The sequence below is a fragment of the Microbacterium longlingense genome, assembly GCF_058349825.2.
On the sequence record NZ_JBYRJA020000003.1, the window covers coordinates 115,344 to 171,803 of the forward strand.

Annotated in this window: 53 protein-coding genes, 4 tRNA genes and 1 pseudogene (2 of these 58 running past the window's edge); 26 read left to right on the top strand and 32 right to left on the bottom strand. The window is 69.3% G+C overall.

Annotated features, from left to right (window positions below; genetic code table 11):
- The 5 genes and pseudogenes from AC3RXY_RS05785 to AC3RXY_RS05805 all read right to left on the bottom strand — a co-directional run.
- Positions 1-1,564 carry the 5' portion of an ATP-dependent DNA helicase gene (locus AC3RXY_RS05785; protein WP_491510148.1) on the bottom strand. It extends 809 nt beyond the left edge of the window, so 1,564 of the gene's 2,373 nt are visible here — the first part of the coding sequence; the start codon lies at positions 1,562-1,564; the stop codon falls past the left edge of the window.
- Between the two features lie 225 nt (positions 1,565-1,789).
- Positions 1,790-2,766: pseudogene (gene mobF, locus AC3RXY_RS05790) on the bottom strand (MobF family relaxase); the annotation flags it as partial.
- A gap of 48 nt (positions 2,767-2,814) precedes the next feature.
- On the bottom strand, positions 2,815-3,009 hold the full coding sequence (locus AC3RXY_RS05795; protein WP_491509948.1) for a hypothetical protein: 195 nt from the start codon (positions 3,007-3,009) through the stop codon (positions 2,815-2,817).
- 43 nt (positions 3,010-3,052) lie between these two features.
- Positions 3,053-3,125, bottom strand: a tRNA-Val gene (locus AC3RXY_RS05800).
- 27 nt (positions 3,126-3,152) lie between these two features.
- A complete protein-coding gene (locus tag AC3RXY_RS05805) occupies positions 3,153-3,971 on the bottom strand; it encodes a serine hydrolase (protein ID WP_491509949.1) in 819 nt (272 codons plus the stop codon).
- A 260-nt stretch (positions 3,972-4,231) separates the two neighbouring features.
- On the opposite strand from AC3RXY_RS05805, the gene aceE reads away from it, so the two are divergent.
- The 6 genes from aceE (at position 4,232) to AC3RXY_RS05835 (ending at position 12,068) form a co-directional block, all read left to right on the top strand.
- Positions 4,232-6,958, top strand: coding sequence for a pyruvate dehydrogenase (acetyl-transferring), homodimeric type (gene aceE / locus AC3RXY_RS05810; protein WP_491509950.1), 2,727 nt, complete (start codon positions 4,232-4,234; stop codon positions 6,956-6,958).
- A gap of 5 nt (positions 6,959-6,963) precedes the next feature.
- A complete protein-coding gene (locus tag AC3RXY_RS05815) occupies positions 6,964-8,211 on the top strand; it encodes a PucR family transcriptional regulator (RefSeq protein ID WP_491509951.1) in 1,248 nt (415 codons plus the stop codon).
- Positions 8,212-8,376: 165 nt separating this feature from the next.
- Complete coding sequence (locus tag AC3RXY_RS05820) at positions 8,377-9,294, top strand: ACP S-malonyltransferase (protein ID WP_491509952.1); 918 nt, start codon at positions 8,377-8,379, stop codon at positions 9,292-9,294.
- A gap of 31 nt (positions 9,295-9,325) precedes the next feature.
- On the top strand, positions 9,326-10,330 hold the full coding sequence (locus AC3RXY_RS05825) for a beta-ketoacyl-ACP synthase III (protein ID WP_491509953.1): 1,005 nt from the start codon (positions 9,326-9,328) through the stop codon (positions 10,328-10,330).
- 91 nt (positions 10,331-10,421) lie between these two features.
- On the top strand, positions 10,422-10,670 hold the full coding sequence (locus tag AC3RXY_RS05830; protein WP_491509954.1) for an acyl carrier protein: 249 nt from the start codon (positions 10,422-10,424) through the stop codon (positions 10,668-10,670).
- 156 nt (positions 10,671-10,826) lie between these two features.
- A complete protein-coding gene (locus AC3RXY_RS05835; protein ID WP_491509955.1) occupies positions 10,827-12,068 on the top strand; it encodes a beta-ketoacyl-[acyl-carrier-protein] synthase family protein in 1,242 nt (413 codons plus the stop codon).
- 179 nt (positions 12,069-12,247) lie between these two features.
- Here AC3RXY_RS05835 and AC3RXY_RS05840 read toward each other — a convergent pair whose 3' ends face one another.
- Complete coding sequence (locus AC3RXY_RS05840) at positions 12,248-12,751, bottom strand: DUF3145 domain-containing protein (protein WP_491509956.1); 504 nt, start codon at positions 12,749-12,751, stop codon at positions 12,248-12,250.
- A 218-nt stretch (positions 12,752-12,969) separates the two neighbouring features.
- A complete protein-coding gene (locus AC3RXY_RS05845; protein WP_491509957.1) occupies positions 12,970-13,743 on the bottom strand; it encodes a hypothetical protein in 774 nt (257 codons plus the stop codon).
- Between the two features lie 173 nt (positions 13,744-13,916).
- Between AC3RXY_RS05845 and AC3RXY_RS05850 the strand changes: the two genes are divergently transcribed.
- Both AC3RXY_RS05850 and AC3RXY_RS05855 read left to right on the top strand, forming a co-directional pair.
- On the top strand, positions 13,917-15,938 hold the full coding sequence (locus tag AC3RXY_RS05850; protein WP_491509958.1) for a DUF262 domain-containing protein: 2,022 nt from the start codon (positions 13,917-13,919) through the stop codon (positions 15,936-15,938).
- A 46-nt stretch (positions 15,939-15,984) separates the two neighbouring features.
- A tRNA-Ile gene (locus tag AC3RXY_RS05855) sits at positions 15,985-16,058 on the top strand.
- Between the two features lie 40 nt (positions 16,059-16,098).
- Here the strand turns inward: AC3RXY_RS05855 and AC3RXY_RS05860 are convergent.
- On the bottom strand, positions 16,099-16,638 hold the full coding sequence (locus AC3RXY_RS05860; RefSeq protein WP_491509959.1) for a gamma carbonic anhydrase family protein: 540 nt from the start codon (positions 16,636-16,638) through the stop codon (positions 16,099-16,101).
- Positions 16,639-16,830: 192 nt separating this feature from the next.
- Here AC3RXY_RS05860 and AC3RXY_RS05865 point away from each other — a divergent pair, with 192 nt between their 5' ends.
- Positions 16,831-17,316, top strand: a complete 486-nt coding sequence (locus tag AC3RXY_RS05865) for a Dps family protein (protein ID WP_491509960.1) — start codon at positions 16,831-16,833, stop codon at positions 17,314-17,316.
- A gap of 182 nt (positions 17,317-17,498) precedes the next feature.
- On the opposite strand, the gene AC3RXY_RS05870 is transcribed toward AC3RXY_RS05865, so the two are convergent.
- Genes AC3RXY_RS05870 through AC3RXY_RS05880 form a run of 3 tightly spaced genes read right to left on the bottom strand, consistent with a single transcriptional unit; the run spans position 17,499 to position 20,552 of the window.
- On the bottom strand, positions 17,499-19,010 hold the full coding sequence (locus AC3RXY_RS05870) for an amidohydrolase (RefSeq protein WP_491509961.1): 1,512 nt from the start codon (positions 19,008-19,010) through the stop codon (positions 17,499-17,501).
- 58 nt (positions 19,011-19,068) lie between these two features.
- A complete protein-coding gene (locus tag AC3RXY_RS05875; RefSeq protein WP_491509962.1) occupies positions 19,069-20,064 on the bottom strand; it encodes an Fpg/Nei family DNA glycosylase in 996 nt (331 codons plus the stop codon).
- Entirely contained in the window at positions 20,064-20,552 is a 489-nt protein-coding gene (locus AC3RXY_RS05880; protein WP_491509963.1) for a ribose-5-phosphate isomerase, read from the bottom strand. The genes AC3RXY_RS05875 and AC3RXY_RS05880 overlap by 1 nt, the downstream gene beginning before the upstream one ends.
- A 167-nt stretch (positions 20,553-20,719) precedes the next feature.
- On the opposite strand from AC3RXY_RS05880, the gene pepN reads away from it, so the two are divergent.
- The 3 genes from pepN (at position 20,720) to AC3RXY_RS05895 (ending at position 24,952) form a co-directional block, all read left to right on the top strand.
- Positions 20,720-23,266 carry an aminopeptidase N gene (gene pepN / locus AC3RXY_RS05885; protein WP_491509964.1) on the top strand — a complete coding sequence of 849 codons (2,547 nt, stop codon included), beginning with the start codon at positions 20,720-20,722 and terminating at the stop codon, positions 23,264-23,266.
- Between the two features lie 103 nt (positions 23,267-23,369).
- Positions 23,370-24,524 (top strand): mechanosensitive ion channel family protein, encoded by a 1,155-nt coding sequence (locus AC3RXY_RS05890; protein ID WP_491509965.1) that lies wholly within the window; start codon positions 23,370-23,372, stop codon positions 24,522-24,524.
- Entirely contained in the window at positions 24,521-24,952 is a 432-nt protein-coding gene (locus tag AC3RXY_RS05895) for a globin (protein ID WP_491509966.1), read from the top strand. Before AC3RXY_RS05890 ends, AC3RXY_RS05895 begins: the two co-directional genes overlap by 4 nt.
- A gap of 8 nt (positions 24,953-24,960) precedes the next feature.
- Here AC3RXY_RS05895 and AC3RXY_RS05900 read toward each other — a convergent pair whose 3' ends face one another.
- Positions 24,961-25,629 (bottom strand): DUF8185 domain-containing protein, encoded by a 669-nt coding sequence (locus AC3RXY_RS05900; protein ID WP_491509967.1) that lies wholly within the window; start codon positions 25,627-25,629, stop codon positions 24,961-24,963.
- 71 nt (positions 25,630-25,700) lie between these two features.
- Between AC3RXY_RS05900 and AC3RXY_RS05905 the strand changes: the two genes are divergently transcribed.
- Complete coding sequence (locus AC3RXY_RS05905; protein ID WP_491509968.1) at positions 25,701-26,597, top strand: acyl-CoA thioesterase; 897 nt, start codon at positions 25,701-25,703, stop codon at positions 26,595-26,597.
- Between the two features lie 104 nt (positions 26,598-26,701).
- Here AC3RXY_RS05905 and AC3RXY_RS05910 read toward each other — a convergent pair whose 3' ends face one another.
- From AC3RXY_RS05910 to msrA, 5 genes are all read right to left on the bottom strand, one after another.
- Entirely contained in the window at positions 26,702-27,196 is a 495-nt protein-coding gene (locus AC3RXY_RS05910; RefSeq protein ID WP_491509969.1) for an acyl-CoA thioesterase, read from the bottom strand.
- Positions 27,189-28,868: an energy-dependent translational throttle protein EttA gene (ettA, locus tag AC3RXY_RS05915; protein WP_491509970.1), complete on the bottom strand. Its 1,680-nt coding sequence runs from the start codon at positions 28,866-28,868 to the stop codon at positions 27,189-27,191. Before ettA ends, AC3RXY_RS05910 begins: the two co-directional genes overlap by 8 nt.
- A 95-nt stretch (positions 28,869-28,963) precedes the next feature.
- Entirely contained in the window at positions 28,964-29,470 is a 507-nt protein-coding gene (locus tag AC3RXY_RS05920; protein ID WP_491509971.1) for a DUF6993 domain-containing protein, read from the bottom strand.
- 169 nt (positions 29,471-29,639) lie between these two features.
- Positions 29,640-30,092 (bottom strand): single-stranded DNA-binding protein, encoded by a 453-nt coding sequence (locus tag AC3RXY_RS05925; protein ID WP_491509972.1) that lies wholly within the window; start codon positions 30,090-30,092, stop codon positions 29,640-29,642.
- A gap of 127 nt (positions 30,093-30,219) precedes the next feature.
- Entirely contained in the window at positions 30,220-30,744 is a 525-nt protein-coding gene (gene msrA, locus AC3RXY_RS05930) for a peptide-methionine (S)-S-oxide reductase MsrA (protein WP_491509973.1), read from the bottom strand.
- A 132-nt stretch (positions 30,745-30,876) separates the two neighbouring features.
- On the opposite strand from msrA, the gene AC3RXY_RS05935 reads away from it, so the two are divergent.
- A complete protein-coding gene (locus AC3RXY_RS05935) occupies positions 30,877-31,176 on the top strand; it encodes a hypothetical protein (protein ID WP_491509974.1) in 300 nt (99 codons plus the stop codon).
- Positions 31,177-31,259: 83 nt separating this feature from the next.
- Positions 31,260-32,237 (top strand): polyphosphate kinase 2, encoded by a 978-nt coding sequence (gene ppk2, locus AC3RXY_RS05940; protein ID WP_491509975.1) that lies wholly within the window; start codon positions 31,260-31,262, stop codon positions 32,235-32,237.
- A gap of 75 nt (positions 32,238-32,312) precedes the next feature.
- Here the strand turns inward: ppk2 and AC3RXY_RS05945 are convergent, their stop codons facing one another.
- Positions 32,313-33,494 (bottom strand): TIGR03364 family FAD-dependent oxidoreductase, encoded by a 1,182-nt coding sequence (locus AC3RXY_RS05945; protein ID WP_491509976.1) that lies wholly within the window; start codon positions 33,492-33,494, stop codon positions 32,313-32,315.
- A gap of 198 nt (positions 33,495-33,692) precedes the next feature.
- Between AC3RXY_RS05945 and AC3RXY_RS05950 the strand changes: the two genes are divergently transcribed.
- Positions 33,693-34,394, top strand: a complete 702-nt coding sequence (locus AC3RXY_RS05950) for a phosphonatase-like hydrolase (RefSeq protein ID WP_491509977.1) — start codon at positions 33,693-33,695, stop codon at positions 34,392-34,394.
- Between the two features lie 11 nt (positions 34,395-34,405).
- Here AC3RXY_RS05950 and AC3RXY_RS05955 read toward each other — a convergent pair whose 3' ends face one another.
- From AC3RXY_RS05955 to orn, 3 genes are all read right to left on the bottom strand, one after another.
- Positions 34,406-34,867 (bottom strand): ASCH domain-containing protein, encoded by a 462-nt coding sequence (locus AC3RXY_RS05955; protein WP_491509978.1) that lies wholly within the window; start codon positions 34,865-34,867, stop codon positions 34,406-34,408.
- Positions 34,868-35,023: 156 nt separating this feature from the next.
- Positions 35,024-35,099 (bottom strand) — tRNA-His (locus AC3RXY_RS05960).
- A gap of 76 nt (positions 35,100-35,175) precedes the next feature.
- Entirely contained in the window at positions 35,176-35,799 is a 624-nt protein-coding gene (orn, locus tag AC3RXY_RS05965) for an oligoribonuclease (RefSeq protein ID WP_491509979.1), read from the bottom strand.
- 350 nt (positions 35,800-36,149) lie between these two features.
- Between orn and AC3RXY_RS05970 the strand changes: the two genes are divergently transcribed.
- Positions 36,150-36,222: transfer RNA gene (locus AC3RXY_RS05970), tRNA-Arg, on the top strand.
- Between the two features lie 402 nt (positions 36,223-36,624).
- Here the strand turns inward: AC3RXY_RS05970 and AC3RXY_RS05975 are convergent.
- A complete protein-coding gene (locus tag AC3RXY_RS05975) occupies positions 36,625-37,407 on the bottom strand; it encodes a siderophore-interacting protein (RefSeq protein WP_491509980.1) in 783 nt (260 codons plus the stop codon).
- Positions 37,408-37,660: 253 nt separating this feature from the next.
- On the opposite strand from AC3RXY_RS05975, the gene AC3RXY_RS05980 reads away from it, so the two are divergent.
- The 3 genes from AC3RXY_RS05980 to AC3RXY_RS05990 are packed head-to-tail and all read left to right on the top strand — an operon-like array spanning position 37,661 to position 38,827.
- Positions 37,661-38,011, top strand: coding sequence for a metallopeptidase family protein (locus tag AC3RXY_RS05980; RefSeq protein WP_491509981.1), 351 nt, complete (start codon positions 37,661-37,663; stop codon positions 38,009-38,011).
- Entirely contained in the window at positions 38,008-38,319 is a 312-nt protein-coding gene (clpS, locus tag AC3RXY_RS05985) for an ATP-dependent Clp protease adapter ClpS (protein WP_491509982.1), read from the top strand. Before AC3RXY_RS05980 ends, clpS begins: the two co-directional genes overlap by 4 nt.
- Before the next feature lie 25 nt (positions 38,320-38,344).
- Complete coding sequence (locus tag AC3RXY_RS05990) at positions 38,345-38,827, top strand: DUF2017 family protein (protein ID WP_491509983.1); 483 nt, start codon at positions 38,345-38,347, stop codon at positions 38,825-38,827.
- A gap of 18 nt (positions 38,828-38,845) precedes the next feature.
- Here the strand turns inward: AC3RXY_RS05990 and AC3RXY_RS05995 are convergent, their stop codons facing one another.
- The 6 genes from AC3RXY_RS05995 to gatC all read right to left on the bottom strand — a co-directional run bounded on the left by AC3RXY_RS05995 (position 38,846) and on the right by gatC (position 44,607).
- Positions 38,846-39,415: a nucleoside/nucleotide kinase family protein gene (locus AC3RXY_RS05995; RefSeq protein WP_491509984.1), complete on the bottom strand. Its 570-nt coding sequence runs from the start codon at positions 39,413-39,415 to the stop codon at positions 38,846-38,848.
- Complete coding sequence (locus AC3RXY_RS06000; protein WP_491509985.1) at positions 39,412-39,732, bottom strand: hypothetical protein; 321 nt, start codon at positions 39,730-39,732, stop codon at positions 39,412-39,414. The genes AC3RXY_RS05995 and AC3RXY_RS06000 overlap by 4 nt, the downstream gene beginning before the upstream one ends.
- A 132-nt stretch (positions 39,733-39,864) precedes the next feature.
- A complete protein-coding gene (gene dinB, locus AC3RXY_RS06005) occupies positions 39,865-41,118 on the bottom strand; it encodes a DNA polymerase IV (RefSeq protein ID WP_491509986.1) in 1,254 nt (417 codons plus the stop codon).
- Between the two features lie 143 nt (positions 41,119-41,261).
- A complete protein-coding gene (gene gatB / locus AC3RXY_RS06010; RefSeq protein ID WP_491509987.1) occupies positions 41,262-42,776 on the bottom strand; it encodes an Asp-tRNA(Asn)/Glu-tRNA(Gln) amidotransferase subunit GatB in 1,515 nt (504 codons plus the stop codon).
- Entirely contained in the window at positions 42,776-44,308 is a 1,533-nt protein-coding gene (gatA, locus tag AC3RXY_RS06015) for an Asp-tRNA(Asn)/Glu-tRNA(Gln) amidotransferase subunit GatA (RefSeq protein ID WP_491509988.1), read from the bottom strand. The genes gatB and gatA overlap by 1 nt, the downstream gene beginning before the upstream one ends.
- The gene (gene gatC, locus AC3RXY_RS06020; protein ID WP_491509989.1) at positions 44,308-44,607 is read right to left on the bottom strand and encodes an Asp-tRNA(Asn)/Glu-tRNA(Gln) amidotransferase subunit GatC; all 300 of its coding nucleotides are present in this window, start codon (positions 44,605-44,607) and stop codon (positions 44,308-44,310) included. Before gatC ends, gatA begins: the two co-directional genes overlap by 1 nt.
- Before the next feature lie 281 nt (positions 44,608-44,888).
- On the opposite strand from gatC, the gene AC3RXY_RS06025 reads away from it, so the two are divergent.
- The 4 genes from AC3RXY_RS06025 (at position 44,889) to AC3RXY_RS06040 (ending at position 49,916) form a co-directional block, all read left to right on the top strand.
- Positions 44,889-46,589 carry a long-chain-fatty-acid--CoA ligase gene (locus AC3RXY_RS06025; RefSeq protein ID WP_491509990.1) on the top strand — a complete coding sequence of 567 codons (1,701 nt, stop codon included), beginning with the start codon at positions 44,889-44,891 and terminating at the stop codon, positions 46,587-46,589.
- 155 nt (positions 46,590-46,744) lie between these two features.
- Entirely contained in the window at positions 46,745-47,725 is a 981-nt protein-coding gene (locus AC3RXY_RS06030) for a Bug family tripartite tricarboxylate transporter substrate binding protein (RefSeq protein ID WP_491509991.1), read from the top strand.
- The gene (locus AC3RXY_RS06035; RefSeq protein ID WP_491509992.1) at positions 47,722-48,369 is read left to right on the top strand and encodes a tripartite tricarboxylate transporter TctB family protein; all 648 of its coding nucleotides are present in this window, start codon (positions 47,722-47,724) and stop codon (positions 48,367-48,369) included. The genes AC3RXY_RS06030 and AC3RXY_RS06035 overlap by 4 nt, the downstream gene beginning before the upstream one ends.
- Entirely contained in the window at positions 48,369-49,916 is a 1,548-nt protein-coding gene (locus AC3RXY_RS06040) for a tripartite tricarboxylate transporter permease (protein WP_491509993.1), read from the top strand. The genes AC3RXY_RS06035 and AC3RXY_RS06040 overlap by 1 nt, the downstream gene beginning before the upstream one ends.
- 68 nt (positions 49,917-49,984) lie before the next feature.
- Here the strand turns inward: AC3RXY_RS06040 and AC3RXY_RS06045 are convergent, their stop codons facing one another.
- Positions 49,985-50,830: a TIGR03620 family F420-dependent LLM class oxidoreductase gene (locus AC3RXY_RS06045; RefSeq protein ID WP_491509994.1), complete on the bottom strand. Its 846-nt coding sequence runs from the start codon at positions 50,828-50,830 to the stop codon at positions 49,985-49,987.
- 210 nt (positions 50,831-51,040) lie between these two features.
- Here AC3RXY_RS06045 and AC3RXY_RS06050 point away from each other — a divergent pair, with 210 nt between their 5' ends.
- The gene (locus AC3RXY_RS06050; RefSeq protein ID WP_491510149.1) at positions 51,041-52,795 is read left to right on the top strand and encodes a DEAD/DEAH box helicase; all 1,755 of its coding nucleotides are present in this window, start codon (positions 51,041-51,043) and stop codon (positions 52,793-52,795) included.
- 215 nt (positions 52,796-53,010) lie between these two features.
- Here the strand turns inward: AC3RXY_RS06050 and ligA are convergent, their stop codons facing one another.
- Positions 53,011-55,365: an NAD-dependent DNA ligase LigA gene (ligA, locus tag AC3RXY_RS06055; protein WP_491509995.1), complete on the bottom strand. Its 2,355-nt coding sequence runs from the start codon at positions 55,363-55,365 to the stop codon at positions 53,011-53,013.
- Positions 55,366-55,432: 67 nt separating this feature from the next.
- Between ligA and AC3RXY_RS06060 the strand changes: the two genes are divergently transcribed.
- Positions 55,433-55,912 (top strand): class I SAM-dependent methyltransferase, encoded by a 480-nt coding sequence (locus tag AC3RXY_RS06060; RefSeq protein WP_491509996.1) that lies wholly within the window; start codon positions 55,433-55,435, stop codon positions 55,910-55,912.
- A gap of 41 nt (positions 55,913-55,953) precedes the next feature.
- Here the strand turns inward: AC3RXY_RS06060 and AC3RXY_RS06065 are convergent, their stop codons facing one another.
- The gene (locus tag AC3RXY_RS06065) at positions 55,954-56,322 is read right to left on the bottom strand and encodes a RidA family protein (RefSeq protein WP_491510150.1); all 369 of its coding nucleotides are present in this window, start codon (positions 56,320-56,322) and stop codon (positions 55,954-55,956) included.
- An 84-nt stretch (positions 56,323-56,406) separates the two neighbouring features.
- Positions 56,407-56,460, bottom strand: the 3' end of a protein-coding gene (mnmA, locus tag AC3RXY_RS06070; RefSeq protein WP_491509997.1) for a tRNA 2-thiouridine(34) synthase MnmA. Its footprint extends 1,053 nt past the window's final position; only the last 54 of its 1,107 coding nucleotides appear in the window; its start codon lies off the right edge, out of view; its stop codon occupies positions 56,407-56,409.

Consider the following 56,460-nt stretch of genomic DNA (forward strand, 5'->3'; position numbering starts at 1 on the left):
TCAGCGCAGCTATCTCAGTGGTGACGAGTTTCGCGGGGCCGTTGTCGATGAGACCTCGCACGGCTTCTGCCGATTGCTGGGCGGCGTGGATAAGTCCTCGGTCTGCGCGGTCACGTTCTATCGCGTCGATGAACTGCGCTCGGGCATCAGCCGTGCTGTCGGCGATGATGTGCAATTGGTTCTCGCCCGTGCCTCTCGTCATGCCGACGTACACGGCCGCTCCGCTCATGGCATCGGAGAGGATCGTGTGCGACCCCGTTACAGTGACGCCCTGCACCCCATAGGCAGTCGAGGCGTAGGCAAGGTGCGCATGCTCGGTGACATAAGTAGCGGGTAGTTGCACGGTGTGCTCGCGTTTCCGGTCGCTGCCCGCCTCGGCCGCCCACACTGCTCCGTCGTCGGCGACGTGTTGCACGACCCACTGCTGCCGGTTCGCCACGGCCAACCCGGTGTCGTTCTTCCGGGTCTGGATCAGGTCACCGCGCCCGATAGGGAGGTCGTCGCTGCCGGTCACGGTCACCGCGTCGTCTACGGCCCCGGCGTGCGTGCGTTGGTCACGGATGCGCTCGTTCCAGCGGGTGGCTTCGTCGTTGGTGGCGACCGTGACAGCCTCCCCATCGCCGCGATGCTGGGCGACGTACTCTTGCAGGCTCTCAGTGTCGGCGTGCAGGCGGATGAGGCCGAGCGCGGCGAGCTGATCGAAGACCTTGCCGGGATCATCCCGTTCCCGCAATCGCACCGTGAGTTCTGCGTAGTCGGGGTCGGTGAAGCGGTGGACTTCGGCCATGTCGATGGTTCGGCCGCGAATCTGCGCGGCCATGTCGAGCACGCCGCCTCTGCCTACGGCAGGGAGTTGTGCCCGGTCGCCGACGAGCGCGAGCGTCGCGCCCGCCCCGGCGGCGACGGTGAACAGGGCAAGGGCGGAGTCTTGATCGAGCATCCCGGCCTCGTCCACCACGATCCGTCCACCAGCTTGGAGGCGCGCAGTCTCGGGTGGGCCGGTGTAGGTGCGGCCGGTCTCGGGATCGGTTTCGCCAGGAGTGAGGCGTGTCCATACGCCATCGGCGTTCCAGCGGTAGCCGTGGGCGTGGAGGAGCGCGGCCACCGAATCCGCAGGCACCCCGAGCGCCTGGTGTGCGACGTCGGCGGCCTTCTTCGTCGGCGCAACCACCCGCGTTGCTCGCCCCTCCCGTTTCGCGGCTTGGATCGCGGTAGCAAGCATGGTCGTCTTCCCACTGCCCGCTGCCCCTTCCACGATCACCAGCGGATCAGTGGAGGCGAGCGCTGCGGCAGCGTCGGTCTGGTCTGGGTCGAGACCGGCGTCCTGCGCCAGCCGTTGCACGTCCGGAACAGCCGGCTCATCCGCTGGCGCTCGGGCGGTGAGGAGGTCGCGCAACTCGGTTTCGGCTTGTATGACGCGCACGCTCGTCAGATGCGCCACATGCTCCAACGCAGGCTTGCCGGGTGGAAGGATCGTGAAGCAATCCTCCAACGCCAACCGCGACACAGCCGTGATGAACTCGCGTATCTCCGCAGGCGTAGCGCGGACGCCGTATTCGGTCATAATCCGCGTCGCGTGCTCGGTCACCGTGTGCGCCGACCATGCGGAACTGGATGCGGCGCAGCGGTCGAGCGTGCGTGATGCAATCTCCTGCACGCTCAACTCGTCCAATGCCACGGATGGGCGCGGTGCGGGTCGTTGCAGCGCTGCGGGATCGTATCCGGCCTCGCGCAGCTCTGTCACCCATCCGGTTTCCTCGGCCAGGGTGGTGGGCTTCTTCGCGGGCCGCTCATGCGCCCACGCGTCCGCACGCAGGCGCGAAGCGACAACTGGCCCCATGCTCTCACCGGGATGCTGCTGATCCCATTCGGCTTCGAGACGTTCCAGGTTCATACCTACTTGCTCGCCCCGCTTACTCATCAGCGCATTGAATGGCTGCAACTCGACCACCTCACCGGTTACGGGGTTGAGGGTCAGGCCGTGCCGGTCAAGCACCGCATGCAGTTCGGGGCTGGCGGCGATCACCGCGGTGCCGAGGGCGCGGATCGCTCCCTGCTGCTTGAACAGGGCGCCGGTGAACAGACCCCGCCACTTCCCGGCGGCGAACACGCGGGTGCCGATCTGCATGTGAATGTGCCGGTGCGGATCACCCGCACGCGACGTACGATGCGTGATCCCGACGACATGCATCTGCTCGACGGGTACGACCTCCTGCGCCCCAACGGGCCAACGCGAGTGACGGAGTGCTGGGCGAGCCAACGACGAATCTCCGCCAAGGCGTCCTGCTGCGCGGCATCGAGTGCTTCGGAGACCTCCGGGTGCAGTGCGGCAGCGATCGACAAGCTCTTGGGCCTGTTGATGACCATCTCCATGAACCGGGGCGACGATTTTCGATCCGACCCCGCACCACGCGGTTTCCCCATCGACTCACCTATGAGCGGGTTCTCCCAGTCCACCCACCCCGCATACGTGGCAGGGTCAAGCGCCGCTTCAGCGGTCACCGCGCCCGACCCGTCGAGCGCCGCGAACTGCGCGACCGTGGTTTCTGCACCGAGGTAGTAGTGGATGCGGCGTTCGACAAACGCAACGCAGGCCAGGATCAGGAAGTCGCGGACTTGACCGCGAACCGAGCACGCCTGGAAGCAGAATCCGACAAACTCCTCGCCGCGCACTTCGCCGACGCCATCGACCTGTCCACGTTGAAGCGGCACCAGGACCGCATCCGCACCGGCCTCGCCGACATCAACCGTCGCCTCACGGAACATAGCGAGCACCACACCGGCGGGCGCGCGTTCCTCCACGACTCGCTGCGGCTACTCACCGATGCGCACCGCGCCTACGCCTACTCCGGTGATGCTGACCGGCGGTTGGCGAACCAGGCGTTCTACACACGCCTCGACATCACCGACGACGAACACCTCCGCCCACGCCTCGCGGAACCCTTCGCGACGATCTTCCGCGAAGCACACGACCACGGCGACGAAGGCAAGGAAGCGAAACGGGAACACTCAACATCTACTGATGTCGCGTGTTCCCGTAAGACACTTTGGGTGGGCCCTGCCGGGATCGAACCGACGACATCCACGGTGTAAACGTGGCGCTCTACCAGCTGAGCTAAAGGCCCTGGCCCAACCATGCTACCGAGCCGTCGCTACTGGCGGCGTATCGACGCCCCGACCGCGCGCAGGAAGGCGAGGACCTCGTCGCGCTCGGGGTCACCGGTTGACGGTTCCCAGTTGACGAGGCAGGAGAACACGAACGTCTGCGCGCCGAGCCGGACGAGGCCGGAGTCGGCGCGGATCCCCGCGTCCGTGCCGGTCTTCGCGACCACCGTCACGCCACGGTCCGGCGCGGAGTGCGCGAGAGGATCCAGGCCGAAGGCGTCCGTGACCATGCTCAGGTCCATGCCGTCGGCGAACCAGGCCAGCACCCGTAGCGCGACCCTGTCGCCCGCCGTGGATCGAGCCCAGAGCAGAGCGAACGCATCGGCGTAGGCCGCTGCCGTGCCGGTGCTCAGTGTGCTCGGATGCGGCGCGACCCGCTCGTCGCGCACGATGTCGTGCAGCCGGAAGCCACCCACACCGTAGCGGGCGGCCCGCTCGGTCACCGCGTCGACGCCGCCGAGAGCGTGGATCAGCACGTTCGTCGCGAGGTTGTCCGATACCGTCCCCACGAGCTTCGCCACGTCGACGAAGGACAGCGTCCGCTGATCGAGGTGCGACCAGATGCCCGAATCGCACACCGGCTCCACGACACCGCGGTCCAGGCGGCTTCCCGCATCGACCTCGCCGGTCTCGATAGCGAGCGCCGCCGCGACCAGTACCGCGACCTTGGCGGAGCTCGCCGAGCGCAGCTCTCGGTCCGCACGATAACGCAGGATCTCGGCTGGCTCCGGCCCGACGCGGCGGACGCACACCCCCACGCGAGCGCCGCAGCTGACCTCGAACCGGGCGATCGCGTTCTCGTCCACCCGGTCACTGTAGCCATCTCGGTGCCGCAGCGGCAGACTCTGGCCGCCCGACACGACACCGGTTCGCCGCCGACGACGCGGGTGTCGACGATCGACCGGCGCGCCTCGCGGCGCGCGCACAATCGTGCATGGCAGTGCCGTTGGGATGCGGCCATGAGTAGGCTGATCCACAAGAGCGCTTGTGCGAGGCCGACAAAGCCCGCGAGCGCTCCCGAACCGTTTCCGTTGGCATGACCTGCCAGTTCGACGAAAGGCCGCCGGTGTCCGTCAACACTCAGGATCCGTATTCGCAGGGCGCCTACGACAGCGATCCCGAAGAGACCAACGAGTGGCAGCAGTCGCTCGACGAGCTCGCCGAGGCCCGCGGTCCGGGTCGCGCACGGGAGATCATGCTGAGCCTGCTCCAGCGCTCGCGAGAGCTGCACCTGGGCGTGCCGATGGTCCCCACCACCGACTACATCAACACCATCGCGTCGGAGAACGAACCGGCCTTCCCCGGCGATGAGGAGATCGAGCGGCGCTACCGCTCGTGGATCCGCTGGAACGCCGCCGTCACCGTGCACCGCGCACAGCGCCCCGGGATCGGGGTCGGCGGTCACATCTCGACCTATGCCTCGTCGGCATCGCTCTACGAGGTCGGCTTCAACCACTTCTTCCGCGGGCCAGACCACCCCGGCGGCGGCGATCAGGTGTTCATCCAGGGTCACGCCTCCCCCGGCATCTACGCACGTTCCTTCCTGGAGGGACGCCTCAGCGAGAAGAACCTCGACGGCTTCCGCCAGCAGCAGTCATGCGCTCCCTACGGCCTTCCGTCCTACCCGCACCCGCGGCAGATGTCGGACTACTGGCAGTTCCCGACCGTGTCGATGGGCCTCGGCCCGATCAACGCGATCTATCAGGCGATGACGAACAAGTACCTGCACAACCGCGGGATCAAGGACACCGCCGAACAGCATGTCTGGGCTTTCCTGGGCGACGGCGAGATGGACGAGATCGAGAGCCGCGGCCAGCTCCAGGTCGCCGCCAACGAGGGCCTGGACAACCTGACCTTCGTCGTGAACTGCAACCTGCAGCGCCTCGACGGCCCGGTGCGCGGCAACGGCAAGATCATCCAGGAGCTGGAGTCGTTCTTCCGCGGAGCGGGCTGGAACGTCATCAAGGTCATCTGGGGCCGCGAATGGGACGACCTGCTCCAGAACGACATCGACGGCGCCCTGCTGAACATCATGAACACCACGCCGGACGGCGACTACCAGACTTACAAGGCGGAGTCCGGCGCATTCGTGCGCGAGCACTTCTTCGGTCGTGACGAGCGCGCCCTCTCCCTGGTGAAGGACTACACCGACGACCAGATCTGGGGCCTGCGCCGCGGTGGTCACGACTACCGCAAGGTGTATGCGGCGTTCCAGGCGGCGATGGCGCACAAGGGCCAGCCGACGGTGATCCTGGCCAAGACCATCAAGGGCTACGGTCTCGGCCCGCACTTCGAGGGCCGCAACGCGACCCACCAGATGAAGAAGATGACGCTGGACGACCTCAAGGCCTTCCGCGACGCGATGCACATCCCGATCAGCAACGCGCAGCTCGAGGAGAATCCCTACCTGCCGCCGTACTTCAACCCGGGCCCCGGCGACGAGACGATCCAGTACATGCTCGAACGTCGCAACAACCTGGGCGGCCTGCTGCCGTCTCGCCGCTCGACGCACGTCGACATCACGCTTCCCGACGACAAGGCCTACGCCCTGGCGAAGAAGGGATCCGGCACCCAGGAGATCGCCACCACGATGGCGTTCGTCCGTCTGCTGAAGGATCTGCTGCGCGCGGAGAACTTCGGCAACCGTGTCGTGCCGATCATCCCGGATGAGGCGCGCACGTTCGGTATCGACGCGTTCTTCCCGACCGCCAAGATCTACAACCCCAACGGGCAGCACTACACCTCCGTGGACCGCGAGCTCCTCCTCGCGTACAAGGAGAGCCCGCAGGGCCAGATCATGCACGTCGGCATCAACGAGGCCGGCGCCGTCGCAGCCTTCACCGGCACCGGCACGGCCTACGCCACGCACGGTCAGCCACTGATCCCGATCTACATCTTCTACTCGATGTTCGGTTTCCAGCGCACCGGCGATGCCCAGTGGGCAGCTGCCGACCAGCTTGCGCGCGGCTTCATCATCGGGGCGACGGCCGGACGCACCACGCTCACCGGCGAGGGCCTGCAGCACGCGGACGGTCAGTCGCACCTGCTGGCCTCGACCAACCCGGCCACGGTCTCCTACGATCCCGCCTACGGGTACGAGATCGCCCACATCGTGCGGTCCGGACTCGAGCGGATGTACGGGGGCAACCACCCGGATCCCAACGTCATGTACTACATGACGGTCTACAACGAGCCGATCGTGCAGCCGGCGGAGCCGGAGAACGTCGATGTCGAGGGCATCGTCCGCGGCATGCACCGGATCAGCGAGGGCGAGGGCGAGGGCCCGCGCGTCCAGCTGCTCGCGTCCGGCGTCGGCGTGCTGTGGGCGCTGGAGGCTCAGCAGCTGCTGCGGGAGGACTGGGGCGTGGTCGCCGATGTCTGGTCGGTGACCAGCTGGACGGAGCTGCGCCGCGACGGCCTCGCCGCCGACCAGCACAACTTCCTCTACCCCGAGGAGGAGCCGCACACCGCCTATGTGACCGAGCGCCTGCGCGACGCGCAAGGACCGGTCATCGCCGTGAGCGACTTCATGCACGCGGTGCAGGACCAGATCCGCGAGTGGGTTCCGCAGCGGTACGCGTCGCTGGGCGCCGATGACTTCGGCTTCTCGGACACCCGCGCTGCGGCACGCCGCTACTTCAAGATCGACGGACCGTCGATGGTGGTCCGCGCCCTCCAGGCGCTGGCCGATGAGGGCGCGGTCGACCGGTCGCTCTCCGCGCAGGCGATCCAGAAGTACGAGCTTTACAACGTCAACGCCGGCACGAGCGGGAACGCCGGCGGCGAAAGCTGACACGAGTGACCGACACCCGCAACGCGGACCCGATTCGCGAATCGCCGCGAGGTCCGGACAACCAGGCCACCCTGGCCTGGCTGCGCCGGATCTCGGGCGATCTCGCGACGGCCACGCTGCAGCGCCTGGAGGAGTCCCTGCCGTGGTACTCCGAGATGCCGCCGGCCCGCCGCTCCGCGGTGGGCCTGGTGGCCCAGGCGGGCATCACGTCGTTCATCCAGTGGTTCGAAGACCCGACGTCGACGCCGTGGATCGCGGCGGACATCTTCGCTGCGGCGCCCCGCGAGCTGTTGCGCAGCGTCAGTCTGCAGCAGACCCTGCAGCTCATCCGGGTCACCGTGGAGGTGACGGAGGAACGGATCGCCGGGAAGAGCGAGGATCTGCGCGAAGCAATCCTGCTCTATTCGCGTGATGTGGCCTTCACCGCCGCCGATGTCTACGCGCGCGCTGCCGAGGCCCGCGGCCTGTGGGATGCACGCCTGGAGGCGCTCGTCGTCGACTCGATCCTGACCGGCGAGGCCGACGAGCAGCTTCCGAGCCGGATCGCTGCGCTCGGATGGCACGGCCACGGCGAGGTCTGTGTTCTGGTCGGGACGACGCCGGCACAGTTCGACGTCGATCTGGTACGACGCGCGGCGCGCAAGCTCTCGGTCGACGTGCTCATCGGGATCCAGGGGTCACGGCTCGTGCTCGTGATCGGGCGCGCGCGCCACGACAGCACCCGTGCGACGAACGAGGAGCTCCGCTTCGGTGAGATCGCCGAGCGACTGGAGCCGTGGTTCGGTGCGGGGGCCGTCGTTCTCGGCCCGCCGGTCACCGCGCTCGTCGACGCGGGGTTGAGCGCCCGCGCGGCGCTGGCGGGTTTCGCCGTCGCCGGCGCCTGGCGGAGCGCTCCGCGCCCCGTCGAGGCGGACGACCTGCTGCCGGAGCGTGCGCTGGCCGGGGACCCCCTGGCCAAGCAGACCCTCGTCGAGCGCATCTACCGTCCGCTGCAGGCACATTCGACCGATCTGGTCACCACCCTGTGGAGCTACCTCGACAACGGCCGCTCCCTCGAGGCGACGGCACGCGAGCTCTTCGTGCACCCGAACACCGTGCGATACCGGCTCAAGCGCATCAGCGAGGTGATCGGCTGGGACGCCACCGGCCCGCGCGAAGCGCTCATCATGCAGACCGCGCTGATCCTGGGCTCGGTGGGCGGCGGCGACGGCGTGCGTCGGCGGACCGCGCGCCCGCGGCCGACCCGACCCTGACCCGCCACAGCCGGCACGCGGTCCGTCTGGGCGCATTCCGTCTGGGCGCCTTCGTCGCGACATCGCCCGGACATCCCCTCCCGCTGAACGAAACCCACAATGAGTTTTCGATTTGTTGTGAGGGTCTCACCACCCAAACCGCGGATTCGTTGGCAGACTGGTCAGGTGATCGTCGTCGTATGCCCGGGACAGGGCTCGCAGACCCCCGGCTTCCTCGCCCCCTGGCTCGAACTGGACGGCGCTGCCGAGCGCATGGCCGCATACGCGGACGCCGCGGAGGTCGATCTCATCCGACACGGCACCGTGTCGGATGCCGACACCATCCGCGACACCCAGGTGGCGCAGCCGCTGATCGTCGCAGCGTCGCTGCTGGCCTGGCATGCACTCGGCGAGGCACGCGCACGAGCGCAGGGCCTGGCCGGTCATTCGGTCGGCGAGCTCGCTGCCCTGGCGGCCGCCGGTGTCGTCTCCGATGAGACGGCGCTGCGCATCGTCGGCACCCGCGGACGCGCGATGGCGGCGGCCGCCGCCCTCGAACCCACCGGCATGAGCGCGGTCGTCGGCGGCGTGGAGGCCGATGTCCTCGCGGCGCTCGAGGATCACGGACTGACGCCGGCCAACTACAACGGCGCAGGCCAGATCGTCGCGGCCGGTCCGCTCGATGCGCTTGCCGCACTCGCGGAGCAGGCGCCCCGCGGTGCGCGGGTCATCCCGCTGCAGGTGGCGGGCGCCTTCCACACCCGCTTCATGGCCCCGGCACAGGACGTGCTCGGCCCCGTCGTCGATGCCGTGCCCGCCGAGAACTTCTCGACGCCGAGCACCCCGCTGTGGACCAACAGCGACGGCTCGATCGTGACCAATGGTCGGCGTGCGCTCGACCTCATCGTCTCCCAGGTGGCCTCCCCCGTGCGCTGGGACCTGTGCATGGCGGGCCTCGCCGACGCCGGTGTCACCGGCATCATCGAGCTCACCCCCGCCGGCGCCCTCACCGGGCTCGCCAAGCGTGGCCTGCGCGGCATTCCGGCCGTGGCCATGAAGACACCAGACGACCTGCCCGCGGCGCTCGAGCTCCTGAACGCCTGACGAGAACGAACGCCCGAGAAGGATGGCCCCCATGACGCAGCCGACCCTGGCCCAGACCCGCGGCCCGGAATACACCCGGATCCTCTCCTACGGAGCGGCCCGCGGAGAGCGGACCGTGCCCAACGAAGAGATCGTCGGGCCGATCGACTCGAGCGACGAGTGGATCCGTCAGCGCACCGGCATCATCACCCGGCGCCGGGCGGACCCGGAGACCAACGCCATCGACCTGGCCATCGAGGCGGCCAGCGAGGCGGTGCAGCGCAGCGGAGTGGACCCGGCTGAGATCGACCTCGTCATCGTCGGAACCATCAGCAATCCGCGTCAGACCCCATCGGTCTCCGCGATCGTCGCCGACCGGATCGGCGCGAACCCGGCCGCCGCCTACGACTCGAATGCCGCTTGTGCGGGATTCTGCTACGCGATCGCTCAGGCGGACGCTCTCATCCGTGCCGGTGCCGCGCGCTACGCGGTCGTGGTCGGCACCGAGAAGCTCTCCGACGTCATCGACCCCACCGACCGGAGCATCTCCTTCCTCCTCGGGGACGGCGCGGGCGCGGTTGTCATCGGCCCGAGCGACATCCCGGCGATCGGCCCCGTGGTGTGGGGCTCGGATGGCTCGAAGAACGAGGTCATCCAGACCACCGGAACGCTCACCGACTTCCGGGACGGCAAGGTCGCGTGGCCGACGCTGCGCCAGGAGGGCCAGACGGTGTTCCGCTGGGCGGTCTGGGAGATGGCGAAGACCGCGCGGCGCGCCCTCGACGCGGCCGGCATCTCGGCGGCGGACCTGGCGGCCTTCATCCCGCACCAGGCGAACATGCGCATCATCGATGAGTTCGCCAAGCAGCTGAAGCTGCCGGACACCTGCGTGATCGCGCGTGACATCGCCGACACGGGAAATACCTCGGCCGCATCGATCCCGCTCGCGACGCATCGGCTGCTGGAAGAGCACCCGGAGCTCAGCGGCGGCATCGCGCTGCAGATCGGCTTCGGCGCTGGGCTCGTCTTCGCCGCGCAGGTGGTTGTCCTTCCCTGACGCCCGGCTGCCGGGCGGCGGCTCCCCCGTTCCCTACACTTGAACAGCACACCATCACGGTCCTCGTGACCACGAAAGAAGAGGAAGACTCATGGCCTTCAGCAACGAAGAGGTCCTCGCCGGACTCGCAGAGCTCATCACCGACGAGACGGGCATCGACGCCTCGGAGGTCGCGCTCGAGAAGTCGTTCACCGACGACCTCGACATCGACTCGATCTCGATGATGACCATCGTCGTGAACGCCGAGGAGAAGTTCGCCGTCACGATCCCTGACGACGAGGTCAAGAACCTCAAGACCGTCAAGGACGCCGTCGACTTCATCGCCGGCGCCCAGGCGTAAGCACGAGAGGGATGCCGGTGCGCCGTCCGGCCGCCGGCATCCTCGCTCTCCCCCCGACACCCCGCTTCGACGTCCCACCTCGCGGCGAAGCCTTTTCCTGCCCGGAGCATCACCTCGCTTCGCGCACCATCTCGTCTCGAAGAGAGAGTCCCCCATATGACGAACCGCATCGTGGTGACCGGGATCGGAGCCACTTCGGCTCTCGGCGGCACAGCACCGGAGAACTGGACCAACCTGCTCGCCGGTGTCTCGGGCGCACGCACGCTGGAGCACGACTGGGTCTCCCAGTACGACCTGCCGGTCACGTTCGCCGCCGAGGCGAGCGTCCGACCGGAGGAAGTGCTCCCGCGCCCGCAGCTGAAGCGGCTCGATCCGTCGAGCCAGTTCGCCCTCATCGCCGCGATGGAGGCCTGGGAGGACGCCGGGGCACCCGAGGTCGACCCTGACCGCCTCGGGATAGATTTCGCCACCGGCATCGGCGGCCTGTGGACGCTGTTGGACGCGTGGGACACCCTCCGCGAGAAGGGCGCCCGCCGTGTGCTCCCCATGACAGTGCCGATGCTCATGCCGAACTCCGCCGCGGGCAACCTCTCGCTTCACTTCGGGGCCCGCGCCTATGCACGCACCGTCGCGAGCGCCTGCGCGTCCAGCACGGAGGCGATCGTCAATGCGGTCGAGCATCTGCGGGCCGGCCTCGCCGACGTCGTCATCGCCGGCGGCACCGAATCGGCGATCCATCCCGTGACCATCGCCTCCTTCGCCTCGATGCAGGCCCTCTCCAAGCGCAACGACTCCCCCGAGACGGCTTCGCGCCCCGGGAGCGTCGACCGCGACGGCTTCGTGATGGGCGAGGGAGCCGGTGTGCTCGTGCTCGAGACCGAGGAGCACGCCCGCGCCCGCGGCGCGAAGATCTACGCGGAGGTCGCCGGTGGCGGTGTCACCGCTGATTCGTACCACATCACCGCGAACGACCCCGAGGGCCGCGGTGCCGCGCGCGCGGTCCGTCTCGCGCTCGAGCAGGCGGGCGCTGAGCCGGAAGAGCTCACGCACGTCAACGCCCACCTCACCTCGACCCCGGTCGGCGACCCCAACGAGTACAAGGCCCTGCACGCCGTGTTCGGCGACCGCATCCGGGAGGTTCCGGTCTCGGGCACCAAGGCGTCGACCGGCCACCTCCTGGGCGGCACCGGAGCGCTGGAGGGCATCTTCACCGTCCTCGCGGTACGCGACCGCATCGCCCCCCCGACGATCAACCTCACCGAGCAGGACCCGGAGGTGCCGTTCCTGCTCTCCGGAGAGCCGACGCCCCTGAGCGCCGGCCCGCAGTTCGCGATCAGCAACTCGTTCGGGTTCGGCGGTCACAACGCGGTAGCGGCGTTCCGCAGCGTCGACGACTGAGCCAGCCTGGGATCGTGAAGAGGCCCCCGGCATTCCTGCCGGGGGCCTCGTTCTCCTGCAGGGGCGGTGATTCGTTTTCTCAGCCGCCGGGATCACTCACCGGCTTCCGGTAATCGCGCCTCGCCCACCCCGGTCCTTCGGCACTCGAGCCCTACCATGCCCTCCTGCCGCTGGCTTGTCTAGCCCACCTTGTGCAGCCAGATCACACGGGCATCGTCGCTGGCGTGACGGAACGGCTCGAGCTCGTCGTCCCATGCGGTCCCGAGCGCGACATCGAGCTCGCGCTGCAACTCCGCCGCGCTCCCCCCGGCGATCTCCATCGCATAGCGGATACGGTCCTCACCGATGACGATGTTGCCGGCAGCATCGGTCTGGCCGTAGTGGATGCCGAGGTCGGGCGTATGCAGCCAGCGTCCGCCGTCGCTGCGCGGCGTCGGATCCTCGGTCACCTCGAACCGGAGATGCTCCCAGCCGCGGATCGCGGTGGCAAGCGCTGCTCCGGTGCCGGCGGGGCCGTCCCAGTAGAACTCCGCGCGCCGCGCGCCATCGAGGACGGGCTGATCAGCCCACTCGAAGTTCACCGCACGACCAAGGGCGCGTCCGACCGCCCATTCGAGGTGCGGGCAGAGCGCGCGAGGGGTGGAGTGGATGAAGACCACTCCGCGTGCCTGTGCAGTCGCCATGATCTCTCCGTTTCATCAGGTGCGTCTTCCCCTACGACCTGACTCGGAACAATGGCCTGCGTATACGGTTATGCGCCCATTCTCACCCACCATGTCCAGAATCACAAGCGTGTGACTCCGCCTGTTCGCGCCGGGCGACCTCGTCCGGCGCCGACGGACGAGAAAGGCCCCGGTGCGCGGAGCTGATCCGCACGCCGGGGCCCGAAGGCGAACGAGGCTCAGGCCTCGCTCATCACCTGCTTCTCCTGCTGGCCCTTCGCGGCGTAGTAGGCCGCACGGGCAGCGTCGCGACGTGCCTGCTCGACCTGGCCGGCCTCGAGCACGTCTTCGGCGACCTCGAACTGCGTGTAGTCCGACGTGCCGTGATACTTCTCGATGTACGCGTCGAGCTCTGGACCCGAGGTCCACGAGGTGATCAGGCAGTAACGCGCCTCGTCGCCATCGTGGTGGACCGCGTGCCACAGGCGCTGGGTGTCGACGATCAGCTGCGCACCCGCCGGGAGGGCGATGCGGTACTCGATGCTGGGGTCTGTGCGGTTCTCGCGCAGCACGAAGTAGCTGTTCTTGTCGTCGGTGAGGTTGAAGAAGCCGCGGACGACCCAACCGGTGCCGTCCGGGTTCAGACGGTTGTTGTCGTCCTGGTGGAGGTTGTAGAGGCAGTCCGCGTAGCTGTTCGGCTGCAGCTCGATGATGCGGCAGCGACCGACGTTGGCGCCGGGCTCCTGCGCACGAGCGGTGAGGGTCGGGGCCAGCTCGGTCTGCGAGTCGATCCAGACACCGTCCTTGTCGGTGCGAGGCGGCGTGTGGTTCCAGAAGCCGTTGCACTCGACCTCGCCCTTGGCCGAGGCCAGCGGCGCGAAGCGGGTGTCACCCGACGACTTCCAGTCGACGTACTCGATGTCGAGCCACTCCTTGGGGTCGATCGGCTTGTCGTAGCTGTCCAGGACGACGAAGCCGGTCTCCTCGAGAGCGGCGCACTTGATGTAACCCATGATCGAGATCATGTCCTTTCATGACGAGGCCAGCGAAGTTTTTACAGGCCTGCTTAGGCGAGCCTAACATCGACTTCTGCAGGATCCGCTGAACGGCGGACCGTGAGTAATAGGCTGATCTGCGGGGTGCTCAACGGCGCCCCGGATCACACGCGAAGGAGTCCGTCGAGAGCATGAGTGCTGCCACCAACGTCGAGGCGACCGCCGTCAACACCGTCGAGTGGCTCTCCGCGCCGGGCACGAAGATCGTGGTCCCCGTCTATCAGCGCCAGTACCGCTGGGACATCGGTGGATGCGAGCAGCTGCTCGCCGACATCCGCACCGTGGCCGCGGACGACGGCACGCACCGGCACTTCATCGGCTCCATCCTCTCTGCCGAGGACGCCGGCGCCGACCCCGAGTTGATCCTCATCGACGGGCAGCAGCGGATCACCACCCTGATGCTGCTGGTCGCCGCCCTGCATCACACCGTGCGAGACAGCGACCCCGCGATGGCCGCGGAGCTCACCCGCGTGCTCGTGCGCGATGGCTCTCCCGCGTCACCGGATGGGGCGCGCCCCCGCCTCCGGCCGCATGACGCCTGGGCGGATCTGTTCGAGGGTGTTGTGCTGGACCGTCGAGGACCGGCGGATCGGCATCGCGAGTCGCGGTTCGACGACAACTACGCCTTCTTCCGCAGCCAGATCCAGGCCGGCGAGGCGCCGCGCATCTGGGCGGGCCTGCGCAAGCTCGAGCACGTCGCGATCACCCTGGGGCCCGACGCCAGCGCTCAGCAGATCTTCGAGAGCCTGAACTCCACCGGCGAACCGCTGCGCGATCACGAGCTGATCCACAACTATCTGCTGATGGGTCTCTCGCACGCCGACCAGAACGCCATCGAAGAAGAGTTCTGGCTGCCGATCGAACGCAACACGGGTGAGACCATCGCGAGCTTCTGGCGCCACTACCTGGTGATGACACTCGGCCGCGAGGTCGCGTTCGACGCCGACCACGGGGTGTACAGCGCCTTCCGCGAGCGTTTCCCCGCGATGGACCTGGAGACCCTTCGTGCGCACGCCACGCAGTGGCGCGACTACTCCGAGATCTACCGCGCGCTCCTGGACCCCGCCGTCGAGGAGGATCCGGAGATCAGTCGCCAGCTGCGGTTCGTCAACACCTTCGGCCGCGGGATGTATCCGCTCATCATGCGCAGCTACCGTGACTACCGCACCGGTCACCTCGCCGCAGCCGAGCTGGTCGAGACCCTCGAGCACATCCAGTCGCTGCTGCTCCGGCGCAGCATCGTCGGCGTGCCGAACGAGCGCCTCGTCGCGCGGCTGTGCCGGGCGCGCGAAGCAGGCAGAGACCAGCTGCGCGCCGCGATCGCCCGGATCACGCCATCGGATGAGCGGGTGCGGGTGTCGCTGAAGTACGGTGCGCTCCCCCACGCGCTGTACGTGCTGGGACGGCTGGAGGGCGTCGACGATCCGAGCGGCTACGACGTCGACAGCATCCTGCCGGTCGCCCCTGCCCCGCAGTGGTCGGGCGACGGAGAGCGCATGTGGTCCGAGTACACCGAGGACGAGCAGAACGCGCACCGGGCGCTTGCCGCCACCGTGGGCAACCTCACGCTCCTCGAGGAGGGCATCGCCGAACGCAGCTACGGACTCCCGTTCCCGGACAAGAAGGAGACGGCCTACCGTGCCAGCCGCGTCGCCGACACCCGGGCGCTGGCCGACACGCCGTCCTGGAACACCACGGCGATCGCCGAACGCACCCTGGTGCTGGCCGACCGCTTCGTCGAGATCTGGCGCCGCCCTGCCGTTGTCGACATCGACGACGACGGCCTCACGCCGATCCTCGATGCGGTACGCCGCCGGGGCTGGCCGCGCGGCTGGGAGCGCGAGTTCTCCTACGTCGAGTACTGCGGCGAGCACTGGGAGGTTCCGGACGTGAAGTACCTCTTCAACCGGATCTTCAAGAGGCTCTGGGCCGACGATCGTGAGCCTGTGATCCGGTACAGCGCGCGGCACGGTGGGCCGCTGTACCGAGAGAAGGCGTGGAACGGCCCCTGGGACTCCCTCGACGACGAGACCTTCCTCTACATGGGGTGGGATGCCCGCTACATGATGACGGCCGTGCAGGGTCTGCTGGAGGAGGCCGGCATCGCGCAGCGCGTGCTGGTGAAGTACTCCTACGTGGCCGCCAATATGTGACAGCGCCCGCGTCTGGGTATTCTGGGACGCGTGCCTGCGGGCGCACGGGGCGGTGGCCAAGCTGGTCAAGGCAGCGGGCTCATAACCCGACGATCGTGGGTTCAAGTCCCACCCGCCCTACTCCCTCCCTCCCCGCGGTGAGCGCGGGAGGCGATGGCGATCAGCCCACGGGATGCGCCGCGCGGTGCTGGTCGATGTGCTGCAGGTAGATATCCGCGTTGGCCTGCAGGCCAGCGATCTCCTCCGCGGTCAGCGCGCGCCGCACGCGAGCCGGCATGCCGGCGACGAGGGAGCCGTCCGGGATCTCGGTGCCGCCCAGCACGAGGGCGCCCGCGGCGATCAGGCAGTCGTTGCCGATGCGCACACCGGGGAGGACGGTGGCGCTCATGCCGATGAGCGTGCGGTCGCCCACGGTGCACGAGTGCACGACGGCGTTGTGCCCGACCGAGACGTCTTCGCCGAGGTGAACGCCGTAGCCGTCGCCCGAGTGCACCGAGACGTTGTCCTGGATGTTGCTGCGCGCGCCGATCTCGATCGGCTCGGAGTCCGCGCGCAGAACGGCGTTGTACCAGACGCTCGCACGATCGCCGAGGACGACGTCGCCGATGATCCGGGCCCCGTCCGCAACGAAGACGGTCGGCGCGAGCCGCGGCGTGCCGTGACCGATGGCGAGGATCGAAGCCGTGTCTGAGATGCTCATGACTTGACCATACCGGCCGAGCCCCACCCAGCCGAGGCGAGCCTCTCCTTCATTTCCTCCGATGTCTTAGCAGAGCCTAAACTTGCCCGCGGACCTGGGATTTAGCAGAGCCTCAACTTGCTTGCGCATCTCTCAGAAGCGAGTAACTTATTAGTCATAGCAACGCTTGATCCACAAGAGAAAGAGGCAGCCATGACCAAGGCGCAGACCACTCCCACCGTCTCCATCGACCCCTCCGTCGCAGCAGCGGCCTCCCAGTTCCTCTCCCCCGTCGTTCTGGGTCTCGAGGCCCTCGTCGTCAACGGCAAGCAGGCTCACTGGCACGTGCGCGGTGCCAACTTCGTCGGCGTGCACGAGCTGCTCGACTCGATCGTCGAGCACGCTCAGGAGTTCTCCGACACCGCCGCGGAGCGCATCGTCGCTCTGGGCCTCCCGATCGACGCGCGTCTGTCGACCGTCGCCGAGAAGGTCAAGCCCACCCACGTGCCGGCCGGCTTCACCCAGTCGGACGAGCTCGTCCGCGACGTGATCGCCGACATCGACGACATCCTGGTGGATGTCCGCACGGCCATCGACGGTCTCGATGAGATCGACCTCACCAGCCAGGACGTGGCGATCGAGATCATGCGTGGTCTCGAGAAGGACCGCTGGTTCCTCGTCGCACACGTCGCCGAGTAATCTCCGCGCTTCTGCGTGACGACGGAGGGCCGGAGCACCGAAAGGTGCTCCGGCCCTCCGTCGTCGGCGCTCCGGACTGTCGCGCTTCCTGTCCTGCGCTTCGCTCCCACGCGTGCGTTCGGCACGGCGGTCCCGGCCGGATTCGTGCCCGCACGGCACGCCGTTCGGGCGAAGCGCGCGGCTCACGACAGGTGCGTGAGCCGTCCCCCCAGCAGGGTCGCCGTGACCGGCATCGCACGCAGCTCGTCACGGGATGCGCTGAGCGGGTCGATGCCGCAGAGCACGATGTCCGCAGGAGAGCCCGGGCGGATGCGGCTGTCCCCCGCGGTGCCCCCGTGTGCCGACGCGCGCAGGGCCGTGGCGACGTCGACCGCCTCCTCGATCGCCCATCCGGGGCGGTCGTCATCGCTGCGGAAGACCGCTGCGGCGATCGCCTGCCACGGATCCAGCGCGGCCACCGGCGCATCCGAACCGAACGCGAGGTCACCGCCGGCCCGCAGAATGCTGGCCAGCGGATAGGCCAGGGCGGTCTGGTCCGCCCAGTAGCGCGGCACCAGATCACGATCGTCGACCGCGTGCTGCGGCTGCACACTGGCGACAACGCCCAGCCGCCCGAATCGGGCGAGATCCGCGTGCGCGACCAGCTGGGCGTGCTCCATGCTGCCGCGAGCCCCGACGCGCGCGAACGCGTCGAGGACCTCCGCCGCCGCGTGGTCTCCGATCGCATGCAGCGCCGCCTCGATCCCGCCGGCCGCCGCGCGGGTGAGCAGGTCGTCGAGGTCATCTGGCGTCACGGCCATCACGCCGCGGTTGCGCGGATCGTCAGGGTAGCCGTGCGTGCACGCCGCCGTTCTCGTACCCAGCGAGCCGTCGACGATCACCTTCAGGCGGCCCATCCGGATCAGGGGTGACGCAGCGTCCGGGATCCCCTCGCCGGTCACGAGCCCCGACGCGATCGCCCGATCGAGGTCAGGGGCGTAGACCCCGAACTCCACCCGGTGCGCGTCGAATCCGAGCGCCGTGCGCCGCGGCCAGGCCTCTGCATTCCAGGCCATGTCGAAATCGACGATGCCCACCACGCCCCGGGCGGCCGCCGCCCGTGACGCCGCCAGCACCGCGGCATCGGCGGCGGCCGGGTCGAGCGCGTTGAGGCGCCGGGAGATCTCGAACGCCGGCTCCTCGCGCAGCAGCCCGCCGCTGAGCGCACCCAGCGTCTCGAATCCCTCGCGACGCAGGGCGGCGGAGTTCAGCCACACACTGTGCACGTCCGCATTGATGAGATAGGTCGGGGTACCGCCCGTCCCCGCGTCGAGCAGATCGAGCGCGGGCTGGTCCGGCCACAGTCCGTCGCGGAAACCAGACCCGACCCTGCGCCCGTCGGCGAGCACGGGGGCGCTGCGCATGATGGCGGCCGCCTCCGCCGCGCTCGCCGCCGCCCCCAGCGGCTGACGCTGCGCGGACAGTGCCCACTGAACGGTGTGGACATGATGGTCCCACAGTCCCGGGACGGCGAAGCTGCCGGCGGCGTCGAGCACGTCGCCACGCGGTGGCACCGCGCCGGCGGGAGCGATGTCCACGACCTCCCCGTCCGCGAGAAAGAGATCGACCGGCTCGTCGAAGGGAAGATAGTCCGCGCTCTCGCCGGTGACGCGGACGCCTCGGACCGTGCCGATGGTCTCTCCGATCGACGTCATCGTCCTTCTCCCCTCGCAGCGTGCTGTCTCCGCCCACCGGCGGCTTCCCCGGGCGGCATCACGCCTGGCAGCGCGGACACCAGTACAGCTTGCGGGCGCCGATCTCCTCGAGCACGATCTCCGTGCCGCACACCCGGCACGGCAGCCCCGCACGGTGATACACCCAGTGCCGGTCGTCGCGATGAGCCATCGCCGCCCGATACTGCTCTGGCGTCAGATCGTCCATCGTCATCATCTGCCCGGTCTCCACGCCGATCACCAGGAGCCGGCACCAGTCGTGCCACAGCGCGCGCACGATCTCCTCCGGCACGTCGCGTCCCGGAGTATGCGGGTTCAGGCCGGCACGGAAGAGCAACTCCGCGCGATACACGTTGCCGATGCCGCTGACCACGGCCTGGTCCATGAGAAGCAGTGCGATCGGGGTCGGCTTGCGGCGCACGATCGCGGCGAACCGCTCCTCGCCCTCGCGCTGATCGCCCACGAGCGGGTCCGGTCCCAAGCGCCCGACGGTCGCGGCCATCTCATCGGGGGTCTGCAGCACGCATGCCGTGGGGCCGCGCAGATCCGCGCACGTGGCGTCGGTCAGCAGCCGAAGCCGCACCTGTCCCACCACCGGCGGCGGCCACTCGTCGTCCTGGTGCAGGCCGGTGGTCTGCTCCGACATGCGCACATGCACGCGTGACCGGCGCGGGGCGCCGATCGAGCTCAGCGAGTTCTCCCCCGCCGCATCGAGGATCGGTGCTGCCACGTCGGTTCCGCGCTGGTTGGTCTGGCCCATCCGGCCATTCGCCGCGGCGATGGTCTGATCGACGAGGATCTCGCCGGAGAAGTCCCAGGCGCCGTAGAGGCCCAGGTGCACGCGCAGCCAGAGGTCGCCGGAGACCCCGAGGAACATCTGCTTGCCGACGGCGCGAGCCGTCTCCGCGACGCGACCGTCCAGCATGGCGGCGCCCTCGGCGAAACGTCCCTGCGGACTGGAGGCGCGCAGCACCTGCCCGGCGAAGTTGCGCTCGAACTGCCGGGCGATGCGGTGGACGGAGTGCCCCTCGGGCATCAGACGGCGCGCGGGTCGGGAAGCAGGGTTCCGGAGGTCTCGAAGTCGGCGATCTGGTCGATCCGGCGCACATGACGCTCATCGCCCGAGAACGGTGTCGCGATGAAACGGTCGATGAACGAGACCACCTCGTCGAAATCGTGCTGACGCGCGCCGATCGCGATGACGTTGGCATCATTGTGCTCGCGGGCCAGCTCCGCCGTCGCAAGGCTCCAGACGAGCGCGGCTCGGATGCCCGCGACCTTGTTCGCCGCGATCTGCTCGCCGTTGCCGGAACCGCCGAAGACGATGCCCAGTGCCGTCTCTCCCGCCGCGGTGTCGGCCGCGACGGCCTGCGCCGCACGGATGCAGAACGCCGGATAGTCGTCCACCGGGTCATATGCCAGCGGGCCGTGATCGACGACCTCGTGACCGGCGTCCGCGAGGTGCTGCTGCAGCCGCGTGGAGAACTCGAGACCGGCGTGATCGGTGGCGATGTGGATGCGCATGGACACCATCCTAGAGTCGCGGCACGCAATGCCCGGCCGGATGCGGTTGGCCCTGCGCACCCGCGCCGTTAGGCTGTACGGGCCCCGGCGTATCTCTCGCCGCGATCGCCACCAGAGGATCGCGTGCAGCGCCGAGGCAGAGCCCCTCACACCAGGAGACGATATCCGTGCCCGGAGAGAACCTCACACGCATCGAGGCGCAGGAACGCCGCGCCGTCATCGACACCGAGTCATACCAGGTCGCGCTCGACCTCACCAAGGGACCGGAGGTCTTCGGGTCGCGCAGCGTCGTGCGCTTCACCGCGACGCCAGGGGCCGAGACGTTCATCGACCTCATCGCCCGCGATGTTCGCGAGATCACGCTGAACGGAGAGGCGATCGACCCCGAGACGGCCTTCGCGGACTCCCGCATCCGCATCGCCGGCCTGCAGGCGGAGAACACCCTCATCGTCGACGCCGACTGTCTCTACACGAACACCGGAGAGGGGCTGCACCGCTTCGTCGACCCGGCGGACGGCGAGGTGTACCTCTACTCGCAGTTCGAGGTGCCCGACTCCCGCCGCGTCTTCGCCGTGTTCGAGCAGCCCGACCTGAAGGCCACGTTCCAGTTCACCGTGACCGCTCCGGCGAACTGGAAGGTGGTGTCCAACTCCCCCACCCCCGAGCCCATCGTCCACGACGACGAGACCGTGGCGACGTGGGGCTTCGAGCCGACACCGCGCATCTCCTCCTACATCACGGCGATCGTCGCCGGACCCTATGAGGCGACCTTCTCCGAGCTCACCAGCGCCTCCGGCGCCGTCGTGCCGCTCGGCGTCTTCGCCCGCAAGAGCCTGTGGGACCACCTCGATGCCGAGGAGATCTTCGACGTCACCCGCCGCGGCTTCGCCTACTACGAGGACAAGTTCGGCGTTCCCTATCCGTTCGCCAAGTACGACCAGCTCTTCGTGCCGGAGTTCAACGCCGGAGCGATGGAGAATGCCGGCGCGGTGACCTTCACCGAGACCTATGTGTTCCGCAGCAAGGTCACCGATGCGGTGCGCGAGCGGCGCGTCGTCACGATCCTGCACGAGCTGGCCCACATGTGGTTCGGCGACCTCGTGACGATGAAGTGGTGGAACGACCTGTGGCTGAATGAGTCGTTCGCCGAGTGGGCGTCGACGATCGCCACGGCGGAGGCCACGGAGTGGACCGGCGCGTGGACCACGTTCAACGCCATGGAGAAGACCTGGGCCTACCGCCAGGACCAGCTCCCCTCGACGCACCCGGTGTTCGCGGAGATCAACGACCTCGACGACGTGCAGGTCAACTTCGACGGCATCACCTACGCCAAGGGCGGATCCGTCCTCAAGCAGCTCGCGGCATGGGTCGGTATCGAGGCGTTCTTCGCCGGGGTCTCGCAGTACTTCCGGACCCATGCGTGGGGCAACACCGAGCTGAGCGACCTGCTCGTCGAGCTCGAGCGGACCAGCGGCCGGGATCTCTCGACGTGGTCGTCGAAGTGGCTCGAGACCGCCGGGGTCAACACGCTCTCCCCCGTCGTGGCGGACGACAACGGCACCATCACCCGGTTCGCCGTCACGCAGACGGCTCCGGCGGACTACCCGACGATCCGTCCGCACCGGCTGGGGATCGGCTTCTACACGCTCGGCGACGGCGGCCTGACGCGCACGCACTACGCCGAGATCGACGTCGACGGCGATCGCACCGAGGTGCCGGAGCTCAAAGACCTTCCTCGTCCCGACCTCATCCTGCTCAACGACAACGACCTCGCCTACGCGAAGATCCGTCTCGACGAGAACTCGCTGCAGACCGCCATCGAGCACCTCTCCGACATCGCAGACCCCCTCGCACGCTCGCTGGTGTGGGGTGCGGCCTGGGACCAGACCCGCGACGCCGAGAGCCCCGCAAGTGACTACATCGACCTCGTGCTCGGGAACATCGGCCGCGAGACCGAGTCGACCACGGTGCGCACCACGCTCGCCCAGCTCAAGACGGCGGCGAACCTCTATGTGATGCCGGAGAAGCGCGCAGAAGCGCGCCGCGCGGTCGCCGACGGACTGTGGGCGCTGGCGGAGGCCGCCGAGCCGGGAAGCGATAACCAGCTGCAGTTCGTGACCGCGTTCGCCGGGATCATCGTCACCGAGGAGCACGCCGCGATCGTCCGCACCCTGCGGGACGGCAGCCGGGTGCTCGACGGGCTCGAGATCGACACCGACCTGTCGTGGCAGCTCCTGGTGGGCCTCGCCGCCGCCGGGGAGGTCGACGAAGCGGCCATCGACGCCGCCCTCGCCGCCGACAACACCGCCAAGGGCGCTGAGTTCGCCGCAATGGCACGTGCCGCCCTGCCCACCGCGGAGACCAAGGCGGCAGCCTGGTCGGCCATGGTCGAGGCCGACGACATGTCGAACGCGATCCTGCGTTCCGCGGCGCAGGGCTTCGTCCACCCGACGGGCGTGGAGGTGCTGCACCCGTACATCGAGAAGTACTTCGAGATGCTGCTGCCGGTGTGGGAATCCCGCACCTACCAGATCGCCCAGTACCTGATCGTCGGACTGTATCCGACACCGCTCACCGGCCCGGAGCTGCGCGATGCCACGCGCGCCTGGCTCGCAGCGAACACCGATGCCCCGGCTGCGCTGCGCCGTCTCGTGCACGAGAACCTCGCCGATGTCGAGCGGGGCATGGCGGCGCAGGTGCGCGACGAGGAGTGACCGCACAGACACGGTGAATCGGAGGGGCACGGCGTCGCTGAGATGCGCGTGCCCCTCCGACCGCGTCCGGCCCGTTCCAAGCGGGCATGATTAGGCTCGGAACGTGCCCCTTCACCCATTCGAGACCACCGACCCCGTCGAGGCGACCAACGACGTCTGGGGAACCATCCTGGATGTGCTCAGCACCATCGGTGAGCGCGCGCTGTGGTCGCTCCTGGTCATCGTGGTGGCCGTCCTGGTCGCTCTGGGCCTGCGCCTGGTCATCCGCCGGATCGTGCGCCGCATCGTCGACGGCGCCAAGTCGCGTGCTCAGGTGACCGACACCACGGCGCTCGAGCGCTCCCCGCTCGCCGACATGCGTCTCGTGCAACGCACCCGCACGCTCGGCTCGATCCTGCAGAACATCGTCAATGTCGCCGTGGGCCTGGTGGCCATCGCGATGGTCATCCAGATCTCGGTCCCGTCTCTCCTGGGGTCGCTGACGCTGCTCACCGCTGCGATCGGCGCCGGTCTCGGCTTCGGCGCGCAGAACATCGTGAAGGACGTGCTCAACGGCATCTTCCTCGTGGCGGAAGACCAGATCGGCATCGGCGACGTCGTCGATCTCGGTCTGGCCAGCGGGGTGGTGGAGTTCGTGACCGTGCGCATCACACAGGTCCGCGATGTGAACGGCACGCTCTGGTATGTGCGAAACGGTGAGATCACGCGGATCGGCAACATGTCTCAGGGTTGGGCGCGCGCGATCATCGACGTGACGGTACCGTCGGACGCCGATGTTCCCGCGCTCGAGAAGGCGCTCCTGAGCACGGCCCGCGAGCTCACCAAGGAGCCCAAGTGGCGCACCAGGATCGTCGATCTGCCGGAGGTCTGGGGCCTGGAGTCGGTCACCGGCGAGACCCTGGTGATCCGGCTCGTGATCAAGACCAGGGCGAACACGATGGAAGATGTCGCGCGGGAGCTGCGTATGCGGCTGCGCGAGACCGTCGCCTCCCTCGACCTGCCGCTGACGGGCCTCGAGTCGGTGGCCCTGGAGGGCGCGGAAGGCGCCAGGCGTGTCCGCGGCGCCAATCCGCCGCAGACCCGTCCCACCCCGGTGCCGTCCGCAGCGGACCGCGGCTTCTGGCGACGCCGGAAGCCTGCCGACGAGATGGTGGACCCGACGCCGACCAGGACGATGCCCACCGCGTCGAGCCCTGACGCGCCAGACCGGAAGCCGCAGGAGCACGGGTCCGAGACCGAGGAGAGGGACCGCTCATGAGCTTCTACGACGAGGTGGGCGGTGAGGAGACGTTCGACCGCCTGGTCGCCGTCTTCTACCGCGAGGTCGCCGATGACCCGGTACTGCGACCGATGTATCCGGAGGAGGATCTCGGCCCAGCCGCGGAGCGCCTCAAGCTCTTCCTCATCCAGTACTGGGGCGGTCCGAGCACGTATGGCGAGCGGCGCGGCCACCCGCGTCTGCGCATGCGGCACATGCCCTTCCGCATCGACCCGGACGCCAGGGACCGCTGGCTGCGCCACATGCGCACCGCGGTGGATGAACTCGGGCTCTCCGCGCTGCACGAGGCGACGCTGTGGGACTACCTCGATCGGGCAGCGCACGCGATGGTCAACGCGCTGCCGGCCGCTCCGGCTCCGGGAACGCGGCAGACGCTCGAGGCGCGGCCGGCGCACCCTGGCGCCTGACCGCCCCCTCAGACGGCGGAGGAGCCGGTCCGCCGCACCGGCGTGAGACCGCTCACGGCGGGTCCGCGCGCCAGGATGTGCCCGCGCTGCAGCGAGATCCTGCTCCAGCGGCCGGACCGCCAGACGGTGGCCGTCTCTGCCCCTGCGACGAAACCGAAGGCATGTGCGGCGTAGGCGATCCCCCGGGGCAGGTCGAGGAGCACGTCCTCCGGCTCCCCCCAGATCGCCGCGCGCAGCATGCGGACCGCCTCCTCCCCTGAACCCGGCACCGCGCCGAACGCCACCGCGGAGATCCCCCACTGCGCGCGCTCGCCGAGCACGGAGGCCGGGATCTCGCCCACCCGCTCCCAGCCCTGGCGCGGCGGCGACATACCGGCCCAGGCGGGGGCGAGGCCCGTCTCGGGCAGCGCGAGCTCGTGGGGTGCTGCGCCGGCCTCCAAGCCGGAGACGACGATGTCGCACTCGAGTTCGGGGTCGGCGCGCACCATCCGCATCGCCAGCACGGTCGGGGTGGCGTCCATCAGGCCGCCCGGCGCGAGCGCGGGAGCGGTGAGCACCAGAACCCCCGCGGCGGCCTGCAGCCGGACGCCGTCGCCCGATGCCACCGCGGCGCGTCCGGCGAACGTCAGCACGTCGCGGGCGGTCTCCGCGTCAGCCAGCACGAGGGGGGTCGACACCCGATCTAGACTACCGATCAGACCCCGGCGCGGGGTCCGCGGATCACCGCGGGTGTCACGAGAGGAACGGCATGACAGAGGATTCCGGTGCGACCCCGTCGATCGAGATGCTCCGGCGGGTCCTCGACCTGGATGACTCGGTGGCCCGGACCACGGAGGACATCTTCACCGGCGTCTCGCATCCCATGCCCACGGGACGGATCTACGGCGGTCAGGTGGTAGCCCAGTCGATCGTGGCCGCAGAGCGCACGATCCCCGAGGGACGGAACCTGCACTCGATGCACGGCTACTTCCTGCGCGCCGGCGACTCCACCAAGGGGGTCACCTATTCGGTCGATCGCATCCACGACGGTCGTTCCTTCGCGACCCGGCGCGCCCAGGGTTATCAGAACGGCCTGCCGATCTTCTCGATGATCGCGTCCTTCCAGGACGAAGACCGCGGTCTCGAACACGCTGCGCCGATGCCCGCGGGGATCACCGACCCGGAGGACCTTCCTCGGGAAGACCGTTTCTTGGCCGAGGTCGGCGGCGGGCTGAAGAGGATGTTCCGCGATCGCCCTGTCGACGTCCGGCACGTCGAGGGTCCGCTCTACACCGACCCCGATCCGTTGAAGCGCACCGGACAGGCGGTGTGGATGCGGCTGAGCCCTGGCCTGCCAGACTCGGCACGGCTGCACCGCGCGGCGCTGGCCTACCTCAGTGACTTGACCATCCAGGAGTCCGTCGTGCGCGCGCACGGGCTCACCTGGCGGCACAACGATCTGAAGATCGCCAGTCTGGATCACGCGATGTGGTGGCATCGTGACGCCCGGGTCGATGACTGGCTGCTGTATGTGCAGGAGTCGCCCAACGCGCGCGGCGGGCGCGGTTTCATCAACGGCCGGTTCTACACCCGCGACGGGATGCTGGTCGCCAGCTCCGCGCAGGAGATCATGATCCGCGTGCCGCGCGCGGAGGCGGAGGCGTAGCCGCATCGCCCGCCGCGGCCGCAGGAAAACAGGAGAACAGCGCCAGAACAGGCCGTTTCTGGCCAGTGCTGCCTGTTCTGGTGCTGTCTGCCTGCTCCGGGGCGTCAGCGGCGCCGGAAGCGGTTGGGCTCCCCGACGAAAGGCTCCCACGCGGCGCGCATCTCGTCGGTGACCCGACGGGGGCGGCCGGTCGCGGCATCCGTCAGCACCATCTCCACGTCAGCGCGCGCGTGCACGACGTCGCCGGGGCCGCGCACCTCGTAGGAGACGATGACGTTCGCCCCGCCGAGCCGCGAGATCCACACCTGGACATCCAGCGGTGTCCGACGGTACTCCACCGGCGCGAGGTACTCGATCTCCTGGCGGGAGATCAGCGCGCGCAGCGGCGCAGCAAGGCTGCTCGGAAGCACAGCCGTCGGCGGGGCGTGCTCGCCGGCGGCCGGCGTCCACAGCGCACGGACACGGGCCTCTTCGAGGAGGCGCAGCATCGTGGCATTGTTGACGTGCCCGTATGCGTCCTGGTCTCCCCACCGCAGCGGCACGGGGATGCAGAGCCGCTTCCCCGTGCCGCCATCGATGACGGACCAGCTGTCAGTCACGCGTGAGCTTGCGGTGGGAGGTCCGGTGCGGCCGCGCCGCCTCCGGTCCGAGGCGTTCCACCTTGTTCGCCTCGTAGGACTCGAAGTTGCCCTCGAACCAGTACCACTGGTCGGGCTTCTCCTCGGTGCCCTCGTAGGCGAGGATGTGCGTGGCGACGCGGTCGAGGAACCACCGGTCGTGGGTGATGACCACCGCGCAGCCGGGGAACTCGAGCAGCGCGTTCTCGAGCGACTGCAGAGTCTCGACGTCGAGGTCGTTGGTCGGCTCGTCGAGGAGGAGCAGGTTGCCGCCCTCCTTGAGGGTGAGCGCCAGGTTCAGGCGGTTGCGTTCACCACCGGACAGCACACCGGCCTTCTTCTGCTGGTCCGGTCCCTTGAAGCCGAACTTCGACACATATGCCCGCGAGGGGATCTCCGTCTTGCCGACGACGATGATGTCGAGTCCGTCCGACACCACCTCCCACAGCGTCTTGTTGGGGTCGATGTTGGCGCGCGACTGGTCGACGTAGCTGATCTTGACCGTCTCGCCGATCTTCAGGTCTCCGCCGTCGAGCGGCTCCAGGCCCACGATCGTCTTGAACAGCGTGGTCTTGCCGACGCCGTTCGGGCCGATGACGCCGACGATGCCGTTCGGCGGCAGGCTGAAGCCCAGCCCGTCGATGAGGCTGCGCCCGTCGAAGCCCTTCTGAAGGTTCTTCGCCTCGATCACGACGCTGCCCAGGCGCGGCCCCGGCGGGATCTGGATCTCCTCGAAGTCGAGCTTCCGCGTACGCTCCGCCTCCGCTGCCATCTCCTCGTAGCGGGCCAGACGCGCCTTGGACTTGGTCTGACGGCCCTTCGCGCTGGAACGCACCCACTCCAGCTCTTCCTTCAGGCGCTTGGCGAGCTTGGCGTCCTTCTTGCCCTGGACGTCGAGTCGCTCGGCCTTCTTCTCCAGGTAGGTCGAGTAGTTGCCCTCATAGCCGATCAGGCGACCGCGGTCGACCTCGGCGATCCACTCGGCGACGTTGTCGAGGAAGTACCGGTCGTGCGTGATCGCGATCACCGCACCCGGGTAGGACTGCAGGTGCTGCTCGAGCCAGAGCACGCTCTCCGCGTCGAGGTGGTTGGTGGGCTCGTCCAACAGCAGCAGGTCGGGCTTCTGCAGCAGGAGCTTGCACAGCGCGACACGACGCTTCTCACCGCCGGAGAGATGCGCGACGTCGGCGTCCGACGGCGGGGTGCGCAGCGCGTCCATGGCCTGCTCAAGCTGCGAGTCGAGGTCCCAGCCGTCTGCGGCGTCGATCTCCTCCTGCAGAACGCCCATCTCGGCGAGCAGCGTGTCGAAGTCTGCGTCGGGTTCCGCCATCAGCGCCGAGATCTCGTTGAACCGATCGACCTTCGCCTTGATCGCGATGCCCTCCTGGATATTCTCCAGGACCGTCTTGGACTCGTCCAGCTCCGGCTCCTGCATGAGGATTCCCACCGTGAATCCCGGAGTGAGCTTCGCCTCGCCGTTCGAGGGAGTGTCGAGACCGGCCATGATCTTGAGGATCGTCGACTTTCCGGCACCGTTCGGGCCGACCATGCCGATCTTCGCACCGGGCAGGAACGCCATCGTGACGTCATCGAGGATGAGCTTGTCGCCCACCTTCTTGCGCGCACGCACCATCGAGTAGATGTACTCAGCCACGGAAAATACTCCTTCTCCAGCGTCACGGATCAGCTCATCAGCCTACCGGTGCAGGCTGATGAGGCGAGCACAGACAACGGCTCCGTTCCGGTCGATCAGAGCTCCGGCACGGTCATCGTCTCGCCGAGGAGGCAGCGACCACCTGCCAGCTGAATCATGACCGTGGTCACGGGCTCCCCCGTCGACGGGCCCACCTGACCGACCAGACACTCCTGCGTCCCCCAGCGCACCGAGAACTGAATACTCTCGGCGGGGTTGCCCACCGTCGACATGTCGTCGGTGACCTGCATCGCCGTGCGGTCGAATCCCGCCGCGGTCAGCGCGTCGACGTAGGCGAGCGCATCCGCACGCCGCTCCGAGGCCCACACCTCGGCGGTCACGGCCGCGAACAGCGGCAGATTGTCCGCCGCTGTTCCTTCGGGAGACGGAGTCGCGTGCCCGCTCTCTGGGTCGTCTCGCACCGGAGCCGAGGTGGCCGCCGGTGCAGCCGAGGTCGCGGTGGCCCCGGGCGCGCTGTGTGGCGACGGGGCGCAGCCCACCAGAACCGCAAGGGCGGTGAAGCCGAGTGCCATCGGGGCGAGCGCGGGGCGGGACGGACGCACGTCCCCGAGTCTAGAAGCCGTTCCGCTCGGCGGGCACCGGAACCCGTGGCGCACCGTCGCCACCGGGCGGCCGACGCTCCGCGCGTCTGGGCAGGGCCAGACGACGGCAGGGGCCAGACGACGGTAGGGGCCAGACGACGGTGGCAACGGAACCCCGTCGACAGCACCATCAGATCAGAACGGCGTCGACTCCCCACCCCGACGCATCGGCGGACGCTGTGGGGTCCGCCTGGCCTCCCTGCGGCGCGAGTCGCTCATTCTGGCGCGGACGGCGATGATAGGTGCTCGTTCCCCAGCGCAGATCGTGCCCGATACCGTCGGCCTCGATCTCCGCGCTCGTTCCGGTCTTCCCGCTCGCCGCCTGCCATTCGCGCAGACGCAGTCTGCCGGTGACGATCACCGCATCGCCGCGCCGCAGCGAGGAGAGCACGTTCTCGGCGAGTCCGCGGAATGCGGACACGGAGAACCAGTTCGTGCCGCGCGGCTCCCAGCCGCCCGTGCTCGGATTTCGGCGCCGGACGGAGCTCGCGAGGCGGAAGCTCGCCACCGCAGCCCCGTCCGTCGTCGCCCCGCGCTGCGGGTCGGTGGCCACGTGTCCGGCAATGGTCAGGGTCTGGGTCATGCGGCGCTCCTTGTGCGTGCCCGGCAGGGACACCACCAGCGTGCAGGGACGAGCGACCACACCGACGCCGCGCTGCGAGACCTGGGGAGAACCCGTCGTCCCGAACCGCCTGGGCGCAGCGTCGTGATCAGACGTCGAGGTACTCCGCGAAGTGCGCGCGGACCTTGTTCACCTTCGGCACCGCCACGGCGAGGCAGTACGCCTGGTTCGGGTTGTTCGCGAAGAAGTCCTGGTGATAGTCCTCCGCGGGGTAGAACTCCCCGAGCGGCTCAATGGTGGTGACCGGCTCGCCGTCCCACATCTCGGCGGCGCGGTCGCGTGCCTGTTCGAACAGCTCCTTCTGCGCGTCGCTGGTGTAGAACATCGCGCTGCGGTACTGGGTGCCGATGTCGTTCCCCTGGCGATTGAGCTGACGGGGATCGTGCATGGTGAAGAAGGCGTCCAGCACGACCTCGACGGGAACCTGCTCCGGGTCGAAGGTGATCGCGACCGCCTCAGCATGTCCCGTCCGGCCGGTGCAGACCTCCTCATATGTGGGGTCGGCGACGTCTCCGCCCGTGTATCCCGACACAACGGACTGCACGCCCCGGAGGGGGCGGTAGGCCGCGTCGAGGCACCAGAAGCAGCCACCGGCGAGCACGAACGTCTCCATGACACATCCTTTCGAGATCGAGCGTCGACTCCACGCTACGCCCCCTGCCGACGACCGGCGCGGCAATGTCCGACCCCCGCCGTATTGTCCGGATCACGAGGAGCCACGAGGAGCCAATGGAGAGGAGCTTCCATGTCCATCACGATCGAGCGAATTCGTCCGAGCAGCATTCCCACGGCGGCGCCCCACCTGCGGGTCCCCCGCGCGGCGCCAACGCTGCGATCCTCGCGCGAGCACCTGGTCCGAGCGGGCGACCGTCTCTGGCGGGTGGTCACGCGCGATCAGCGCATCCTCGGGCACGTCCGTGCGGTGCACGATCCGCGGGGGGTGCGATACCGGGCAGAGCGCCTCCACCTCTCGACCGGCGCGTTCCGCCTGGTCGGGGAGTTCTGGAGCCCGGACGACGCCGTGGCGAGCCTGCGCAACGGCTGATCCGGGGCGCCTGTCACCCTGCGCCGGTTTTCCCCAGTCTGCGAGGCGGTGCGTGCACCCGGCGATCGCATACCCTTCACCCCATGGACAACGAGTACGCCGAGGACCTCACCGCCGTGACGATTCGCACCCCGGATGGCGCGGTCGCCGCCGAGCAGCTGCACATCAACACGGAGCTGTCGGAGATCGGCGACCTCACCCGCCGCGACCGCGGGCTGCAGGCCCTGCCGGGCGTCGATGCCGACGCGTGGCGGCACAACTACCCCTATGACACCAAGATCACCCGCGCTGCCTACGAGAAGCAGAAGCGTCGGCTGCAGATCGAGTTGCTCAAGCTGCAGGCCTGGGTGAAGGCGTCCGATGCGAAGATCGTCATCCTCTTCGAGGGACGAGATGCCGCGGGCAAGGGCGGCGCGATCAAGCGGTTCATGGAGCATCTCAATCCGCGCGGTGCGCGGGTCGTGGCGCTGGAGGTGCCGACCGACCGCGAACGCAAGCAGTGGTATTTCCAGCGGTACGTGCAGCACCTCCCCACCGGCGGTGAGATCGTGATGTTCGACCGATCCTGGTACAACCGGGCCGGCGTCGAACGTGTGATGGGCTACTGCAGCCCGCACGAGTATCTGGAGTTCACCCGTGCCGCCCCCGAGTTCGAGCGGATGCTCGTGCAGAGCGGCATCCACCTCGTCAAGTTCTGGTTCTCCGTGGGCAAGGCCGAACAGCGCGCCCGATTCGCGAGCCGCAGCATCGATGCCGTGAAGCAGTGGAAGCTGTCCCCCACCGACCTGGCGAGCCTGGACAAGTGGGACGACTACACCCAGGCCAAAGAGGCCATGTTCTTCTACACCGACACACCGCAGGCTCCCTGGACCGTCGTGAAGTCCAACGACAAGAAGCGCGCGAGGCTGGAGGCGATGCGCTGGGTCCTCTCGCAGTTCGATTACGACGGCAAGGATCCCGAGGTCGTGGGTGTTCCGGACCGCCTCATCATCGGCAGCCCGGCAGCCATCTACGACGAAGGCGAGACCGCGTCCGAGCCGTTCCCCGTGATCGGTTCCTGACCCGCGCACCCGGCAGAGCAGGACGGATCAGGCGTCGCCGTCAGCCGTCAGCCGTCAGCCGTCAGCCGTCAGCCGTCAGCCGTCAGCGACGATCCGAGCGATCGTGCGGGCACCCAGCCCCAGCCCCACCGTCATCCCGACCCCGGTGGTGACCGTGACGACGTCGACACCCGGCTGCGGCGCTGCCCGCAGCACGTCCTGCATGCCGCTGGTGGCATAGACGCCCTGCCAGCGTTCCCGCACCTCGAGCCGGTCTGCACCGAGGAGGGCTGCGACCTCGTCGACCAGAATGCGCGTCCACCGCTCGTCGAGGAACGGTGGCGCGCTGTCGTGAGCGATATGTGAGTCGCCCACGAGGAGCGTCCCGTCGGCCTGTTGGGTGAACATGACGTTCGCATCGATCTCGATCAGCTCCGGCCGCGTGCGTGCGAGCTCCCCGCGCAGCGCCTCGGCGGCGGGGCCGGCGAAACCGCCGTAGCGCAGCATCGACGACCCGGTTAGCACGGCCGGTCCGCAGCCCATGTCGTGGGGTGCCGCTACCCGCACCATCTGCAGAGCGCACTCGCGAACACCACCGGATTCGGCGAGGTCGGGGAACAGACGACCCAGGAGATGCCCGGCCGCCACCACAACCCGATCAGCCTCGATCCCGCCCCTGCTGGTGCGCACCACCGTTCCGCCCGGTGCCGGCTCGATACCGTGCACTGTCGTGCGGAAGCGCACCTCGCCCCGTTCATGCGCGTGCACCCACCCCGCGATGCGGCCGACAGCCGTCCGCGGGTCGGCGGTGAGATCCTCGCGCAACAGCGCGCCCGCGAGCGGACGCCGCGCCCGTCCGGGCAGGCGCAGCAGCCGCGCAACCTCCTCCCCGGACAGGATCCGGGTGGCATCGGTCGCCCGTTCTCGCGCGAACTCGTTCACGACGGCGACTTCGAGCTCGGATCCCGCGACCACGAGCGTTCCGGATCGGCGCGCTGCCACGCCCGCCCGGTCGACGAGCGACATCCAGATCGCATTGGCCTCCCGCGCGATCTCGCCCAGTTCCCCGCTCTGCGCCGCCGTCGACACGTGGCCGAAGTTCCGCACGCTCGCCAGCACCGCCGCTGCGTCCTGCTCGATGACGGTCACGCGGAACCCGGCGTCCAACGCCGCCACCGCGTGCCCGAGGCCCACGATCCCCGCACCCACCACCACAAGCCGCGGCGCGGATGCGGCCGAGGTGACGTGGGGATCGGGGCGACGGGTGGAGCGATTCATGTCTCGATGCTCCCGGCGTGAGCAGGGCCGCCGCGCCGGCTCAACGCGAGTTTCTCGGATGTTCATCACACACGCCGCGTGGCACACCGATGGTTCACCGGTCGTTGTCTCCCCGGCCACCGACCGCGGCCATCCGCAACACATGCGCTCACTACGCTGGGCGCGACCGCCCCTACCCGACTCTGCTGAGGAGCACCGATGATCGCGCTCGCCGCCTTCGACATGGCTGGAACCACCATCAATGACGGCGGGGCGGTGTACGAGGCCCTCCGCCGCGCGGTCGAGGAGACCGGAGTCGCCGTCTCTCCCGATGACCTGCAGACGTGGATGGGGACGGAGAAGCGCGCAGCGATCACCGCCCTCATCGAGCTCGGCGGCGGCGACCCTCGCAACCCGGAGGACACCGTGGACGCGGCGTTCGACCGCTTCCGCGACATCCTCGATGAGCTCTACACCGCTGCTCCGCCGACACCGATCGATGGCGTCCCCGAGACCATCGCCGCCCTGCGCGCACGTGGTGTCCGCGTGGCGCTGACCACCGGCTTCTCCCGCGACGTGGCCACCGGCATCCTCGACACCCTCGGATGGACCGTCGGCGCCGAGACCGACGGAACCGTCGTGGTCGACGCCCTGGTCTGCGGTGACGAGGTCGACGCCGGCCGGCCATCGCCCGACATGATCCACCGCGCGATGGAGCTCACCGGTGTGCGCGAGCCCGCCGCCGTGCTCGTCGCCGGAGACACGACGGTCGATGTGCAGGCCGGCGCGGCCTCGGGTGCTGCCGTCACGATCGGAGTCCTCACGGGCAAGCTGCGTCGCGAAGACTTCGCCGGACAGCCCTTCACCGCGGTGCTCTCATCGGTCGCCGACATTCCGGACTTCCTCGACGCGCAGAACTGACCGCACCGGCGTTACGCCGGGTGGAGCACGCGGAAACGCTCGCAGACGACGGGCATGTCCGGCTCGTACCCGCGTGGGTTCTCGGAGTGCGTCCGCCAGTACTGTTCATGCACCGCTCGCCAATGCGCGAGCGTGCGATCCCCCTCGCCCTCCGCGTCGGCGTGGCCGGAATCGACCTCGTCGAACGGCACGATCACGATGTCGGTGGTCTCGATGACGGCCCGCGGCACACCGGCGCCGTCGAGGACGATGCTGAGATCGCCCGGCTCTGGCACCGGCTCGCCCGTCTCCTCGTAATCCCACAGCGACGAGGCGGTGCCGGTCTTCACACCGGCGAGGACGAGGGCGAGGAGTTCATCGGCCTGTTCGCGCGTGGCGCCGAAGCCCCAGGCGAGCGGCGCGTGCTCTGGCAGAGACGGATGCTCCTGCCGGACCCGATTCCAGAAGTCCGTCTGTGCCTGGTCGCTCGTCATGGGTCCCAGCCTAGATACCCGTGGGCCTGCCTCAGGGCGCGCCTGAGGTCGTCCACGGTCAAGCGCTTCCGCGGCGTGAGGAGGGCGAGCGCTCTGCCACGCTCTCGCCTCAGCGAAAGACTTTGCCCCCGGCTCGGAAGCCAGGGGCAAAGTCATTGGGGTGAGTAACGGGACTTGAACCCGCGACCCCCTGGACCACAACCAGGTGCTCTACCGACTGAGCTATACCCACCATGTGCCCGCACGCAGGCAACTACACGATTGTATTACATCCCGAGGGGTGCCTCGGACACCGGCGGCAGCGCGTGTCAGAGCGGCGCGCTCTCGGCCACGACATGCGCCGCATGACCGCGTGCCTCGTCGCTCGACGGCCCTGGCTCGGCCACGAACACCGCGCGCCGGTAGTAGCGCAGCTCGCGGATCGACTCGAGGATGTCCGCCAGGGCGCGGTGTCCGCCGTGCTTCTCCGGAGCGTTGAAGAACACACGCGGGTACCAGCGGCGCGCAAGCTCCTTGATGCTCGAGACGTCGACGTTCCGATAGTGCAGCCACCCATCGACCTGGGGCATGTACTTGGCGATGAACATGCGATCCGTTCCGATCGTGTTTCCCGCGAGCGGCGCCTTGCGCTCCTGCGGGACGAACCGGCGGATGTACGCGAGCGTGCGCTCCTCCGCCTCGGCGAGGCTCACTCCGCCATCGAGTTCGTCGAGCAGCCCGGACGTACGATGCATCTCGGTCACGAAGTCGCCCATGTTGGCGCGGGCCCGGTCGGTCGGCGCGATCACGACCTGGAAACCCGGGTCAACCGGCCGCAGCTCGAAGTCGGTGATCACCACCGCGATCTCGACGAGCTCATCGACCGTGAGGTCGAGACCCGTCATCTCGCAGTCGATCCACACCAGGCGGTCGTTCTCAGAAGCGGTGACCATCCCTCGATTCTAGTGAGGGCCGACGACACCGCAGTTCCCGTCGGCGAGCTCTGCCACGTCGCCGCTGCCCCTCGGCACCGTCGATGACCCGTCATCCCGGGGCCGGGCGCGTGTCCCGCACCGGCGGACGCGCATCGGCGAGGCACGAGACGATGGCGAGGCACGAGACGATGGCAATCTCCGTGCCCTGTCACCGGCCGCCCGGGCCGGCTCGTGGCGCACGCCGGACCGACACTCCCCACGGAGCCTCCGCCATCCTCGGGGGCATCGCCGTCGCCGACATCGGAACCGAGCGCACCCGCCCGGATGGCACGGCAGGGGCCCATCGCGCGGTACCGTAGAGACAACCCGCCTCCGTAGCTCAGGGGATAGAGCAGCGGCCTTCTAATCCGCCGGTCGATGGTTCGAATCCATCCGGGGGCACCGATGTTCGACGTGGGGGACATGCGACACGCGAACACGGCGCGTCGCATGTCCGGGACGGCTGCGGGGGCCTTCGGCCGGCAGCTGCCTCGATGTGCTCGCCGGGCCCAGCAGCATGCTGTCGGGCCGCCGGAGGCTGACCCTGGCCCGGGAAACGGCGCGCGCCGGCGGGTCCGCACGTCCCACCGGTGATGGAGCGTCCCGGGCCGCTGAGGGATGCCCTGCTCCTCCCCCGCGGGAGGACGACGGCGAAGCGCGCCGCACCCGTTCCGGTGGGTGCACCGCGACGACGGGGCGCGCGGCCCCCTGCTCCTGCCACCCCGCGTCGCCTCGGCCCCACGCTCACCGTGCGTCGTCGTCGGGCGGTGCCGCCTCACCCCCGCTCCGGGTCCGGTGTGCTCCTCAGCCCTCCTCGGACTCCGTGTGGCCGGCAGAACCCGCCGTCCAGTACCCCACGGCCCGCTGGTCTGCCCGTGACATGCCGCGGTCTCTCCGCAGGTGGGTGCGGATCAGTCGGGCGGACCGTGCCTCGCACGCGGCCCACGCATAGCCTCTGCCCTCCGGCAGCGCCAGGCCCTCGACCGCCGCTGGGAGGCCGCTCTGATGTCCGCCGGGCCCGTAGAGCCAGGTCCACCGGACCGTTCCGCGCGTCGGCCACTCCTGCCGATCGGCGATCGTCGGCACCTCGGCGACGGCATGCACCACCGCGCCGTCCGGCAGTTCCTCGATGATGCGGCCGAGACCGGGAAGACCCGTGGCGTCGGCGACCAGCAGCTGCCAGTCCGCCTCCGCCGGCGGAGCATAGTACGCACGAGAGGCCGAGGCGCCGCGAAAGACGCCGACGCGCTGACCCGGCTCCGCCCCCTCGGCCCACGACGACGCCACACCGCCGGGGTGCACGACGAAGTCGACGTCGAGCTCCCGACCGTCCTCGTGCACCGCGCGCACCGTGTAGTGACGCCAGGGCGGCGGGGCATCATCGCGCTCGATCCCGGCGTCCTCGTCGAGGAAGTAGCCCACGTCTGCATCGGTCTCGCCAGCACGCGGGAACGCCAGATCGATGCGTTCGTCTCCCCGGCCGTCGACGAACCAGCGCCACGACCCCACCGCGCGCAGCCGCACCCGGATGAACGACGGGCTGAGCCGGGTGACCTGCACCACTTCGGCGGGTTCGCAGAACGCCATGATCTTCCTCTCCGGACGATGCGCTTCACACCGGAACCGCTCCGGGGCACGTCCTCTCAGGCTAGGACGGCGGTGCACGCCCCGGACGACCGAAGCACGCGCAGTCCGGACGACTTGTGTCGCACCCCGGACACGGGGCGTCCTTGTCCGCGCTCGCCTCCCGGCGTTGCGCCCCCCCCTTTCCATGCGGCCGATACACCTCGAGGTAGGCCGCAGCACGACGGCCGCATAGGCTGGAGGCGGTGAATGATCGATGATGCAGATGGATGATGACGCGTTCGAGGCCCTCGTCTCGGACGAGCTCGACCGACTGCCCGATGAGATGGTCGCCGGCCTGGACAACGTCGTCTTCGTGGTCGAGGACCGACCGGAGGATGGCAGCCTCGATCTTCTCGGCCTGTACGAGGGCTTGGCGCTGACAGAGCGCGGCGCTTATGGCATGGGCGAGCTTCCCGACCGCATCATCATCTACCGTGAGCCGCATCTCGACGCGTGCGATGACGTCGCGGCGCTGCGCGCCGAGGTCCATGTCACGCTGGTGCACGAGATCGCCCACTTCTACGGCATCGACGACGCCCAGCTGCACGATCTGGGGTGGGCGTGAGCGGCGTGCTGCCGGCGTCGGCCCCGGACGCCGTCGAGGAGCGCGTCGAGCGCCCCGGGCTGAGCGCCGCGCCCATCGAGCCCTGGCAGCTCGTCGTCTGGAACGACCCGGTGAACCTCATGAGCTACGTCGTGCGCGTCTTCCGCACGTACTTCGGCTACAGCCTCGACCGCGCCACCCGGCTCATGCTCGACGTGCACCATCGCGGCCACGCCATCGTGGCGACGGGCCCCCGCGAGACGATGGAAGTGCACGCGCAGGCCATGCACGACTACGGACTCTGGGCAACCGTGCGGAGGATCCCATGACGGGCCGCGATGAGGGGACGCAACGATGAGCGATGACAAGACCGTACTGATGCCGATGGCCCGCATCGAGGGCAGGAACCTCGACAGCCTCGTCGGTCAGCTCGAATCCTTGCTCACCGACCCGGGAGAGCCGGGGGTCACCCGCCTCGTCCCCGATGCGTACCCCGATGACGCAGGCGCCTCGTCGGACTTCGCCGCCGCGACGCGCTCCGACCTGCTCGGCCGTCGGGCGGCGGACGCGGCGACCGTCCGCACCGCGCTGCGGCCGTTCGCAGAGCCGGGCATCGAACTCGAAGAGATCGACGCCGAGATCGCCGTCGCCGACCTCGACGCGTGGCTGCGCACGCTCACCGCGCTCCGTCTGGTGATCGCGACGCGTCTCGGGATCGACACCGAGGACGAGGAGCGGGACCCTGCAGACACCCGCTTCGCCGTGTACGACTGGCTCGGATACCGCCTGGAGCTCCTGGTCGAAGCAGCAGACGCCGAGGACGACACCCTGCTCTGAGCAGGGTCCGGCCGCGCATCACCCCAACGGCACGACCAGATCTGCCAGCTCGCGAGGCCGGTCACGGGAGATGTGACGATCCTCCTGACGGGCCCAGCGGTCCCAGTGGGGACGGTAGGCGTCACCGTCGCGGTGGAGTGCCCGCTCCTTGCGCAGCGCATCCGGGGCGTCCGCCCAGATCCGCAGGTCCGCGAGCGACGCGGTGCCGGGTGTGAGCGCGCCGGCGCCCTCGATCAGCACACCCCGGTCCGGCGTCACCGTGCGCGATTCCGCCTCGGTCTCACGAGCCCAGTCCCACGTCCACCACGTGCCCGGCTCCCCGCGGCGATGCGGCAGCAGGATACGGTCACGCGCCCGCTCGACACCCGCATCGAGGCCGTCCCACCCCGGGTAGAGCGAGTCCAACGCGATCGGCTGCACCGGCGCGTCGAGAGGCCAGCGGGCCACGATGAGCGCCGCAAGCGTGGTCTTGCCGGCGCCGCTCCGGCCATCCAGAAGAACAACCGGCGCGGGCACGCCGAGCGCACGGATGTGCTCGACCACCGACCGGGCGGCGTCCTCGAGGAGTCCGCTGCCGGGTGCCGTCACTTCTTGAGCGCGCGGATGATGCGGCTCAGCGCCCGCCCGGCGACCCACACGAAGGGGATGCCGACGGCCAGCAGCGAGACGATGTTCGGCTCGAAACGCAGGCCCTCCTCGCGGCGAACGTAGACGCCGAGAGGAATCGACGAGCCGCCGCCACCGCCGCCCTCGCCTGCGCCTTCCGCTGAACCGCCGCCGAACCCGTAGCAGGTGAGCGCGACCGGCGCGTAGACCGCGCCATCGATCTCCTGCGGTTCGCCGTAGGCGCTCTTGACGCCGATGTTTGCAGCGTTCTTACCGAGTTCGACTGCGATGTGAGGCATATCTCCACGCTAGTCGAGACCCGCGCCGGATGCGACGGGGATGTGAGCGGCGGCGCGGCGGATCCGCACCGATTCGTGGCGCACGGTCCGTGCTGGTGCTCGTCCGCCTGCCCCGCGGGGACGCCGTGCACGTCAGTCGAGACCGTGCGCTCGGGGGTGGGCAGCCGCTCCTCGGCCGTCGCCCTGCCCGAGGTGACGCGCCCGGGTGATGGTGGCGCTGCCAAAGCGTTCGCGCGCCCGGTCCATCGCGCTCTCGACACTGCGCCAGTCGGCATCATCGTCCCAGAGCACGGCGGCGGTCGTGGCGTCGCGGAGCCGCTCGGCACGCACGCCGACGAGTCGAACCGGGTCGTGGCGGGCGATCGCGTCGAAGAGCGTCTGCGCAGCCTCGCCCAGCCGCTGGCCGACGGATGTCGGCTCCGGCAGCGTCAGTGAGCGCGTCACAGTGGAGAAGTCCGCGAAACGGATCTTGATCGAGACCGTGGCCGCCTCCCAGTCCGCGCGACGCAGCCGCGCGCCCACCCGGTCGGCGAGCCGCAACAGCTCGGACCGCAGCGCCTCACGATCGCTCACGTCCACCTCGAAGGTCTCCTCGTGGCCGACGCTCTTCTCGATGCGGGTGGTCTCGACCTCGCGCGGGTCGACACCGCGGGCGAGGTCGAGCAGGCGACGCGCGAGTGCCGGCCCGACGGCGCGCTCGACAGCGGCGAGCGGACTGTCGCGCAGATCCGCGATGGTCTTGATGCCGCGTCCCTCCAGGGACTCAGCGGCTTTCGGCCCGACCCCCCACATCGCGCGCACGGGGCGCGGGTCCAGGAAGTCTTGCGTGCGCGATCCCGGGACGATCAGCATGCCATCCGGCTTGCACAGGGTCGAGGCCATCTTGGCGACGTGCTTGGTGGCGGCAACACCGACACTGCACGTGATGCCGATCTCCGCCTCGACCCGGCGCCGGATCGAGGCGGCGATCGCGGCCGGACTCCCCCACAGCCGCCGCACGCCGCGCACGTCGAGGAACGCCTCGTCGACCGAGAGCGGCTCGACGAGCGGCGTGAAGCTCTCGAACAGCGACATCACCTGCCGGGAGACGTCGCGATACCGCTCGTACTGGGGCCGGACGATCCGCGCATGCGGGCAGAGCCGAATCGCCCGCGCCACCGGCATCGCGGAGCGCACCCCGAAGCGGCGAGCCTCGTAGGAGGCGCTGGAGACGACAGAGCGTCCGTCCGGACTCCCGATGATCAGCGCGAGGCCGCGCAGCGACGGGTCGTCGAGGACGGCGACCGCGGCGTAGAAGGCATCCATGTCGACGTGGAGGATGCCGGTGCCGGAGTCGTCGTCGCCTTCGTGCGAGACGATGCGCCCCCTGCCGTCTCCGCGTCCCATAGCCCCATTCTCACCGCGACCACCGACATCCGGCCCTTCCCCTCCCCCGAATCCCCCTCTCGACGCCGAATCCACCCTCTCGCTGCGCCCGCACGAGGCGGACGCGGCACGGAAAGGGTGGATTCGACGGTGAGACGGGCCGGTTACCGAGCGGCGCGCTCCAACACCAGCTCACGCACGCGGGCGGCGTCCGCCTGGCCCTTCATGGCCTTCATCACGGCACCGATCACAGCGCCGGCAGCCTGCACCTTGCCGTCCTTGATCTTCGCCAGGACGTCCGGCTGCGCCGCGAGCGCCTCGTCGATCGCCGCGATCAGCGCGCCGTCATCCGAGACGACGGCCAGCCCGCGTCCGTCAACGACCTCCTGCGGAGTCCCCTCCCCGGCGATGACGCCCTCAAGCACCTGACGGGCGAGCTTGTCGGTGAGCGTGCCGGCATCCACCAGCGCCTGCAGAGCAGCGACCGACGCCGGGTCGACCAGCTCCGCGGGCTCGCGGCCCGCGGCGTTGGCGACACGAGTGATCTCGCCCGTCCACCACTTGCGCGCCGATGCCGGGCTCGCGCCCGCAGCGATGGTCGCCTCGACCTCGGCGACCAGACCACCGTTGACGACGTCCTGGAACTCCAGGTCGGTGAAGTCCCACTCGGCCTTCAGCCGACGACGACGCGCCACCGGAGGTTCGGGAAGCGTTGCCCGCATCTCCTCGATCAGCGCCGGGTCCGGCACGACCGGGAGCAGATCGGGCTCCGGGAAGTAGCGGTAGTCGTCGGCATCGGACTTCGGGCGCCCGGGCGACGTACGGCCGGTGTCCTCGTGCCAGTGCCGGGTCTCCTGGGTGATCGTGCCGCCGTCGGCGAGGATCGCCGCCTGGCGCTGGATCTCGTAGCGCACCGCACGCTCGACCGAACGCATCGAGTTGACATTCTTGGTCTCGGTGCGCGTGCCCAGCTTCTCCTGGCCGCGCGGACGCAGCGAGACGTTCGCGTCGCACCGCAGGTTGCCGCGCTCCATCCGCGCCTCGGAGATGCCCAGTCCCCGCACGACGTCGCGGATGGTGGCGATGTAGGCCTTCGCGATCTCGGGGGCGCGGTGCTCTGCGCCGAAGATCGGGCGCGTCACGATCTCGACGAGCGGCACGCCGGCACGGTTGTAGTCGACGAGCGAGTACTCCGCGCCCTGGATGCGGCCGGTCGCGCCCCCCATGTGGGTGAGCTTGCCGGCGTCCTCCTCCATATGCGCTCGCTCGATCGGGACTGTCACGAGCGTGCCGTCTTCGAGCTCGATCTCGATCTCGCCGTCATAAGCGATCGGCTCGTCGTACTGCGAGATCTGGTAGTTCTTGCCGAGGTCCGGATAGAAGTAGTTCTTGCGCGCGAACCGGCTCGACTCCGCGATCGAGCACCCCAGGGCCAAGCCCAGTCTGATCGATGAACGCACCGCCTGCGCGTTCACAACCGGCATCGATCCGGGCAGGCCCATGTCGACCGGGGAGACGAGCGTGTTCGGCTCGGCGCGGTGGTACCGCTCGTTGGCGGGGTTGCCGGAGGCGGAGAACATCTTGGTCTCGGTGTTGAGCTCGACGTGCACCTCGAAGCCGAGCACCGGCTCGAACAGCTCGAGGGCCTTGTCGAAGTCCATCAGTGCGTCCTTGGCCATCAGCGGACTCCTTCCTCGGTTCCCTGCGCCTGCCGGAGGGAGGGCGCGCGATCCAGCAACGGTCCGCCCCACTGGTCGACCAGCAGCGCCTCGAGCGCGGCGGCGACACGGTAGAGACGAGCGTCCTGACGCGCGGCGGCGAGGAACTGGATGCCCACCGGCATGCCGTCTTCCTCGGCCAGGCCGGACGGGATCGAGATGCCAGGAACACCGGCCAGGTTCGCCGGAATGGTGGTGACGTCGTTGAGATACATCTGCAGCGGATCGTCGATCTTCTCGCCCAGGCGGAACGCCGTGGTGGGCGCGGACGGCGTGGCGATGACGTCCACCTGCCCGAACGCGTCGTCGAAGTCGCGCTGGATGAGCGTACGCACCTTCTGCGCGCTGCCGTAGTACGCGTCGTAATAGCCGGACGAGAGGGCATAGGTACCGAGAATGATGCGGCGCTTGACCTCGTCGCCGAACCCGGCATCACGGGTCGCGGCCATGACGTCCTCGACCGTGCCGCCCGGCACGTCGACGCGAAGGCCGAACCGCACGGAGTCGAACTTCGCGAGGTTGCTCGACGCCTCCGCCGGGAGGATCAGGTAGTACGCGGCAACACCGTACTCGAAGTGCGGCGCGCTGATCTCGACGATCTCGGCGCCGTGGGCCTCCAGGAGCGCCAGGGCGGCGCGGAACGAGGCAGAGACGCCGGCCTGGAACCCGCTGTCCGGAAGCTGTGTGACCACACCGACGCGCAGGCCGCGGAGGACCTCACCCGTCGCACCCTCGCGGGCGGCGGCGGCGAACGACGGCCAGACCTCGTCGAGCGACGTGGAGTCGTGCGGGTCATGCCCGCCGATGACGTCGTGCAGCAGCGCGGAATCGAGCACCGTGCGCGTCACCGGGCCGACCTGATCGAGGCTGGATGCCAGCGCGATCGCGCCATAGCGGCTCACGGCGCCATAGGTGGGCTTGAGGCCGACGGTGCCGGTGACGTGCGCGGGCTGGCGGATCGAGCCACCGGTGTCGGAGCCCAGGGCGAGAGGAGCCTCGAACGCCGCGACCGCCGCGGCCGACCCGCCGCCGGACCCTCCCGGGATGCGCTCCAGATCCCACGGGTTGCGGGTGGGGCCGTAGGCGGAGTGCTCCGTGGAGGAGCCCATGGCGAACTCGTCCATGTTGGTCTTGCCGAGAGGAACCAGGCCGGCGGCGCGCGAGCGGGCAACGACCGTCGCGTCGTAGGGCGACATGAAGCCCTCGAGGATCTTCGACCCGCTCGTCGACGGCATGTCCGTCGTGACGAGGACGTCCTTGATCGCGAGCGGGACACCGGCCACGGGGCCCAGGTCCTCGCCGGCGGCGCGACGCCGGTCGATCTCGGCGGCGACGTCGAGGGCGTGGTCGCTCACGTGAAGGAACGCATGCACGTCGCCGTCGACCGCGGCGATGCGATCGAGATGAGCCTGCGTGGCCTCGACACTCGAGACATCACCGGCGGTGAGCTTCGCGGCGAGATCGGCGGCGGAGAGTCTGGTGAGGTCGCTCATCACTGCTCCTCCCCGAGGATCGCGGTCACGCGGAAGCGGCCGTCAGCGGCATCCGGGGCGTTCTGCAGCACCTGCTCGATCGTGAGCATGTCGCCGACCTCATCGGGGCGGAACACATTCTGCAGCGGCACCGGGTGGCTGGTTGCGGGGACGTCGGGCGTTGCCACCTCGGAGACCTTGGCGATGTTGTCGACGATGGCGGAGAGCTGACCGGTGAGGCGCTCGACCTCCTCGTCGCTCAGCCGGATCCGGGAGAGCACGCCCAGATGGCGCACGAGATCGGGGGTGATTTCAGACACACGCACAGTCTAGTTGTGGCATCCGGTGCGGTCCGACCTCGCGGCCTACCCAGGGACAGGCGCCCGAGAACAGGCGAGCAGCACCAGAACAGGCAGCTGCGGCGGGAAGCCGCCTGTTCTGGTGCTGTTCGCCTGTTCTGGTGCGGGTGCGGGTGCGCGGGCGTGAGCGGCACCAGAACAGGCAGCTGCGGCGGGAAGCCGCCTGTTCTGGTGCTGTTCGCCTGTTCTGGTGCGGGTGCGCGGGCGTGAGCGGCACCGGAAGGGACGCATAGGCTGTTGCGGTGACGACCTACGACCCCCCGCGCCCCTGGATCAACAGCTACGCCGCGGGCGTCCCGGACGACCTGGAGCCGATCAGCGGTTCGCTGCTGGACATCGTGGAGGCCTCCGCCCGCGACTACCCCGACGCCCCGGCGCTGCAGTTCTTCGGCAGCACGACCAGCTACCGCGAGCTGTGGCAGCAGATCGAGCGGGCCGCGGCCGGCCTGCGGGCACGGGGTGTGCGGCCCGGCGACCCGGTGGCGATCGTGCTGCCGAACTGTCCGCAGCACATCGTGGCGTTCTACGCCATCCTGCGCCTGGGCGCCGTGGTCGTGGAGCACAACCCGCTCTACACCCCGCGTGAGCTGCGCAAGCAGTTCGAGGACCACGGCGCCAAGCACGCCATCGTGTGGTCGAAGGTCGTCGGAACCGTGCAGGCGTTCCCGGCCGATCTCGCGGTTCCGACGGTGATCTCCGTCGACGTCACCCGCGCCATGCCGCGGTCCACCCGCCTCGCCCTCCGGCTGCCGATCGCGAAGGCACGCGCATCGCGCGCCGCCCTCACCGAGCCGGTGCGCGGCGCCACGCGCTGGGAGGAGGTGGTCTCGGCGGAGCCGATCCCCGCGACGCACCCCCGTCCGGCCACCGACGACCTCGCGATCATCCAGTACACCTCCGGCACGACGGGTACACCGAAGGGTGCGGCACTGACCCATCGCAATCTGCTCGCGAACGCGCGACAGGCGCAGGCCTGGGTGCCCGCTATCCAGCGCGGACGCGGCTGCGTGGTCTACGCGGTCCTGCCGATGTTCCACGCCTACGGGCTCACCCTGTGCCTGACATTCGCGATGTCGATGGGCGCACGCCTGGTGCTGTTCCCCAAATTCGAGCCGGACCTCGTGCTCGCCGTGACCAAGAAGCACCCGGCCACCTTCCTGCCGCTGGTGCCGCCGATCGCCGAGCGGCTGCTCGCCGCGGCGGAGGAGCAGGGGGTCTCGCTCGCCGGAACAGAGATCGCGATCTCGGGCGCCATGGCACTCCCCCACGAGCTCGTGGTGCCCTTCGAGCAGGCATCCGGCGGCTACCTCGTCGAGGGCTACGGGCTGTCGGAGTGCTCGCCCGTGCTCATGGCGAACCCGGTGGCAGAGAACCGCGTGCCCGGCACCGTGGGCCTCCCCCTCCCTGGCACCGAGTGCCGCGTTGTCGATCCGGATGAGCCGTCGCGCGATGTCGAGCCCGGTGAGGCCGGTGAACTCGTGGTGCGCGGACCCCAGGTGTTCCAGGGCTACTACGGCAAGCCCGAGGAGACCGAGCGGGTTTTCGTCGACGGCTGGTTCCGCACCGGAGACATCGTCACCATCGACGACGCCGGTTTCGTGCGGATCGTCGACCGGATCAAGGAGCTCATCATCACGGGCGGCTTCAACGTGGCGCCCACCGAGGTGGAGATCGCACTGCGTCAGCACCCGCGTGTCGTCGACGCCGCCGTTGTCGGGGTCCCGAGCGGTCATTCGGGCGAGGAGGTCGTCGCGGCGATCGTGATCGAGGGCGACGAGCCCGTCGACGAGGCCGAGATCCGCGAGTTCGCGCGCGGGATCCTGACACCGTACAAGGTGCCGCGCCGGCTGTTCGTGGTCGATGAGCTGCCCCGTTCACTGATCGGCAAGGTCATGCGACGCCAGGTGCGCGAGCACATCCTGGCGTTGACCACCGGCGAGTGAAACCGCGCCAGCCGGCACGACGACGGATCGGGCGGCCACCCGTTCCCCGACCGAACGCGTCCGCCTGACCCGACCAGCGCCGGACGGAGCTTAGTGTGGACGCTTAGTGTGGACGGACCGGACACCGTCGTCACGCGAGAGGGAGCACCAGCCGTATGCGCCAGAAGATCGTCGGAGCAATCGTCGGTGTCGTCGCCGTCGTGCTCTTCGCAACGGCGGCTGTGCACGCCGGTTCCTCCGGGGGCGCGGCGACGCCGCGCACCAAGCTCACCATCATCGCGCCGGCCGCCCCCGGCGGCGGATGGGACACCTTCGGGCGGGAAGCGCAGCAGATCATGCGGGTCGAGGGCATCGCCGGCGCCGTGCAGGTGAAGAACATCCCCGGCGCTTCCGGCACGATCGGTCTCGCCCAGCTCGCTCAGATGGGCGACCGGCACGACGTGATGATGGTGACCGGCGGGGTCATGGTCGGCGGGATCGTGATCAACAACTCCCCGGTCACTCTCGAAGACGTCACCCCCATCGCCCGCCTCGCCGACGACTACAACGTGCTCATCGTGCCAGGGGACTCGCCCTATCAGACACTGGACGAGTTCATGGACGCGTTCCGCGCGAACCCGGGCGGTACCGCGATCGCGGGCGGCTCCCTCGGCGGTATCGACCATCTGCTCGCCGGAATGCTCGCGCAGGAGGCCGGGGTGCCGGCGTCATCGCTGAACTATCTCGCGTACTCCGGCGGCGGGGAGGTCGTCACATCGCTCCTCTCGCACACCACCGTCGCCGGCCTGTCCGGGTACAACGAGTTCCGCGATCAGATCGAATCAGGAAACCTCCGCGCTCTCGCGCTCTCCGCGGCAGAGCCGGTCGCCGGTCTCGACGTGCCGACGTTCGTCGAGCAGGGCGTCGACGTCTCGATGGCCAACTGGCGCGGCTACGTCGCCCCGCCCGGCATCAGCGACGCGGTGCGCGACGAGCTGGTCTCGATGGTCGCCGAGCTCCGCGAGACGCAGGCCTGGGCCGACGTGCTCGCCCGCAACCTGTGGGTCGACAGCTACCTCGCCGGCGATGACTTCGCCGCGTTCATCAGCGAGGAGACCCGCACCACCACCGACCTGATCACGGAGCTGGGACTGTGAGCGCAACCGATCCGACGCCCACGACGGGCGCGCTCCGCGTGCAGCGCATGCCACGCTGGTACACCGGCCGCAGCGAGCTGATCGTGGTCGCCGGGGTTCTGCTGCTCGCCGTGGCACTGACCGTCGGCACTCTCACGATGAAGGTCCCCGCCGGGGTCTCCTTCCCCGGGCCCCAGTTCTTCCCGACCCTGGTGACCCTCTTCCTCTACGCAGTGGGCATCGCCCTCGGAATCCAGGTGCTCACGTCGCCCCGCCGGGTGCATGTCGCGGGCGACCCGACGGAGATCTCCGACGAACTGCTGCAGGAGCTCGGCGCCATCGACGAGACCAGCGAGATCCGGGTCGTCTCCCCGCACCAGGCCCACGTTGCCGAGACCGCGGAGTCGGAGGCGCGCGGGCGCATCGACTGGCGCACCGTCGGGATCACCCTGGCGGCGCTGGCCGGGTTCGCGCTGCTGCTGGAACCGGTGGGCTGGCTCCTCTCGGCCGCAGCGCTGTTCTGGGTGCTCGCCTGGGCGTTCGGCAGCAGGCGCCCACTGTTCGACCTCGGTGTGGCGATCATCATGTCCTCGGCCATCCAGCTCGCGTTCGGGGCTGGCCTCGGTCTGGGCCTTCCCGCCGGCTTCCTGGAAGGACTGCTGTGATGGATCAGCTCACCCACCTCCTGGAGGGCTTCCAGGTCGCCTTCACGCTGCAGAACCTGTTCTTCCTCGTCATCGGCGCCGTGCTCGGCACCGCGGTCGGCGTGCTCCCCGGCCTCGGCTCCGCGATGGCGGTCGCACTTCTCCTGCCGGTGACCTTCAGCCTCGACCCCACCGGGGCGTTCATCATGTTCGCATCGATCTACTTCGGCGGCCTGTTCGGCGACTCCACCGCCGGGATCCTCCTGAACACACCCGGCAACTCCTCCGCGATCGCCACGACCTTCGAGGGCCATCGGATGGCCAAGAGCGGGCGCGCGGCGAAAGCGCTCGGCACCTCAGCCATCGGCGCCTTCACGGGCGGCACGATCGCCTGCGTGCTCGTGGTCTTCTTCGCGCCCTATATCGTCGAGCTCGCGCGCATCTTCGGCCCGGCCGAGTACTTCGCGCTCGCCGTGTTCGCGTTCGTGGCGATCTCGGCGGTCGTGGCGGACTCGGTGGTGCGCGGTCTGGTCTCGCTGGGGCTCGGTTTCGCGCTGGCGCTGGTCGGCTTCGACTCGCTCACCGGAGCCGAGCGCTTCACGCTCGGCAGCCCGGTTCTCGCCGACGGCATCTCGATCATCGTGATCACCGTCGGGCTCCTCGCGATCGGCGAGGTGCTCCACGTGGCCTCGCATATCCGCCGCGGCGGCGGCCCCGGCGCGCTCATCAGCGCCTCCGGCTCGCCATTCCTCAACCTGCGGGAATGGCGCAAGGCCTTCCCCGCCTTCCTGCGCGGGACGGCGTTCGGGATTCCGTTCGGTGCGATCCCGGTCGGCGGATCCGAAGTGCCGACCTTCCTCGCCTACGGCACCGAGAAGCGTCTCGCCAAGAGGCGCAACGACCCCGACTTCGGCACCCGCGGCGCCATCCAGGGCGTCGCGGCACCGGAGGCGGCCGGGAACGCGACCGCCGGCTCGGCGATGGGCGCCCTGCTGGGCCTGGGCATCCCGACCTCCGCGACGGCCGCGATGATGATCGCCGCCTTCCAGCAATACGGCATGCAGCCCGGCCCGTTGCTGTTCGAGCGCAGCGGCGACCTGGTGTGGCCGCTGCTGGCGAGCCTGTTCCTCGGCCTCATCATTCTGCTCATCATCAACCTGCCGTTCGCCGCAGTATGGGCGAAACTGCTCGTCATCCCCCGCCACTACCTGTATGCGGGCATCACCGTGTTCGCCGTGCTGGGCGTCTACGCGATCGCCTCACGCACGGTCGATCTCTGGCTGATGCTCGCGATCGGCGTGGTGGGCTTCGCGATGCGGTACTTCTCGCTGCCGCTCGCGCCGGTGCTCATCGCTGTCATCCTCGGCCCGCTCGCCGAGACCGAGCTGCGCCGTGCGCTGGCGGTGTCTGAGGGCAACCCGATCGTGCTGGTGTCGACGCCCGTGCCGATCGTGCTCTACGTGCTGCTGGCGATCACGGTCACGCTGGCCGTGATCGGGCAGGCGCGGCAGTCCGCGCGTCGGCGCGCGGAGGCCAAGCAGAACACGCTCTCCGCCGCCGGTCGCTGAGACCGGGGGCCTCGCCGGATCGCGATGCCCCCGGTCGGCTGCCGCATCCCGCGGCCGCCGGCGCGGCCTCAGCGGCGCAGGCCGAGTTCCTCCGCGAGAGCACGAAGGCCAGGGAGCACGGCACCGCCGGACGGCACCGCCTGCACGCAGACATGGTCCGCCCCCGCATCGCGATGCCGGCGCACGGCGGCAGCCAGAACGGCGGCGTCTCCGTGCGGCACGATCGCATCGACCAGGCGATCGCTGCCTCCGTCCGAGACGTCGGCAGCCGAGAAGCCCGCGCGCTTCATCGTCGCGGTGTAGTTCGACAACCGCAGGTAGCGGTCAAGGAAGGCGCGTGCGCTCGCGCGCGCACTGGCCGGGTCCGTGTCGAAGACGACGGTCTGCTCCGGCGCCACGAGTGCCCCCTGTCCGACGGCGGCGCGCTGCTGGGCGGTCTGCTCCGGCACCGTGAGATAGGGGTGGGTGCCCGCACTGCGCGTCCGCGCGATCTCGAGCATCCGTGGCCCCATGGCGGAGATCAGGCGCCGCCGGACCGGAACGCCCTCTTCGTCCAGTACGTCGAGGTAGCGCTCCATCGCATCGAGCGGACGCGTCCGGTCTGCGGTCACCTCGCGGTGCCCCGATACGATTCCGAGCAGGAAGCGGCCCGGATGACGCGCCTCGATGCGGTGGAACGACGCGGCGACCACGGCCGGGTCCGCCATCCAGATGTTCACGATGCCGGTGGCGATGCGAAGCCCCTCCGTCGCGTCGAGCAGGTCCTCGGCACGCTGCAGGTCTGACCGCGGCGACCCTCCCAGCCAGAGGGTGCCGTACCCGAGGTCCTCGATCGCGCGCGCCTGATCGTCGTCGACCTCCGCGACTCCGCGCCACACCCCCACCGGTCCGAGGCGTTCGCTCCCTGTGCTCATGGTCGTTCCTCCCTGCGGTGCTGCGGTGCTGCGGTGCTGCGGTGCTGTGGTGCTGTGGTGCTGTGGTCCTGACCGGCGCAACAGCGGCCAGCGGGCAACAGCGGCCAGCGGGGACGTATTCCACCGGCCTCCGACGCCGACTCACCCCTCCTGTCCAGCCGCGTCGGTTACGGTGGGGAAGTGACCGAGAATGACGCCGACCCCACCGACATGACCGACACGGCGGAGCCCACACCCTCCTTCGCCGATCTGGGCCTCACCGGAGACGTGCTCGATGCGATCCGGGACCTCGGATACGAGACCCCCTCCGCGATCCAGGTCGCCACGATCCCGCGACTGCTCACAGGCATCGATGTCGTCGGAATGGCGCAGACCGGAACCGGCAAGACCGCCGCCTTCGCGCTCCCGATCCTCGAGCAGATCGACATCACGCAGAAGAACCCGCAGGCGCTCGTGCTCGCCCCGACCCGCGAGCTTGCCCTGCAGGTCTGCGAGGCCTTCGAGTCCTACGCATCGCACATGCAGGGTGTTCACGTGCTCCCGATCTACGGCGGCCAGGGCTACGGCGTGCAGCTCTCCGCGCTGCGCCGCGGCGTGCACGTCGTCGTGGGCACCCCGGGGCGCATCATGGACCACCTGGCCAAGGGCACACTGGATCTGTCCGAGCTGACCCACCTCGTGCTCGACGAAGCAGACGAGATGCTCAAGATGGGCTTCGCGGAAGACGTCGAGCAGATCCTCGCGCAGACGCCGGACGACAAGCAGGTCGCCCTGTTCTCCGCGACCATGCCGCCGCAGATCCGGCGGCTGGCCGACCAGTACCTGCGTGATCCGGAAGAGATCCGGATCGCCGCGAAGACCACGACCAACGCGAACATCACGCAGCGCTATCTGGTTGTCTCGTATGCGCAGAAGGTCGACGCGCTCACGCGCATCCTCGAGGTCGAGAACTTCGACGGGATGATCGTCTTCGTCCGCACCAAGAACGAGACGGAGACGCTCGCCGAAAAGCTGCGGGCGCGCGGCTATTCCGCCGCAGCCATCAACGGCGACGTACCCCAGGTGCAGCGCGAGCGCACCGTCAACCAGCTCAAGAACGGTCAGCTCGACATCCTGATCGCCACCGATGTCGCCGCGCGCGGGCTCGACGTCGAGCGCATCAGCCACGTGGTGAACTTCGACATCCCCACCGACACAGAGTCGTATGTGCACCGCATCGGCCGTACCGGCCGCGCCGGCCGCAGCGGTGACGCGATCAGCTTCATCACACCGCGCGAACGCTACCTGCTGCGCCACATCGAGCGTGCCACGCGCCAGCAGCCCCAGCAGATGCAGCTGCCCACGACCGAGGATGTGAACAGCACGCGCCTGGCCCGGTTCGACGACGCGATCTCCAGCGCTCTCGGCGAGGAAGGCCGCATCGAGGAGTTCCGCGACATCATCGCCCACTATGTGCGTCACCACGACGTGCCGGAGGCCGACGTCGCGGCGGCGCTCGCACTGGTCGCCCAGGGCGACTCCCCGCTGCTGCTCGACCCCAACGACGACCCGCTTGCGAAGGCCGTCGCGGCCGACAACCGTCCGCCCCGCGAGCGAGCAGGCAACGACCGCCCGGCGCGGGGGCCGCGCGAACGTCGCAGCAAGGGCGACTACACGCCCTACCGCATCGAGGTCGGTCGGCGTCACCGCGTCGAGCCGCGTCAGATCGTCGGCGCTCTGGCCAACGAGGGCGGCCTCGGCCGCGACGACTTCGGGGCGATCACCATTCGGCCGGACTTCTCGATCGTCGAGCTTCCGGCGAATCTCGACCGCCGTGTCCTGGAGAAGCTTCGTGACACGCGGATCTCGGGACGCCTCATCGAGATCCAGCCCGACCGGGGTCGCGCTCCGCGCCGCGACGACCGTGGATCTGACCAGGGACGCGACGACCGCTCCGAGCGCAAGCCTCGGCACAAGAAGTCCTGAGTCCCGGGACTCGTCCTGCGCGGTCCCTGCTGCGCAGGACGAGTGCCGAACGCATCGGCTGGACTCCCGAGCTCAGGCACAACGGCGCCGAACCGGCGCACATCGCGGGCTCGGCGCTTCCGCGCCTGGCTTTGCCTGAGTGAGGCGCCCCCGCCACGGTCCGAGCGAGGGACGACGCACCACACCGCGGTGCCGGACCACGTCGACCCGAAACGTCACTCCCCCAGCGCTGCGGGGCCTTCCGTCACGAGAATGCGGAACTGCGCTGCGTCGAGCACGCGGATCCCGAGGTCTTCCGCCTTGGCCAGCTTGGAGCCGGCGCCGGGCCCAGCCGCGACGAAATCGGTCTTCTTCGACACGCTCGAGGCCGCCTTCCCCCCGGCGGCGATGATCGCCTCCTGCGCGCCCTCGCGGGTGTACCCGTCCAGCGTGCCGGTCGCCACCACCGTCACGCCCTCCAGGACACCCCCGGCGGTGGCTGCCGCCCCCGGACCGGGGTGACCAGGGGTCGTCCACTGCACTCCGGCCCGCGCCCAGCGTTCGACGATGTCGCGGTGCCAGTCGACGCCGAACCACTCCTGAATCGACTCGGCGATGATGGGCCCGACGCCTTCGACGGCCGCGAGCTCCTCCGTGGTGGCTGCCCGGATGGCGTCGAGCGACCCGAACCACTGCGCGAGCGCGCGCGCGGCCACCGGACCGACGTGACGGATGTTGAGCGAGACCAGCAGACGCCACAGCTCTTTGGTCTTGGCCTTCTCGAGCTCGGCGAGGAGCTTCACCGCGGCTTCCGACGGAAGCACCTCGCGGTGGTCCTTGCGGATGCCACGACGACGACGCTCCGCGGGATCGAGCCCCTCGGTGCCGGGCGGGTACGTCGCCGGCCCCAGCTTCTGGAACGGCGTGCGTCGCACCGGGTCGCCGGCGTCATCGACCTTCGGTTCCCCGGTCTCTGCGTCGCGGACCACGACGGTGATCGGCACCAGGTCTTCGAGTGCGAGGGAGAACAGGCCGGCCTCGGTCTCGAGCGGGGCGATCGATGGCGGTTCCGCCTGCGTCAGAGCCGCTGCCGTGACTTCCCCGAGCACCTCGATGTCGAGCGCTCCCCGCGAACCGATGTGCTCGACCCGGCCGCGTACCTGGGCCGGGCAGGAGCGAGCATTCGGACAGCGGAGATCGATGTCGCCCTCTTTCATGGGCCGGAGCGGCGTTCCGCACTCCGGGCACAGCGCCGGCATGACGAACTCGCGCTCCGTGCCGTCGCGCTGCTCGACCACCGGCCCCAGCACCTCCGGAATCACGTCGCCCGCCTTGCGCAGCACGACCGTGTCGCCGATCAGCACGCCCTTCGCCTTGACCACGTCCTGGTTGTGCAGCGTCGCCTGGCGCACGACCGATCCCGCCACGTGCACCGGCTCCATCATCGCGTACGGGGTGGCGCGCCCGGTGCGCCCCACCGAGACCACGATGTCGAGCAGCCGCGTATGCACTTCCTCCGGCGGATACTTGTAGGCGATCGCCCAGCGCGGAGCACGGCTGGTGGTGCCGAGCTCGGCGTGCAGCGCGAGCTCGTCCACCTTGACCACGATGCCGTCGAGCTCGTGCTCGACATCGTGACGATGCTCTCCGAAGTGGTTCACGAAGCCGACGACATCATCGATCGCGTCATAGACACGTGTGTGCGGGCTGACCGGAAGGCCCCAGCTGGCGAGCAGCTCGTAGACCTCGCTCTGGGCGGAGACCGGCGGCTGCGGCCACGCACCGATGCCGTGGACGTAGAGCGAGAGCGCATCGATGCGCTTCAGTCCGGCCTCGAGCTCGAGGCCGGACTTCTTGTCGAGCTGCTGCCGCAGGCCTCCGCTGGCGGCGTTGCGCGGGTTGGCGAAGGCCGGGAAGGTACGCAGTGCACTGGCCATGACACGCTCCCGGTCGAAGGCACGCGTGCCGCCGCTGCGCGCCTCTCGCTCGGCCACATAGCGGTCCCGGAAGACGGCCTGCGCCGCATTGAGCTCCTCGAATGCCGCGACCGGGATGAACACCTCGCCCCGCACCTCCATGAGCGGAGGATGCCCTGTTCCGCTCAGGCGTTCTGGGATGTCGGCGAGGCGCAGGGCGTTCTCCGTCACGATCTCGCCGACGCGACCGTCTCCCCGGGTGGCCGCGGAGGTGAGCACGCCGTTCTCGTACCGAAGATTGATCGCCAGGCCGTCGATCTTGAGCTCAGTCAGCCACGCGACCTCGCGCCCCGCCGCGGCGACCGTCTTGGCGGCCCACTCCCGCAGCTCGTCGATGGAGAAGACGTTGTCCAGGCTCAGCATGCGCTCGGCATGCTCGATCGTCGCCAGCCCGGTCTCTCCGGCGGCCCCGACCATCTGGGTCGGCGAGTCCTGGCCCTGCAGCTCGGGATGCAGACGCTCCAGCTCCTCGAGCCGCAGCATCCAGCCGTCATAGGTCGCGTCATCGACGAGCGAGGTGTCGCGACCGTAATAGGCGTCCTTGGCATCGAGGATGAGCGAGGTCAGCCTCTCCGCCTCGGCACGGGCGTCTTCCAGCGAGATGTTCTCGGGCACGCAATGAGTCTACGAGCGGGTTCTGACATCACAGCGCACCCCCGACACCGAATGCGAGGATGCCGGGATGGACGCGTACGGGAACCACAACACGGCGTACCACGCGTGGATCGTGCGCATAGCCGGTGCGCACCGGGGCGGTGCGGCGTCGGATGTCGGCTGTGGCGACGGACTGCTGCTGCAGCGTCTGGCGCCGGTGATGACGACCGCCGCCCGGCTCGAACCGGATGGCGTGTCGCTCGAACGCGCCCGGCATCGGCTGCGCGGCACAACCGGTGTCGAGCTGGTCGGGCGGGGACTGTCTTCCTTCGACGCCGCCGGACGCTTCGACCTGGTGACCTTCGTGGCATCGCTGCACCGCATGCCCATCGGCGCAGCGCTCACCCGTGCTGCCGATCTGCTTCGGCCCTGCGGCGATCTGATCGTGGTGGGCTGGCGCCACGGCCTGCGTGACATCCGTGCGATCGCACGCCGGGTGCTGCCCGGCGCTCGCATCCGACGCGGCCTGCCCTACCGGTATCTGCTGCGCTGGACGAAACCGATCTGATCCCGCTTCCGGACCCCGTCCCGAGGCAGCGAGGGGCGTGCTCAGCAGACCGCGGCGATCGCCTCGAGTTCGACCAGCTGGTCGTCGTAGCCCAGCACCGTGACACCGACGAGCGTGCTCGGCACGCTGTGCGCACCGAAGGCGTCCCGCACCACTTCCCACGTCGCGACGAGGTCACGCTGGGTCGTCGTGGCGACGAGCACCCGGGTGCTGATGACGTCGCCGAGCGAGGCGCCCGCGTCGGCGAGCGCGATCCGCAGGTTCGCCACGCACGCCGCGGCCTGGGCGGCATAGTCGCCGGCACCGACCGTGTTGCCGTTCGGATCCAGCGGACACGCCCCGGCGAGGAAGACCAGTCGCGCGTTCGCGGGAGCGACGGCGGCGTAGGCGTACTCCGCGACGTCCTCCACCGCGGGTGTACAGGTGCGAGCGCGGCGCGCCTGCGCGACCGGCGCAACCCTGTGCCGAGGAGGCGCGGACACCGCTGGGCGGTCTCAGGCGCCGAGCGGCACCGGCTGGACGGCGGAGACGGTGCGGTCGATCGTCAC

Excerpts from the sequence above, each read along its gene's own strand:
- AC3RXY_RS05825 (WP_491509953.1), top strand. The coding sequence starts at position 9,326 with ATGACGCAGCCGACCCTGGCCCAGACCCGCGGCCCGGAATACACCCGG.
- AC3RXY_RS05830 (WP_491509954.1), top strand. The coding sequence starts at position 10,422 with ATGGCCTTCAGCAACGAAGAGGTCCTCGCCGGACTCGCAGAGCTCATC.
- AC3RXY_RS05835 (WP_491509955.1), top strand. The coding sequence starts at position 10,827 with ATGACGAACCGCATCGTGGTGACCGGGATCGGAGCCACTTCGGCTCTC.
- AC3RXY_RS05840 (WP_491509956.1), bottom strand. The coding sequence starts at position 12,751 with ATGGCGACTGCACAGGCACGCGGAGTGGTCTTCATCCACTCCACCCCT.
- AC3RXY_RS05845 (WP_491509957.1), bottom strand. The coding sequence starts at position 13,743 with ATGGGTTACATCAAGTGCGCCGCTCTCGAGGAGACCGGCTTCGTCGTC.
- AC3RXY_RS05850 (WP_491509958.1), top strand. The coding sequence starts at position 13,917 with ATGAGTGCTGCCACCAACGTCGAGGCGACCGCCGTCAACACCGTCGAG.
- AC3RXY_RS05860 (WP_491509959.1), bottom strand. The coding sequence starts at position 16,638 with ATGAGCATCTCAGACACGGCTTCGATCCTCGCCATCGGTCACGGCACG.
- AC3RXY_RS05865 (WP_491509960.1), top strand. The coding sequence starts at position 16,831 with ATGACCAAGGCGCAGACCACTCCCACCGTCTCCATCGACCCCTCCGTC.
- AC3RXY_RS05870 (WP_491509961.1), bottom strand. The coding sequence starts at position 19,010 with ATGACGTCGATCGGAGAGACCATCGGCACGGTCCGAGGCGTCCGCGTC.
- AC3RXY_RS05875 (WP_491509962.1), bottom strand. The coding sequence starts at position 20,064 with ATGCCCGAGGGGCACTCCGTCCACCGCATCGCCCGGCAGTTCGAGCGC.
- AC3RXY_RS05880 (WP_491509963.1), bottom strand. The coding sequence starts at position 20,552 with ATGCGCATCCACATCGCCACCGATCACGCCGGTCTCGAGTTCTCCACG.
- AC3RXY_RS05895 (WP_491509966.1), top strand. The coding sequence starts at position 24,521 with ATGAGCTTCTACGACGAGGTGGGCGGTGAGGAGACGTTCGACCGCCTG.
- AC3RXY_RS05905 (WP_491509968.1), top strand. The coding sequence starts at position 25,701 with ATGACAGAGGATTCCGGTGCGACCCCGTCGATCGAGATGCTCCGGCGG.
- AC3RXY_RS05925 (WP_491509972.1), bottom strand. The coding sequence starts at position 30,092 with ATGACCCAGACCCTGACCATTGCCGGACACGTGGCCACCGACCCGCAG.
- msrA (WP_491509973.1), bottom strand. The coding sequence starts at position 30,744 with ATGGAGACGTTCGTGCTCGCCGGTGGCTGCTTCTGGTGCCTCGACGCG.
- AC3RXY_RS05935 (WP_491509974.1), top strand. The coding sequence starts at position 30,877 with ATGTCCATCACGATCGAGCGAATTCGTCCGAGCAGCATTCCCACGGCG.
- ppk2 (WP_491509975.1), top strand. The coding sequence starts at position 31,260 with ATGGACAACGAGTACGCCGAGGACCTCACCGCCGTGACGATTCGCACC.
- AC3RXY_RS05945 (WP_491509976.1), bottom strand. The coding sequence starts at position 33,494 with ATGAATCGCTCCACCCGTCGCCCCGATCCCCACGTCACCTCGGCCGCA.
- AC3RXY_RS05950 (WP_491509977.1), top strand. The coding sequence starts at position 33,693 with ATGATCGCGCTCGCCGCCTTCGACATGGCTGGAACCACCATCAATGAC.
- AC3RXY_RS05955 (WP_491509978.1), bottom strand. The coding sequence starts at position 34,867 with ATGACGAGCGACCAGGCACAGACGGACTTCTGGAATCGGGTCCGGCAG.
- orn (WP_491509979.1), bottom strand. The coding sequence starts at position 35,799 with ATGGTCACCGCTTCTGAGAACGACCGCCTGGTGTGGATCGACTGCGAG.
- AC3RXY_RS05975 (WP_491509980.1), bottom strand. The coding sequence starts at position 37,407 with ATGGCGTTCTGCGAACCCGCCGAAGTGGTGCAGGTCACCCGGCTCAGC.
- AC3RXY_RS05980 (WP_491509981.1), top strand. The coding sequence starts at position 37,661 with ATGATGCAGATGGATGATGACGCGTTCGAGGCCCTCGTCTCGGACGAG.
- AC3RXY_RS05990 (WP_491509983.1), top strand. The coding sequence starts at position 38,345 with ATGAGCGATGACAAGACCGTACTGATGCCGATGGCCCGCATCGAGGGC.
- AC3RXY_RS06000 (WP_491509985.1), bottom strand. The coding sequence starts at position 39,732 with ATGCCTCACATCGCAGTCGAACTCGGTAAGAACGCTGCAAACATCGGC.
- dinB (WP_491509986.1), bottom strand. The coding sequence starts at position 41,118 with ATGGGACGCGGAGACGGCAGGGGGCGCATCGTCTCGCACGAAGGCGAC.
- gatB (WP_491509987.1), bottom strand. The coding sequence starts at position 42,776 with ATGGCCAAGGACGCACTGATGGACTTCGACAAGGCCCTCGAGCTGTTC.
- gatA (WP_491509988.1), bottom strand. The coding sequence starts at position 44,308 with ATGAGCGACCTCACCAGACTCTCCGCCGCCGATCTCGCCGCGAAGCTC.
- AC3RXY_RS06030 (WP_491509991.1), top strand. The coding sequence starts at position 46,745 with ATGCGCCAGAAGATCGTCGGAGCAATCGTCGGTGTCGTCGCCGTCGTG.
- AC3RXY_RS06040 (WP_491509993.1), top strand. The coding sequence starts at position 48,369 with ATGGATCAGCTCACCCACCTCCTGGAGGGCTTCCAGGTCGCCTTCACG.
- AC3RXY_RS06045 (WP_491509994.1), bottom strand. The coding sequence starts at position 50,830 with ATGAGCACAGGGAGCGAACGCCTCGGACCGGTGGGGGTGTGGCGCGGA.
- AC3RXY_RS06050 (WP_491510149.1), top strand. The coding sequence starts at position 51,041 with ATGACCGACACGGCGGAGCCCACACCCTCCTTCGCCGATCTGGGCCTC.
- AC3RXY_RS06060 (WP_491509996.1), top strand. The coding sequence starts at position 55,433 with ATGGACGCGTACGGGAACCACAACACGGCGTACCACGCGTGGATCGTG.